Below are 57,208 nucleotides of genomic sequence, written 5' to 3' on the forward strand. Positions count from 1 at the left end.
ATGAGCATGGAAGACCCGACCCGCCTGGAGGAAGAACGCCGCCTGGCCTATGTCGGTGTCACCCGCGCCATGCAGCGCCTGGTGCTGACCTACGCCGAAACCCGCCGCCTCTACGGCAGCGAGACCTATAACAAGGTTTCGCGCTTCGTCCGCGAAGTGCCGCCGCAGCTGATCCGCGAAGTGCGCCTGAACAACAGCATCAGCCGCCCCATGGGCGCCGGCAGCCGCCACGGTTCCATCTTCGATGGCGCCGCCGTGCCGGAAACGCCCTTCTCCCTGGGCCAGCGGGTGCAGCACGCCTTGTTCGGCGAGGGCACCATCCTCAATTTCGAAGGCGCCGGCGCCCAGGCGCGAGTGCAGGTGAAGTTCGAGAGCGAAGGCAGCAAGTGGCTGATGCTGGCCTACGCCAAGCTGCAGCCGATCTGACCCCACAAAAATCTCCCACAAGAATCTGCCCTCTCTTCCGCCCGTCCGATGCCCCTGTCGCTTCCGCGCGCTTGGCCATACTCAGTGGCGGAGGTAATTCCATGGCTCGCTCCCCCAGCGCCCAGCAGATTCTCGATTGCGCCCTGAACCTGGCCGACCAGTGCGGCTGGGAGCGGCTGCACCTGTTCGACGTGGCCAGCCAGCTCGGCGTCGGCCTCGACGCCATCGCCAAGCATTTCCGGCAGAAGGATGACCTGGTCGAAGCCTGGTTCGATCGCGCCGACCTGGCGCTGCTGGCGCGCGGCAAGAGCAGCGACCTGGCGACGCTGAACGCGGAAAAGCGCCTGGAAGAACTGCTGATGGCCTGGCTCGGCGCCCTGGCGCCGCATCGCTCCGTGACCGGGCAGATGCTGCTCTACAAGCTGGAACCCGGCCATTTCCACCTGCAGGTGCAGGGCCTGTTGCGGGTCAGCCGCACCGTGCAGTGGTGGCGCGAGGCGGCACAGCGGGAAACCCTGCATCTGTGCCGTATCGCCGAGGAAAGCTTGCTCACCGGAGCCTACCTGCGTACTTTCGTCCACTGGTTGCGCCACCCCACGGAAGACGAGGCCGACCTGCGCGCCCTGCTGCGCAGGCAATTGCGCTGCAGTCCGTTGATCCTGCTACTGCGCAGATGAACGGTATTGCCGGAAAAGGCCGATTTCGCTGCCAGACAAAATCCCGAAACACTCTGCCCCTAGCTATCGCGCCACTGACTGTGCAGCATGGCGCGCGTAGTTTCATAACCAAGAGAAGCCTCTGATGCGCCGATTCCTCAGTATTGCCCTGGCCCTCTGCGTCGGCTTGACGCTGAGTCTGGATGTCAACGCCGCCAAGCGTATGGGCGGCGGCAAGTCCTTTGGCTCCGCGCCGACTCACCAGACCCGCCAGGCAGCCCCCGCCCAGCAAACCCCGAATACCGCCGCACCGGCCGCAGCCGGCAAGGCCGCCGCTGCAAGCGGCGCCTCCCGCTGGCTGGGCCCGCTGGCCGGCATCGCCGCCGGTGGCCTGCTCGCCTCCATGTTCATGGGCGACGGCTTCGACGGCATGCAGATCTTCGACTTCCTCATCATCGGCCTGATCGCCTTCCTGATCTTCCGCTTCCTGGCCGCACGCAAACGCGCCCAGCAGCAGGGCCACCCGGCCATGGCCGGCCACGCGCCGTTCCAGCGTGAAATGCCGCAGATGCCGCAACAGGCACCGATCTTCGGCAGCGCCGCTCCGGCAGCCCAGCCGGCCTTCAATGCCCCGAGCTGGTTCAACGAGCAGCGTTTCGTCGAAGCCGGCCGCGAGCACTTCATGGCCCTGCAGCAGCACTGGGATGCGGCGGAGATGGACAAAATCGCCGAGTTCGTCACCCCGCAGATGCTGAACTTCCTCAAGGAAGAACGCGCCAGCCTGGGCGACGCCTACCAGTCCACCTACATCGACAACCTGCAGGTGCAACTGGACGGCATCGACGACCTGGCCGACAAGACCGTCGCCACCCTGACCTTCAGCGGCATCTCCAAATCCTCTCGCTTCGACCAGGGCGAGGCGTTCAGCGAAAGCTGGCGCATGGAGCGCGTGCACGGCGACAACCAGCCCTGGCTGGTGGCCGGCATCCGTCAGAACTGATCGCTGGCGCAGTGAAAATACCCCGGGCTTGTCCCGGGGTTTTTCATTTGGCTATGTCTGCGTCAGTAGGTAGCCCGGATGAAATCCGGGGAAGTTCCAACCACCGTTCCCGGATTTCATCCGGGCTACAAGCGCAGACCCCAAGCGCGGCCTACGGGGTATAGCCGTTGTTGTAGGAGCGAGCTTGCTCGCGAAGCGTTCCGGGATAGCGCCCATTCGCCAGCAAGCTGGCTCCTACGGCGGTTCCCCGCTGCAACTACTTGCAACGCTTGATTCAGACCTAGCCTTTCATTTCACTGGCGCCGGCCTCCACCGCGCCGCCAGCGCCGGCGGGCGATGGACCGACGGAACCAGAACGGCGGCGGTTGCGGCGGCCGGACGCCCTTCTGCCTGTTCATGGTCCTCCGTGAGCGCCGCGCAACAATTCATGCCCCCTAGTGGCAGAGCTCGCAGACTTCGGCATGGGGCACCAGTTTCAGGTAGTCGTCCATGCGCATGTGCACCAGGTTCTCGTGGTCACCCGCTTCCAGGTAGATGTCCTTCTGCCGGGTCAACTGCGGGTCCACCACCATATTCATGCCGTAGGATTCGCCCAATGCCGGCACGGCGCCGAGTTCGCAGTCCTTGAACAGCCGGGCCAGGTCGGCTTCGTGGGTGAGCTGCCAGAGCCTGGCATCCTTGCGCACCTTGCCCACATCCAGATGGCGGCTGGCGGGCACCACCGCCATGAGGAAGTGACCTTGGCGGTCGTCGAGGATCACCGTCTTGGCCAGGCGCTCGGCCGGGATATTGGCGACTCGCGCCGATTCGAGGCTCGTGGCCGAGTGCGGATGCGGCACCAGATCGAACCGGGCATGGGCACTCGCCAGGCTGCGCTGCAGGGTTGCGGCCATTCGCATGATGCACCTCCTGTGGTTAGCCAGGGATGGTTGGCTGCCCCCGGGCAGCCGTATCAGTGCACCAAAGTTTAGCTAGCGAGCCCCGGCCGGGCTGAAGCAGTTGGTACTGAGCCGCGCCGGTTAAAGCAGCTTGAGGCCTAAGCGCGGCACATGCCGTGGCGGACCATTGCGCCTGGATGACGATCAGGCTCTTTTCATCCCGGGCCCCGGCTACTGTATAAAGCGCATCCCAATGCATGAGGGCCTGCCGCCATGGAAGAAGTCATCGAACAGCTGCGCGAACTCAACGAGCCGGTGCCGGTTCCCCTGGAACTCCCGGACGAGGAGTTGCTGGTGGAGATCGAGGAGCAGTTGCTGATCAACCTGCCCTTCGAACTGCGCGAATTCCTGCTCAAGGTCAGCGACGTGGTCTATGGCCATCTGGAGCCGGTGACCGTCACCGACCCGCAATCCCATACCTTCCTGCCAGAAGTCGCCGCCGTGGCCTGGGACCTGGGCGTCCCCCGCGACCTGGTGCCGCTGTGCCAGGATGGCCGCGACTACTACGTGGTCGATGGCGAGGGTGAAGTGCTGCTGTGGGACGGCGACGAAGGCGAGCTCACCGACGAAAGCTGGGATTCAGTCTGGCACTGGGCCAGGGACGTGTGGCTCGCCAGCTGAACCGCTCCGCGCAATGACAGAAGCCCCGCACGCCAGGCCTGCGAGGCTTCTTCGCTTGCGCGCCATCAGCGGTGGTTGTGGTCCTGGCTCTGCTCCAGGGTCTCCATCAGCGCGATCTGCATTCGCGAATGCACGCGGATCAGCCAGCGCCAGAACAGCGCGCTGACACCCGCCGCCAGCAGGGCGATCAGCACCAGCAGTTCCAGCGTCGGCAGGATGCTCGTCGACAGCGCCATCAGCAGCAGCATGATCCCCAGCAGCGACAGCAGCGGGATCAATTCGGCGATCACCTTGCGCACCCGCTCGGTGTGGCGCCCAGCCTTGTCCGGAGTCACGCTCATTTCCGCCAGCAGCATGGAAAGCGCCTTGAGCTTGCGATAGGCAGCGATCAGGAAGGGCAGCGACAGCAGCAGCGCACCGCCCCAGATCAGCGCCTTCTGCAGGTTGGGACTGGCCACCCAGACGCTCAGGTACTCGGCTAGGGTGCCGGCGAAGTAGGCGCTGCCGAGGAAGATGGCCACCACCAGCGCCAGGTTGACGGTCACCTGCAGCAGGATCTTGCGGATCATCTTCGCCAGCACCGCACCCTGGCCCTGGGGCTGGATGCTGCGCAGCCAGTCGCCGTAGTAGCCGAACACCCGCGCCAGCCGGCGCGGCATGGCCCTGGCCAGCTTGATCGACAGCGGGTCGGCCGAGCGGATCAGGTAAGGCGTCAGCAGCGTGGTGATAGCCGACACGCCGACCACCACCGGATAAAGGAAGTCGCTGGTCACGCCCAGGCTCACACCCAGGGCGGCGATGATGAAGGAGAACTCGCCGATCTGCGAAAGACCCATGCCCACGCGCATCGAGGTGCGCCCATCGTTGCCAGCGATGAAGGCGCCAGCCCCGCACGACACCAGCTTGCCGGCGACCACCACCAGGGTGATCACCAGGATCGGCGCGGCGTAGTCCACCAGCACCCTGGGATCGATTGTCAGACCGATGGCGACAAAGAAGATCGCACTGAACATGTCGCGCACTGGCTCCATCAGGCGTTCGATCTGGATCAGCTGGCGCGACTCCGCCATGATCGCGCCGATCAGGAAAGCACCCAGAATCATGCTGTATTCCAGCTTCACCACCAGCAGGCAGAAACCGAAGCACAGGCCAAGCACCGTCACCAGCAGCATCTCGTTGCTTTCGAACTTGGCCACATAGGCCAGCAGGCGCGGCACCAGCAGGATGCCGACAACCAGCGCGACAACCATGAACAGGCTGAGCTTGCCGACGGTCGAGAACACCTGGTCGGCCTCCACCGTACCGCTCACGGCGATGCCGGAGAACAGCGCGATGATGCCAATGCCGAGGATGTCCTCGATGATCAGCACGCCGAAGATCAGCTGGGCGAAGCGCTCGTTCTTCATCTGCAGGTCGCCGAGGACCTTGATGATGATGGTGGTGGAGGACATTGCCAGGATCGCGCCGAGGAACAGCGAGTCCATGGTGTTCCAGTCGAACAGCCGGCCGATCCCGAAGCCGGCCCAGATCATCAGGGTGATTTCCAGGAACGCGGCGATGAACGCCGTGGCGCCAACCTGGAACAGCTTGCGCAAGCTGAACTCCAGCCCCAGGCAGAACATCAGGAAGATCACCCCCAGCTCGGCGAGGGTCTTGATCGTGTCCTCGTCGTGCACCAGGGCGAACGGTGGGGTGTGCGGGCCGATGATTATCCCGGCGATGATGTAGCCCAGCACCACCGGCTGCTTGAAGCGATGACAGAGGATGGTGGTGAAACCGGCGATAAGCATGATCACCGCAAGATCTTGGATGAAAGCGATGGCATGCATGGCAATGGACTCCTTTTCTGCAATGCGCGGCACAGCGGCCCGCGCGCGGGCTACTCGCTCGGCTCCGGCGGAGCCATGTAGGAATTAGGGAAAATGGGGCCAGGAACGGCCGCAGATTATCATCGCGACCTTTCTCTCCAGAGCAATGCAATAATCAGTAACACTTGCCTGAAAGGTCCTACGGGAGCAAGGCCCGCCCGCTCCCGAGGAATGGCTGGTCAGCCGCTGCGAGCGTGGGCGAAGTCCAGTTCCAGCAGGTTGAGGAGGAATTGGCCGAAGTAGGTAAGGTCCTGCTCGACGGCAAAGCGCGCAGCCTTGCCGTCACCGGCCTGCAAGGCCTTGAAGGCGTCTTCGTGGAAGTCGTTGAGACGCAACGACAGGTCCGCCTCGGTGAACAGACGATTGAAGAAGGGACCGACTTGCAGCCAGAGGGATTCGATGGTGCGCAGCAGGACCGGGTTGCCACAGGCGCCATACAGCACACGGTGGAACTGGCTGTTGGCGGTCAGGTAGCCCTGCACGTCGCGCTGTTCGATGGCCGTTTCCATGCGCTCCATGCAGCCCCGCAGGATCTCCAGATCATCCTGGGAAAGCCGGCCCGCCGCCTCCTCCACCGCCATGCCTTCCAGCGCCATGCGCACCTGGAAGATCTGTTTGAAGCGTTCGCGGTTCATCAGTGGCACGCGCACCGAGCGCTGCGGCTCGCCCTCCAGTGCGCCTTCGGCCACCAGGCGCTGCAAGGCGGCGCGCACGGGCATCGGACTGGTGCCCCAGGCAGCGGCGAGATCGCGGATCTTCAGGCGCTCGCCGGGTTTGAAATGGCCTGCCAGCAGGCCCTCGCGTAGTCGTTGGTAAAGCTGTTCCTGCAGGTTCTCGGCCATGGCAAATCACCGTGCAAGGGCCGGCGGCGCCGGCAGTTGGTTCAGGGTCAGGCTGCAGTTACGCATGATTGGGTCGCCTTCTGTTGCTGGGTTGATCGCTCCGACCACAGATCGGGTACGGACCAGCGGAGGTCTCCCATCTGGTCTATCGTTCGATCCTGTGATCACAAATATGCGTTCAAGTTAATTTTCAGAGGCTTTTTTCGCAAGTCTTGACAGGATTGTGATCACAAAACACGATGTGCAGAAATTCGAACGAGGTGTTCAACATGACTGCCAGTGGGATCAGCCAAGCTGCCGTGGAAACCTTTGCCGCTCGCGAGCGCGCCCGGTTCCTGGAACGCAATCCGAAATCCGTCGCTCTTGCCGAACGCGCGCACAAGTCGCTCTACGCCGGCGTGCCGATGCACTGGATGGCCGACTGGTCCACGCCCTGCCCACTGTTCGTCGAACGCGCCAAGGGCGCCCGCTTCTATGACGTCGACGGCCACGAGTACATCGACTTCTGCCTGGGCGACACCGGCACCATGTTCGGTCACTCGCCGGACCCCATCGCCCGCGCCATTGCCGAGCAGGCCAACAATGGCCTGACCACCATGCTGCCCGGTGAAGATGCCGTGGTCTGCGGCGAGCTGCTGGCCCAGCGCTTCGGCCTGCCCTACTGGCAGGTGACCGCCACCGCCACCGACTCCAACCGTTACGTGCTGCGCTGGGCCCGCGCCATTACCGGGCGCAAGACCCTGCTGGTGTTCGACGGCTGCTACCACGGCACTGTCGACGACGTGATGGTGCGCTACCGCGACGGCAATACCGTGCCGCGCTCCGGCCTGGTGGGCCAGGCCTACGACCTGACCCAGTACAGCCGCTCCATTCCCTTCAACGATGTCGAAGCGCTGGAAGCCGCACTGGCCAAGGGCGACGTCTGCGCCCTGCTGTGCGAGCCGGCGATGACCAACATCGGCATGGTCCTGCCCGATCCGGGCTTCCTGCAGAAGTGCCGCGAGCTGACCCGCAAATACGGCAGCCTGCTGATCATCGACGAAACCCACACCATCTCCACCGACATCGGCGGCTGCACCCGCCTGTGGAACCTCGACCCGGACTTCTTCGTGGTCGGCAAGCCGATCGCCGGCGGCGTGCCCTGCGGCATCTTCGGCTGCAGCGCGGAGATGGCGGAACGCATGCTCGCCGCACGCAAGAAGGCCCAGGAAGACAGCCACGGTCACGGCCACAGCGGCATGGGCACCACCCTCTCGGCCAATGCCCTGGCCATGCACTGCATGCGCGCCAACCTCGAACAGGTGATGACCCAGGCCGCCTACGACCACATGCTGCCGCTGGCCAGGCGGCTGGCCGATGGTTTCCGCAGCCTGATCGCCAAGCACGACCTGAAGTGGTCGGTGACCGAACTGGGCGCGCGCAGCGAATTCCAGTTCTGCCCGGTGTCGCCGCGTACCGGCGCCGAGGCCGAAGCAGCCTTCCACGACGAGCTGCAGATGGCTCTGCATCTCTACCTGATCAACCGCGGCATCCTGATCACGCCGTTCCACAACATGACCCTCTGCTGCCCGGCCACCAGCGCCGACGACGTGGACAGGCTGATCGCCACGCTGGATCAGGCCCTGACCGAGTTGCTGGCCATTCCCGGCGCCCGTGTCTGACCTGGGCATCAATCCGATTCGTAGGATGGGTGGAGCGGAGCGATACCCATCGCCCATATCGATGGGTTACGCCGCTACGCGGCTAACCCATCCTACTCAGGACGCAATCATGCAATTCGCCAACCCCCAGGAAGCCCGCGACTTCCTCGAACAACACCCCGAGGTGCGCAGCATCGAACTGATGCTGATCGACGCCAACGGCATTCCACGCGGCAAGCTGCTGCACCGTGACGAGCTGTTGCCGATCTTCGAGAATGGCCGTCCGCTGCCCAGTTCCATCCTCGCCCTGACCATCCAGGGCGAGGACGTCGAGGCCAGCGGCCTGGTCTGGGAAGTCGCCGACGCCGACTGCTGGACCTACCCGGTGCCCGGCTCGCTGTCGCTGCAGCCCTGGCGCGCCACGCCCACCGGCCAGGTGCAGGTGAGCATGCACCCGACCCAGGGCCTGCCCGCGACCCCCGGCGACCCGCGTCATGTGCTGGCGCGCAGCATCGACCGCCTCAAGGCCGACGGCTACCACCCGGTGATGGCGGTAGAGCTGGAGTTCTACCTGCTGGACAAGCAGCGCGACGCCCACGGCCGTCCGCAGCCGGCGCTGCAGGCCAACGGCGTGCGCCCGCAGGCGCCGCAGGTCTATGGCGTCTACGAGCTGGAACAGCTGCAGCCCTTCCTCGATGACCTCTACGCCGCGTGCGAGACCCAGGGCCTGCCGGTACGCACTGCCATCTCCGAATACGCGCCCGGCCAGCTGGAACTGACCCTGGAACACCGCTTCGACGCGCTCCAGGCAGTGGACGAAGGCATTCGCTACAAGCGCCTGGTCAAGGGCGTCGCCAACAAGCACGGGCTCATCGCCTGCTTCATGGCCAAGCCCTTCGGCGACCTCGCCGGCAGCGGCCTGCACATGCACGTGAGCCTGGCCGACGAGCAGGGCAACAACCTGATGGCCAGCGAAGACCCGCACGGCACACCGCTGCTGCGCCACGCCATCGGCGGCATGATGGCGACGCTCAACGACGCGCTGGCGATCTTCTGCCCCAACGCCAATTCCTACCGTCGCTTCCAGGCCAACAGCTATGCGCCGCTGGCGAAAAGCTGGGGCGTGAACAACCGCACCGTGTCCTTCCGCGTACCGGGTGGCCCGGCCAACAGCCGTCATGTGGAGCACCGCATCTGCGGCGCCGACGCCAACCCCTACCTCGCGGCCGCGGCGATCCTCGCCGGCATCCACAAGGGCATCCGCGAACAGATCGATCCGGGCAAGCCCATCGTCGGCAACGGTTACGAGCAGGCCCGTGAAACCCTGCCCACCGACTGGCTCACCGCCCTGCGCAACCTCGAGCAGTCGACCTGGGCGCGGGATGCCCTGGGCGAGGACTTCCTGAAGATCTTCCTTGCCATCAAGTGGGAAGAATTCCGCCAGTTCGTCAGCGAAGTGGGCGAGCAGGACTGGCGCTGGTACCTGAGCCACGCCTGATGACGGACGCAAGGACCGACCGGCCTGCGCGGAAGTTTCCCCGCGCGGCTGCTAGGCTGATGGTCAATCCCGACCCGTTCAGGCCCGCCCGATGAAGGCTGCGATAGTCGCGCTGCTACTCCTGGCTCTCGGCGTCTGCCAAGCGGAGCCGCTGCGCATCGGCCTGGAAAGCCAGGACTACCTCCCCTATTACCGCGCCCTTCCCGGAAAGCCCGCTGAAGGCTATGCCGTCGCGCTCCTGCAGCGCTTCGCCAGCAGCCAGGGCCTGGTCCTGGAGCTCGAAGCCCTGCCGATCAACCGCCTGCACCGCAACCTGCAGACCACCGACCGGCTGATGCTGGTGTTCCCCGACAACCCCGCCTGGTCGCGCCAGCTCAAGGGCGATGTGCGAATGCACTACAGCCGCCCGGTGATCCGCGTGGTGGACGGCAGCCTGGTGCTGCGCGAACACCTCGGAAGAGGCATCGACGCGGTGCAGCGCCTCGGCACCGTGCGCGGCTTCACCCCGGAAGCCTGGCAGGGCCGCCTGCGCGCTGGCCAGGTGCAGCTGGTGGAAGCCAGCGACATCGCCAGCCTGGTGCGCATGCTGCTGCGCCTGCGCATCGATGCCATCTACGCCAACCCGGAAGTGCTGCATTACTACCTGGAGACCAGTACCAACCTGGGTAGCGACCGCCTGCTGCTGGACCCGGAATTGCCCCTGGCGCAGACTGCCTTCCACGCCAGCAGCCTGAAGCACCCGGAGCTGCTCGAAGCCTTCGACCGCTTCCTGGTCGAGCAGAGCGACGAGCTGGCGCAGCTGCGCCGCGAGCATGGCCTGGCCTGCGGCCCCAGCGACCTGGCAGAAGAACGGCCGGCCTGCCAGCAGCCCGTCCAGACCCCCTGACCGCAGGTAATCCACAGCCGGTCCGGATTTGCGCGACACTGCGACTGTAGCGTCCAGGCGACGACCCGCGTCTATCCCGGACAGCTCCCCCCACAGCGACGAGGCCAGCAATGGAACCCGGAACCGCACAACTGTCGATGACCGTCCTGATGACCCCGGATATGGCCAATTTCTCTGGCAACGTCCACGGTGGCACCCTGCTCAAATACCTCGATGAAGTGGCCTACGCCTGCGCCAGCCGCTACGCCGGCCGCTACGTGGTGACCCTCTCGGTGGATCAGGTGATCTTCCGCGAGCCCATCCACGTGGGCGAACTGGTCACCTTCCTCGCCTCGGTGAACTACACCGGCAACACCTCGATGGAAGTCGGTATCAAGGTGGTCACCGAGAACATCCGCGAGCGTTCGGTGCGCCACACCAACAGCTGCTTCTTCACCATGGTGGCGCTGGATGACGAGCGGCGCCCCGCTGCGGTTCCACAGCTGCAGCCGGTCACGCCCGACGAGAAGCGCCGTTACGCCCAGGCCAAGCAGCGCCGCCTGATCCGCCAGGAACTGGAAAAGCGCTATCAGGAAATGCGCGAGAGCAACTGACCAGGCTGTGTGAAAACTGCTGCGCATCGGTGATGCTGCGTTGAAAGCAGCCTCGTGCGCGAGTCCGATCAAAATGCTCATTTACAACTCGTAAACTGCGCTTTTTCGGCTGCTTTACTCGCTGGCGCTCACCCTCCGGGCCAGCCTACGGCTGTTACTCCCGTTGGTCGTTGCGCCTTGCCTGACCTTCGCTCGCGACGTTTTCACACGGCCTGTGACCCCTGCCTTTCCATCCTGTTCCCCAAAATCAGTGGAAGGGCCTGTGGATAAGGTGTAGACCGAGCTCCAGGCCCCGCGCCACGCGGGCCTTGCCGCGATCTGGCGATTTTCTGAGCGTTTTCAACAACTTGGCTTTTGCATTGCACACAAATACTGTGCAGGATGCTGTTGATAACCTGTTCGGATACCGCTCCACCCCCCGTCAATCCTGGCGTTCCTGCGAATGATCAACTTCTGATCAATCTTGCGGAGCCACGGAACACCTGGTCCAGCAGCGGGCCACATCCCTGCTGTAATGCCCATTGCAGAGCCTTTTCCCCCCATTTTTCGTGGATGCAGCTGTGGATAATTTGTCGATGAATGCCTGGGAAGCAGGCCCGGCGCAGCTTCCAATCGATTGGGCATTTTTCGAGCAAAATCATAGGGATAACTTCTTCGTTGCACACAATATCTGTGCAGCCATCTGTGAATAACTTGTGCGGACAATGCTGCAGGCAGCGGTTTACGGTACATGTAGAGCATTGCTCAGTTTTTACCCAAGCTATTCTTATCGCCCTTCTTCTGTGAATAACGGATCGACACCATTGCCGGATGGGGACCACTGCCTTGGCAATGGATGGTTAGTTCGCGGGTACCAGGCGCCGTTCCAGCCCGGATTCGCCTCCTCTTCAGCGATCTGTTAACAGGTCGGCGAGGCTTTTACCCAAATCCCGTGGATGCTGTTGTGGATAAGCTGTAGTTCGAGCGCCAGATGCCAGGGCAGACGCGGTTTTCCGCGCACTGTTCATTTTTCGTTCTGATTCAGGCACTTGGCCCACATATTCTGTGCAGCCATCTGTGGATAAGCTGTTTGGCCATGGCTGCAGCCCAGCAAGGATGGGGCCTTCGGCTTCATGAACACTATTTGATCAGCCTTGCCGGCGGAAACGGCCAATGTTCAGCCAGACCAGGCCCGATCAGACTCCGCGGGATTAATCCACAAGCGCCAGCAGCGAGATTTTCACGCTTGTGCCCAAATAACGTGGACTGCTCTGTGTATAAGTTGTCCATGGATGGCTACAGCCCAGGCAGCACGCGGCTTGCCGAAGAACGTATATTTTTCGAGCAATATCAATGGGTTATCCAGCCGACTGCACACAGAATCTGTGCAACCGGCTGTGGATAGCCTGTGAGGCACGTGCTGCAGCCTACGGATGGCGGGGCTTTCGCGACTCTGATCAATAAACGATCAGGCTCCCTGGGGGCAACTTATCCCCCGCAGCAACCGCAGACCGACATGCTGCCGGGCTCGGTGGTCTTCCAGTTGCCGTTCCAGCCGCCCTTGTTGCTACACACCTGTGGACAGGTCTGCGCGGCCTGGCCATTGTTCCAGATGGGACCGGCCTGCACGTCCTGCGGCGTGGCGCACTGGCCCTGCATCACATCATCGAAGATGTGGCTCAGACTCGCCCAGGGGATGGTGTTGCTGTTCCCGCTGCCATTGAATTTGTGGCAACCGAAGCAGTTGGAAATGAACGACTGGGTCGGGTCCACGTTCTGGAAAGTGGTTTCCATCACTGAGTTGGCCAGGCGCATGGACCCGCGCTGGTTGGAGAAGATGGAGGATGGCTGGGTGACATCGTTTTCCCAGATGGCGCCGACATTCATGTAGTTCTGCCAGACGGCCATTGGATTGTCGCTGGACAAGGCCGAGAGGAAGCCCTGGATCTGGGTGTTGAGGCTGTCGATGTCGGCGATGTTGTCCGAGGCCTCGTGGTCCGAGACATCGGTGCCGTCGTGGTAGACCCTGCAGATTTCCGACGGCGTGCCGGTGAGGCTGCTGCTAGGTGCCGCCTGGTTGATGTTGCAGCTCGCGGGAGGGTTATCCACAGCGCAGGCGGCGCTGGTGAACGACCAGCCCCCCGCAGGGGCAGTGGCCGGATTGCTGCATTCCGGCACGTTGCTGCGGTGCTCGAAGGTGGCCCAGATGAATTCCGGGTGCAGCGCGGTGGCGATGGCCATGTGAAAGCCGACCATGCCCAGCAGTTCATTACCCGGCACGCCATCCACGTTGGCTTCGATCCAGAAGTAGTTGGGCTTGTCGGCATCGGTGATGATTCGCCATGCGCTCTTCAGCTCCGTGGTTCCGCTCGGATAGTTCAGCGCGCTCTGGATCTGCGGAATGTTGCACAGGTTCTGGCTGAAGCGGATCTCGTAGAAAACCACATTGCCGTTCTGGTCGAAGATGGTGGCGCCATCACCAGCCTGGCCGGTGCGCTCGGGAATCTGGAACGGCGTGTCGGATGCCACGCTCTTCTCCCGGCGCACGAACATCACCTCGGCCTGCTTCGACGGGTCGCAGGAGTTGGTGCCAGTGGCCTGGAGGATCGGGTAGTTGGTGTTGACCTGGAAGTTGCGCAGGGCGGGATCACTCGCCGATGGGCTGACCAGCTGGAAGAACCATTGCCAGGCGAACTGGTAGAAGTCACAGAAATCGGCGTTGCTGCCTTCCGGGATCTCGCTGGGGGGGTTGGGATTGGTGATCCAGTCCTGACTGGCGCTGCACGCGGGGCTCGCCGCCTGCGCCGGGCCCGTTACCAGCAGGGGGCCGGCACAGGCAAGTATCAGGACCAGCAACCAGGCGACACGGAATGTCCTTGTAGCGTTCATCGTCCCTCTCCTTTCTGCTCATCAGGGCATGGGCCGACGGAGCGCTGCGAAACACGCAGCGCCCTGGCCCGCGGGTGGTACATCGCCAGGGAACAGTGAGGGCAGACGATTCAAGCGAGGCCGCGAAATGCGCGGGGCTGGCGTCCTGCCGGCGGGTGCTCCTTGCGATGAAATCAGGCTAGAAGACGCACCCGGCCTCGGCAAACCCCGCTGCCGAGCGGCATTGTGGATAACTTGCGAGGAAAGCGCGGGGCCGGTCGGCCCCGCGCGCGGACGTCAGTGCTGGTGCTCGGTGGCTGCCTCTGCCGCTGGTGGCTGCGTCTGGACGTGAACCTCCACATCCAGGTCGCCGGCCTTCTGGAAGTGCAGGGTCATGGGGAACTTGTCGCCATCGTTCAGCGGCTGCTTCAGGCCGAACATCATCAGGTGGTAGCCGCCCTGCTCGAAGCGCGCTTCGCCGCCGGCGGGAATCTCCACGCCGCTCTCGACCTTCTGCATCTTCATCAGGCCGTCCTTGTGCAGGTGTTCGTGGATTTCGGTCTTGCCGGCGCGGGCGGTGTCGGCGCCCAGCAGCGTGTCCGCCTGCGCTCCCATGTTGTGGATAACCAGGTAGGCGGCGCCATTGGGCGAAACCGCGGGCACAGCCATGGCCCAGGGGTGCTCAATGTGTAGCGGGCCGAAGCTGTAGTCATGGGCGGCCAGGGTGCCGGAAAAGCTCAGCAGGGCCCCCAGGGCCAGCAATTTCTTGCGCATGTCGGAACTCCATTCATTCGATTGACGGGCACCCACCCCCGGCAGGTGCCGATTGCTCTCCATCGCGGACGCAGCCAGTGGGCCACGCCTGCGGAACCGGCCTAGCCGGCCACTACCTTGCCGCTGCCGATGCGTGACAGCACCGCCCAGTCCAGCGCCCAGATCGCCAGCAGGGACAGCCCTACCAGTGGGAAGGCGACGCCGAGGCCGATCATGATCAGCACTGCGGTTCTCCACAACGGCAGATCATGGCGCAGCGGCGGCACGCCGAGGCTGCCCTGCGGGCGACGCTTCCACCACATCACCAGGCCGCTCACGGAACTCAGCAGGATCAGCAGGCAGACTCCGAACATCAACAACTGGTTGGCCAGGCCGAAGAACTTGCCTTCATGCAGCACCACGCCCATTTCCACGCTCCTGGCCACCACGCCGTAGTCCTGCCAGCGGATGTCGGCCAGCACCTTGCCGCTGTACTGGTCCAGGTGCAGGGTGGCGTCGTTGCGCGGGTCATCGGCGAACACGGCGATGCTGTACACCCCGGTCTCGTCGGCCGGCAGGGTGATGCTGTAGCCGGGCACCACGCCGCGCCCGGTGGCGGTATCCACCACCTGCTGCAGGCTGACCTGCCCGCCTGGTGCGGGCATGCCGCTGGCGCCGTGTCCATTGTGCGCGGCATGGGGATCGGAGGCCGGCAGCGGGGTGTTTTCCACCGCCCAGGCCACGGTCTGGTCAGCGGCGGTGTTCAGACTGCGGGCCTGCTGGCCGGACTTGGGCACCTCATTCCACATGGCGGCGGGGAAACGGTTCCACACCTCGGTGAATTTCTCGCCCCAGAAACCGGTCCACGTCATCCCGGTGAGCAGCATGAACAGCAACAACAGCGAGCCCCAGAATCCGGTCACCGCGTGCAGGTCGCGCCAGAACAGCCGCCCGCGAGCGGTCAGGCGCGGCCAGAACACGCCGCGCATGCCCTGGCCCCTTGGCCACCAGAGGTAAAGACCGGACACCACCAGGACGATCGCCCAACCGGCGGCCAGCTCGATCAGCCGATCCCCGACCGTGCCGATAAGCAGGGTGCCGTGCAGCGCGCGGGCGATGGCCTGGAGGTTGTTCTGCGCGTCCTGGGTGCCGAGTACCTGGCCGCTGTAGGGATCGAGGAACAGGTTGGTCTTGCGGCCGTCGAGGCTGACCACGAACTGCGCGCTGTGCTCGGCATCCAGCGGCGGCAGGTATTGGCTGACGGCGGCCTGCGGGTACGCCTGGCGCACCTTGCCCAGTTGCTGGTCGGCGTTGAGCGCCTGGCCTGCCGGGCGGACCCGCATCAGATCGGCGTAGAGCAGATCGTCCAGCTGGGGTTTGAACAGATAGATGCTGCCGGTGACCGCCAGCATGATCATGAACGGGATGACGAACAGCCCGGCATAGAAATGCCAGCGCCACGCCAGGTTGTAAAAGGAGGCAGTGTGCTTCGACATTGTCGTGCTCCCTGGTGAACCAATGGTCCGCACGCACGCGCGCCTGGACAGGGCGTGCGCGGTAAGGAAGGTTGCGTGGATCAGGAAAGCGCGACAGGGGGTGCGCGGGTCAGCGCGCCCGGGAAGATGCTCCGTCCGCCGTGGCCGGCCAGCGGCGCCAGCGCGGCATGCGGACTGATGAGGCCGGCCAGGTCCAGCTCGTGGAGGGGGGCGGGGCTCAGGGCCGGTGAATTGAACAGCAGGGTGCAGTAGCCGCACTTGGCCCAGGACATCTCGTGGTCGGGTATCGCCGGCTGGTGGCCCGCATCGCCATGCTCGGCGGCACAGGCCAGCTCGCCCATCCATTCGGGGACGCCGCCCTGCCCCATGTCCCGCGCCTGGGACAGCAACGGACCGACGAACACCAGCAGCATGGCCAGGAGGCCAAGCCAGGCACCGCGCTGTCGTGCTCTCTTGTCGGTCACGAGAAAGGTTCCATGCCGGTCGATCCGGGGGCGCTTATGCTAGCCATGCGCCTGCCTGGGTTGAAGCCTAGTCGCTGGGACAGAAGGACGCAGGCCGGACGCCCTCGATTTCCAACCGTTCGGCAAACTGCGGGGCAGCGCCAGCATCGGCCTGGCCAGAGCCCATGGTGATCTGCGCCACACAACCGGGAAGAAACCCTGCCGAACTGGCCCTCTGAAACCACCGCGGATGGTTTAAGCTTGGGCCTATGTTTCCGGAGTCATCATGCTGAGCCTTGCTGACGTTTTCCTGCTGATGTTGTTCGCTGCTGGCGCGGCCTGGCTGTGGCGCGGGCACGGCGTGCGCGAACGCGCCCTGGTGCTGGCCAAGCAGCACTGCGCGCGGCTGGATGTGGAACTGCTGGACGGCAACGTCGCCTTCCGCCGCCTGGCGATAGTGCGCGACGGCAAGGGCAATCGCCGCCTGGCGCGCATCTACGACTTCGAGTTCACCGTGACCGGCGAGCAGCGCCTGGCGGGGAGCATCCAGATGTTCGGCAACCACCTGGGCCGCATCGATGTGGAGGCCCACCCCTTCCAGACCGAAGCCCGGCACGACGGCAAGGTTATCCACATGAACGAGTGGCGGCGCAGCCATCCCAAGCCGGATGAACAGCGACGGGCGGATTAGCCGCCCGGCAAGCAACGCCATCTCCACCCCGCTACCAGTCTCGACGGGAAAACTTATCCACGCAGCAGGAACTCGGCCACGCGCTCGGCGCTGGGCTGTGGATATTCCTGCATGAAACAGTGACCGCCTTCCACCACCTGAGCGCTGACATGGCCGTTGAGCGCAGTCAGGCGTGCCACTGACTTGGCCACGAAGGGGTAGCTGTGCTGCCCGTGGAGGATCAGCGTCGGCGTGACGATGCGGCCAAGCGAAGGCCACAGCCGCTTGGGGAAGGAACTGAAGATTTCCGCTTCGCGGCTCGGCCGGCACTTCAGCTCGACGCCGTTATCCACAGCCTTGATGGCGTGATCCAAATAGCCCCGCAAGGCTTCCTCGGTCCACCCCTTGAAGATGCCCCGGCCATGCAGACCCTTCCACGCCGCCTCGCGGTCGGCCCAGTGGTTGCGCCGGGCCCGTGCGCGGCTGGCCATGGTGGTGCGGCGGTGCAGGCCGAGTACCTCGGAGAAGGCCATCACACCGATCATCGCCGGGGTGAAGAGCACCGGGTCGAGCAACACGGCGCGACTGAACAGCTCGGGATGGCGGGCAAGGATCAGGCTGCTCAGTACCCCGCCAAAGCTGTGCCCCACCGCCATCCGCGGCACCTCGCCGAACTGTCCCCGGCCGGCCTCGAAGGCTTCCACCGCCAGCTCGGCGTTACGGTTCCAGCCGAGGAAGCGGGCGCCATGGTCGCTGTCGCCGTGGCCCTGGATGTCACAGAGCCAGAGATCGAAGTCCTCGGCCAGCAGCTCCAGCAGCGGTGTATAGGTGCGGCCACAGAAACCGTTGCCATGAAGAAAGTGCAGGAGCGGCTTGCCAGTGGCCGGCGTGTGCCAGCCGCGCAGGGTGAACCCGGCGGAGGATGAGTGGGACCATGGGATCAATTGCATCGAACGTGCCTCGAAATGACTGCGCGAAGTGTATCCGCAGACTTCCGTCCGCAGCAGTGGGCATGGTCAGCCGTGGTATCGTCGGCGCCTCCGACCCCACGGACGTCACCCTTGATTTCCCGCCAACTGCGCATCACCCTGCTGATTCTGCTGCTGCTCGCCGGCCTGTTCCTGGCGATGCACCTGGCTGGCCGACAAGCCGAGCGCCAGTCCATGCGCGACGAAGGTGAACAGGCCCGCGAGCAACTGACGCTGTATGCCGGCAGTCTGCGCACGCTGATCGACCGCTTCCGCGCCCTGCCCGCCGTGCTGGCGCTGGACCCGGAGCTGCGCAGCACCTTGAACGGCCCTGTGGATAACGCTACGCAGCACATGCTCAACCTCAAGCTGGAGCGGATGAACCGCGCCGCCGGCTCCACCACCCTGGAACTGCTGGACCGCGAGGGCCTGGCGGTGGCCGCGAGCAACTGGCGCCTGCCCACCAGCTTCGTCGGCCACAACTACGGCTTCCGCCCCTACTTCGGCGAGGCTCGGCGCCTGGGCAGCGGCCGCTTCTATGCCGTGGGCGTGACCAGCGGTGTTCCCGGCTACTTCCTCGCCAGCGCCGTGCGCGATGCCCAGGACGCCTTCATCGGTGCCATCGTGGTGAAGCTGGAATTCCCCGAACTGGAGCAGGAATGGGGACAGCGCTCGGACATCATCCTGGTCAGCGACGCCCGTGGCGTGGTGTTCATCGCTAACCAGCCCGGATGGCGCTACCGCGAGTTGCATCCCATCTCCGCCGAAGACCGTGCCGAGATGGCGGCAACCCGGCAGTACGACAAACAACCCCTGGCGCCACTTATCCACAACACCCGGATCGATTTCGGCCATGACAGCCGGCTGGCCCGGGTCGAAGGACCAGCAGGCCCCCGCGACTACCTCTGGGAAAGCCTGCCGCTGCCCAGCGAAGGCTGGACGCTGCATCTGCTGCGCACCCCGCAGGAGGCCGCCGACAGCGCCCGCGCCGCCAGCCTGGCTGCCGGAGGAGCGTGGCTGGCGGTGTTCTTCCTGGTGCTGTTCCTGCACCAGCGCTGGCGCCTGGCACGCATCCGCCAGCGCAGCCGGGAGGAGCTGGAGCAACTGGTGGAACAACGCACCGCCGCCCTGCGCACCGCCCAGGACGGACTGATCCAGGCCGCCAAGCTGGCCGCCCTCGGACAGATGTCCACAGCCCTGGCCCACGAAATCAACCAGCCGCTCACCGCCCTGCAGATGCACCTGGCGAGCCTGCGCCTGATGCTCGACAACGGCCAGCTGGAGCAGGCACGCAAGGCCCTGGGGCGTCATGACGAACTGCTGCAGCGCATGGCCGCGCTCACCGGCCATCTCAAGACCTATGCGCGCAAGACGCCCGGCGGCCTGCGCGAATGCCTGGAACTGGGCAGCGTTGTGGATAAGTCCCTGCAGCTGCTGGCACCCAACCTGCGTGACGCGAAAGTGCGGATCAGCCAGGAGCTGACGGTGCCGGCCTGGGTTTCGGGCGACGCCATTCGCCTGGAGCAGGTACTGGTCAACCTGCTGCGCAACGCCTTGGACGCTGTGGCCGGCAAAGCCGATCCACAATTGTGGATAACCCTGCGTCGGGACGACGACCACTGGCTGCTGGAAGTGGCCGACAACGGCGGCGGCATCGCGGAAGACGACCTGCAACGGGTCTTCGATCCCTTCTTCACCACCAAGCCGGCGGGGGCCGGCCTGGGAATCGGACTGGCGGTGTCCTACGCCATCGTCCATGAACTGGGCGGCACCCTGAGCGCCGCCAACCAGGGCGAGGGCGCTCTGTTCAGCCTGCGCCTGCCTGTGGATAAGACCAGAGAGGAGCAACCATGACAGCCCAGGTGATCTTCGTCGACGACGAAGCGGCCATCCGTGACGCGGTGCGCGAATGGCTGGAACTCTCCGGCTTCGAGGTGCGGGTGGAATCCAGCGCAGAGGATTGCCTGAAGCGCCTCGATGCGGATTTCCCCGGCGTGGTCATCAGTGACCTGCGCATGCCCGGCATGGACGGCATGGCCCTGCTCCAGGCCGTGCAGGCGCTGGACCGCGAGCTGCCGTTCCTGATGGTCACCGGCCACGGCGACGTGCCCCAGGCGGTGGAAGCCATGCGCCTGGGCGCCTATGACTTCATCGAGAAACCCTTCACCGCCGAGCGCCTGCTGGAAAGCCTGCACCGCGCCCTGGAAAAGCGTCGGCTGGTCCAGGAGAACCGTCGCCTGCGGGTCGAGGTACAGCTCAAGGACCAGCTCGACGGCCGTCTGCTGGGCATGTCCAGGCCCATGGTGCAATTGCGCCGGAAGGTGCTGGACCTGGCCGCCACTCCGGTCAACGTCCTGCTGCGCGGCGACACCGGCGCCGGCAAGGAAATGGTCGCACGCTGCCTGCACGACTTCGGTCCCCGCGCCGGCAAGCCCTTCGTGGCGCTGAACTGCGCGGCCATTCCGGAGAACCTCTTCGAGAGCGAACTGTTCGGCCACGAGAGCGGCGCCTTCACCGGCGCCCAGGGCAAGCGCATCGGCAAGATCGAACACGCCCACGGCGGCACCCTGTTTCTCGACGAAATCGAAAGCATGCCGCTGGCGCAGCAGGTGAAGCTGCTGCGAGTGCTGCAGGAGCAGCGCCTGGAACGCCTGGGCTCGAACCAGAGCATCGCTGTGGATATCCGCGTGGTGGCCGCCACCAAGCCGGACCTGCGCGACGAAGTCCGCGCCGGACGCTTCCGCGAAGACCTGCTCTACCGCCTGAACGTGGCGGAACTGCAACTGCCCGCGCTGCGCGAGCGCCGCGAAGACATTCCCTTGCTGTTCGAACACTTTGCCCGCCAGGCCAGCGAACGCCTGGGCCGGCCGCAGCCGGCGCTGACCCCGGCCGAACTGGCCCAGCTCCTGGCCCACGACTGGCCGGGCAACGTGCGTGAGCTGGCCAACGCCGCCGAGCGCCATGTGCTGGGGTTATCCACAGGCCGGGCGGATCGGGCCGAGGGGGAACCCTCCCTGGCCGAACTGATGGAAGCCTATGAGGCGCAATGCCTGCGCCAGGCCCTGGCGCGCTGCCAGGGCGACATCAAGGCGGTGATGGACCTGCTGCGCCTGCCGCGCCGCACCCTCAACGAGAAGATGGTCCGCCACGGCCTGGCGCGCAGCGAGTTCCTGCGTGGCGAGGATGATTGAAGGTCGGCACGGATAGCCCCCTCTCCCTCTGGGAGAGGGTTGAGGCAGCTGGATCTGGCCGGGATTCCCAAGGACAGACCTATGGCCTGCTTTCGCGAATGAGTTCGCCCACAAGGCCGGGAGGCTTTTGCAGGTTGGGTCGGGCGGCGCTCCGCGAGCGAAGCGAAACCCAACCCAGCGGCCTCGCCTTGTAGCGTTGGGCCTCGTTCCTCGGACCAACCTACGGGACTGATCGACATGGAATCTCCCACACCATGCCCTGCCAGCCCTCAACCTGATCATCGGCGGAATCTTGCTTATCACCCTCCTGGCATCGGCAGGATTCCGCGCATGATCGCCACGAAACCTCGCTGAAACCGCTCTATTCCGGGACTTTCCTCCCCTGGCACAGCTTCTGCTATGTGCCTGACGCACCAACGCGGCTTCGGCCAGCCCCCACAAAAACAACTACTACGCGTCGAGGAAAGATGATGGATAACTCCAGCACCCTGACTGCCTCTGCAGAACCCCGTACGACATCGCAACGCATCAAATCGATTTTCAGTGGCTCGGTAGGCAACCTTGTCGAGTGGTACGACTGGTACGTCTACGCGGCCTTCTCGCTGTACTTCGCCAAGGCCTTCTTCCCCCAGGGCGACATGACTGCCCAGTTGCTCAATACTGCGGCCATCTTCGCCGTGGGCTTCCTGATGCGCCCCATCGGCGGCTGGCTGATGGGCATCTACGCCGACCGCAAGGGCCGCAAGGCTGCCCTGCTGGCCTCGGTGCTCTTGATGTGCTTCGGCTCGCTGATCATCGCCCTGACCCCCAGCTACGAAACCATCGGTGTCGCCGCCCCCATCCTGCTGGTGGTCGCGCGCCTGCTGCAGGGCCTCTCGGTAGGTGGTGAATACGGCACCTCGGCCACTTACCTGTCGGAGATGGCGACCAAGGAGCAACGCGGATTCTTCTCCAGCTTCCAGTACGTGACCCTGATTTCCGGCCAGCTCATCGCCCTGGCGGTGCTGATCATCCTGCAGCAGACCCTGAACACCGAACAGCTGGAAAGCTGGGGCTGGCGCGTGCCCTTCTTCATCGGCGCCCTGTGTGCGGTAGTCGCCATGTTCCTGCGTCGCGGCATGGAAGAGACCGAGTCCTTCACCAAGAAGAAGGAAAAGCCGAAGGAAAGCCTGCTGCGTACCCTGCTGCGCCATCCCAAGGAAGTGCTCACCGTGGTCGGCCTGACCATGGGCGGTACCCTGGCCTTCTACACCTACACCACCTACATGCAGAAGTACCTGGTGAACACCGTGGGCATGAGCAAGGGCGACTCGACCATGATCTCGGCCGCCACGCTGTTCCTGTTCATGCTGCTGCAACCCATCGTTGGCTCGCTTTCCGACAAGATCGGCCGTCGCCCGATCCTGATCGCCTTCGGCGTGATGGGCACCCTGTTCACCTACCCGATCCTCAGCACCCTGCACAGTATCGAAACCTGGTGGGGCGCGTTCTTCCTGATCATGGCGGCGCTGATCATCGTCAGTGGCTACACCTCGATCAACGCCGTGGTGAAGGCCGAGCTGTTCCCCACCGAAATCCGCGCCCTGGGCGTGGGCCTGCCCTATGCACTCACCGTGTCCATCTTCGGCGGCACCGCCGAATACGTGGCCCTGTGGTTCAAGAGCATCGGCATGGAAAGCGGCTTCTACTGGTACGTCACCGCGTGCATCGCCTGCTCGCTGCTGGTGTACCTGTTCATGAAGGACACCCGCACCCATTCGCGGATGAACCAGGACTGATCCCTTCTCCGGATCGACACGACACGGGCCCTTCGGGGCCCGTTTTCGTTTCCGGGGGAATCCGAGTGTTCGTTGGGGGCATTTCCCCCGAGCGTAAAGCCGACCTCTTTAGCTCCGTCTGGACCCTAGGGCGCGGCGCTGTACACACCGATTCCGAGATTGACTTCGACCTACGTCAAACCATCGGCGCACGCGACGCCCCCCCTAGCGAATCGGCCTAACCCTTCCAGCCCGGGAAAACCTGCGATACCCGGCGCTCTCTTAGTCCAGCCGGCACGCAGCCAATCCCGCCTTCAGCGCCGGCTCGTCCTGGGGCCCGGCGAAGATCAGTTCCAGACGCGAATCCTTGCGCCATTCGCTGGCCTGCCAGTGGATCGGTGCGCCATCCAGGGCATTGCCGGAGAGCCAGCCGGCGTTGGTCTGCAGCACCAGCTTGGCGCGGCGCCAGGGCAGGCTGGCCAGCCATAGCTGCAGGCGCATCAGTTCGAATCGCTGGCTCGGATGCCAACGCCAACCCATGCTCCAAGCGTCGTCACCAGCCTGGATCTGGCAGATGGGGTCGGCCGGATTCCTCCACAGGACGGCCGGTTTATCCACACCTGTTGGTAAGTCAGTGATACCAACAGCTTTTCCAGAATGTGAATGAATACCTGGAAGCTGCTGAATATCCAGCCTCCCGTAAGTCGTCCACAGCAGAGTAACCTTGGGCAGTTTCGCGACAAGTTGTTCACAGGTGGCAGAATCCAGGCCTTCGGCCTTGTTTAGTAGCATAAGGCCAGCACTCAAAAGTGCCTCCCGCTGGCTGTCTGGCAGTAGCTGGCCCGTAGCCAGCGCCGCCGCGTCGAGCACCATGACGCTCGGCTGTAGCGCCAGTACGCCCTCCCAAGGGGGTTCGCGTAGCTGTCGCAGTAGCTCGACCGGGTGTCCGAGTCCGGAAGGCTCGATCAGTAGCCGGTCTGGCCGCGCCTTGCGCAGTAGCCGGCCAAGTCCGACCTGGAAGGGCGCGCCGTTGACGCAGCAGACGCAACCGCCCGCCACCTCGGCGATGGCGATGCCGTCGTCGTTGCTGGTGAGCAGTGCCGCGTCCAGGCCGATCTGGCCAAATTCGTTGATCAGTACCGCCCAGCGTTCATGGGCAGGCCGCTGCGCCAGCAAGTGACGGATCAGGCTGGTCTTGCCGGCGCCCAGGGGCCCGGCGATGAGATGGGTAGGGATATGAGTAAGCATGGACCTATGGTGCTGCTTCACAGCCTGCCGAGAAAGCCTCGTGCTAGAGTCGCGTGCTTCATGACCCGGAAGACCTCCCATGCGTATCTGGTTGCTGCCCGTGCTGCTGTTGCTGTCCGTCGACGTCCATGCCCAAGCCTGTGTTGTCCACAGCCAGGGCGACGGGCTCGACGTGAAGCTCTGCCAGGAAAACCGTAGCATCCCGCCGCAACTCTTTCGTGACGGCTTCTGCAAGCCGGAGATGAAGGGCCAGAAAGTCGAAGTCAGCTTTGTGGATAACTGTCCGGCCGGTGCATTCGGCGTGTGCCGCAATGCCAGGGTCAGCAACCAGGCCTACCGCCAGGATATCCACTACTACGGCGTGGCCAGCGATGCCCGCTACCTGAAGCCCTTTTGCGAAACCCAGAGCCAAGGCAAGTGGGAGTAAGGCCAGTCCCCCCGCTCGGAACCTTGCAGGAGTCAGCTTGCCGGCGAAACGAGGCCATTCGCCAGAAAGCCAGCTCCACGGGCAACGCCGTTACCTGCAACACTTGATGCAGAAACGGCAAGTTCATGCGCCCGGCAGCTGCCGCGCCAGGGTCAGGCCGCCTCCTCGTCATGCCAGGGGCCGAAGGGATCGGGCAGCAGCGCCCAGGCTTGCGGACCTTCGGCCATCTCGACGTCGTCCAGCAGGCAAGCATCCAGCTCAGCGCGCAGGCGGTCGAAGTCGATGCCCTGGCCAATGAACACCAGCTCCTGGCGACAATCGCCGACACCGGCTATCCAGTGCTTGAGAACGGCACTCAGGCCCTCCCGGTCAGCCGGCCAGCGTTCGCGCGGCACGAAGCGCCACCAGAGTCCCGCCAGCCCGTGGCGCATCAGGCCACCAGCCTGGGACCAGCTACCCGCCTCGCGATGGCGGCTGGCGAGCCAGAAGAAGCCCTTGGAGCGCAGCAGGCGGCCATTGCTCCACTCGCGATTGAGGAAGCTGAAGAAGCGCTGGGGGTGGAATGGCCGCCGCGCGCGATACGCCGTGGAAGCGATGCCGTACTCCTCGGTTTCCGGCCTGTGCTCGCCACGCAGCTCCTTCAGCCAACCCGGCGCCTGGGCGGCGCGTTCATAATCGAAGCGGCTGGTATTGAGGATGCGCCCGAGGTCGACCTGGCCCATCACCATCGGCAGCACCTCCGCCCCGGGATTGAGACGCCGCAGGATGGCCGCCAGCTCATCGCGCTCAGCGCTGGAGATCAGGTCAACCTTGCTGATGAGCAGCACGTCGGCGAACTCCACTTGCTCAATCAACAGGTCGCTGATGGCGCGTTCGTCATCCATTCCCAGGGATTCTCCTCGGCTGGCGAGGCTTTCCGCCGCCTGGTAGTCACGCAGGAAGTTCACCCCGTCGACCACGGTGACCAGGGTATCCAGGCGCGCCAGGTCGGACAGGCTCCGGCCCTGTTCGTCGCGGAAGGTGAAGGTCTCGGCCACCGGCAGCGGCTCGGAAATCCCGGTGGATTCGATCAGCAGGTAGTCGAAACGCCCCTCGCGGGCCAGGCGGCTGACCTCTTCCAGCAAGTCTTCGCGCAGGGTGCAGCAGATGCAGCCATTGCTCATCTCCACCAGCCGTTCTTCGGCGCGGTTCAGGCTGACGTCGCGCTGGACCTCACTGGCATCGATGTTGATTTCGCTCATGTCGTTGACGATCACGGCCACGCGCAGCTGGTCCCGGTTCTTCAGCACGTGGTTGAGCAGGGTGCTCTTGCCGGCGCCGAGGAAGCCGGAGAGCAGGGTGACGGGTAGGCGTTGATCCATGGGATTTCCTCTCAGGCTTGGCGTTGGCGGTGGCACCTGGCGTTGAAACGGCAGGTGGTGGTTCTCGGATGTCTAATTTGTTATAACATAACAATCGCTGCTGATTTCAAGAGCCCGACTGATGAACGCCCTCTCTCTCCCGGATATCGCCGCGCAAACCTCTACCTTCGACCTGCCCCTGGACTGGGTCGGCATGTGCGGCATTGCCCAGCCCGTGGTACTAGCGGGACAGCGCATCGCCACGCGGGTCGATGCTGGCGTCAGCCTGGATGACGTCGGTGCTCGGGGTATCCATATGTCGCGCCTCTACCTGGCATTGGAGGAACTGGAACGGGAGACGCTATCCGGCCCCCTGTTGCGCCGGGTGCTGGCACGCTTCCTCGAGAGCCACCGGGGCCTGTCGGCCAGCGCCAGCCTGCGCGTACGTGGAGAAGCCTTACTGCAGCGGCCAGCGCTGGTAAGCCCGCTGGCCGGATGGAAGGCCTATCCGTTCGAGGTCCGTGCACGCCAGGATCGATGGGGGTTCCACGTGGAACTTCAATTGCAACTGGCCTATTCCTCCACCTGCCCCTGCTCGGCCGCCCTTGCCAGTCAGCTGATTCAGCAGCGCTTCGCCGAGGACTTTCCGGGGCAGAGTGTGCCTCGGGATCAGGTGCTCGCCTGGCTGGGCAGCAGTCAGGGCATAGTCGCCACGCCCCACAGCCAGCGCAGTACCGCCACCTTCTGGATACACCTGGGGGCGATGGACGACCTTCCCGTGCCCCGTCTGGTCGATCTGGCGGAGCACACCCTGGGCACAGCGGTGCAGACGGCGGTGAAGCGGGCAGACGAACAGGCCTTCGCCCTGGCCAACGGACAGAACCTGATGTTCTGCGAGGACGCAGCAAGGCGCCTGGGCAGCGCCTTGCAGAAGCAGGACTGGCTGGAGGGGTTCAGGCTACGGGTCGTGCACGCGGAGAGCCTCCACGCGCACGACGCCGTTGCCGAATATGCATGGCGCTATCGGACGTAGAGGTCCGCCCGGCTCCACGGCAACTCATGGGAGCCATCCGCGCAGGGCTTGGTAGCGAGTATCTGGTGCAGATTGATCCAGCCCTTCTGGAAGGCATGGGAGCAACCCGCCAGGTACAGCCGCCAGATACGCAGGGCCTGTTCCGGAACCAGCCTGGCAGCCTCGGCCAGCTTGGCTTCCAGGTTGGCACTCCAGAACTCCAATGTCCGCGCGTAGTGCAGGCGCAGGCTTTCCACGTCCACCACTTCCAGGCCGGCCAGGCTCAGCTCGGTGACCATGGTGGCCAGGTGCGGCAGCTCGCCGTGAGGGAAGACATAGCGGTCGATGAACTCGCCGGCGCCACGCCCCACCGGGCGGCCATCCGGGTGTCGAGAGGTGATGCCGTGATTCATCACCAGCCCGCCGGCACGCACCGCCCCGAACAGGCGCTGGCAATAGATGGGCATGTTGGCGTGACCGACGTGTTCGAGCATACCGACGCTCACCACCTTGTCGAAGCGGCCATCCTGGGGCAGGTCGCGGTAATCCAGCAGCTCCAGCTCCACCTGTCCTTCCAGCCCATCGGCCTTGACCCGTTCCCGACCAAGGGCCAACTGCTCACGACTCAGGGTGATGCCGAAAACCCGGACGCCGTACTCACGGGCCGCGAACCTTGCCAGGCCACCCCAGCCACAGCCCACGTCCAGCAGGTACTCGCCCGGCTTCAGCCGCAGCTTGCGGCAGAGGTGATGCAGCTTGGCCTGCTGGGCGCTGTCGAGGTCCTCGGTGCCGGTGGGGAAATAGGCACAGGAATAGACCATCTCGCGGTCCAGCCAGAGGGCATAGAAGTCGTTGGACAGGTCGTAGTGGTAGGAAATGGCCGCCGCGTCGGTGGCCTTGTCGTGGGACGGGCGCGGCGCCGTCGAAACGTCGTCGTCACCTACAAGCGCCTCGCTCAGGGCATCGCCAACCCGGATCACCTCAAGAATCGGCCCGGTGAGTTCGAGGCGCCCTTCCACGTAGGCGCTGCCGAGTGTTCCGAGGCTCGGCCGGCTCAACAGAGAGACCACGCTGGGGTCCTTCACCGTCATGGTCACGGTCGGGTTGGGGCCGAGATCGATTTCCTTGCCATCCCAAAGCTGCAGGCGTAGCGGTAGCTTCAGATCGCGCAAGACCGGTGGAAGTTGAGCAAGCATGGGAACTCCTCCTTTTCCAAGAACACTGGAAAGGTAGACCAACCTGTGCAGTTGTCAGGCTATCGATTCGATAGTCTTCCCCAATGGTGCGCGCCGCAAGTGCCTCGCTACCGCCCATGGGGTCCGCTCATGTAGTTCGACCACGGGCACATGACAACGGCTCAGGCTGTCTTGCACAGCTCGGCAGTGTGAAATCCTGAGCCTGCCTGGTGAAACACTGGAGCCGGGCAGAGGGCCGGACCGGCGGACCGTATTGCCTCTGCGGTCCCCAAAAACACGAACGGCGCCCTGAGGCGCCGTTCGTTCCAGCAGGCTGTGGATTATTCCACGGTCACCGACTTGGCCAGGTTGCGCGGCTGGTCGACGTCAGTGCCCTTGAGCACGGCAACGTAGTAGGACAGCAGCTGCAGCGGGATGGTGTAGAGGATCGGCGCCAGGGCGTCATCGATGTGCGGCATGGCCACCATGTGGGTGCCCTCGCCGTTTTCGATACCGGCTTCGCGGTCGGCGAAGACGATCAGCTGACCACCGCGGGCGCGCACTTCCTGCAGGTTGGACTTGAGCTTCTCCACCAGCTCGTTGTTCGGCGCCACGGTGACCACCGGCATGTCGCTGTCCACCAGGGCCAGCGGACCATGCTTGAGTTCGCCGGCGGGGTAGGCTTCGGCGTGGATGTAGGAGATTTCCTTGAGCTTCAGCGAGCCTTCCATCGCCACCGGATACTGGGCGCCACGTCCGAGGAACAGGGTGTGGTGTTTCTCGGCGAACAGCTCGGCGACCTTTTCCACCGTCTTGTCCATGGCCAGGGCTTCGCCCAGGCGGGTCGGCAGGCGGCGCAGTTGTTCCACCAAACGGGCTTCAATGCTCGGCTCGAGGGTGCCGCGCACCTGGCCGAGGGACAGAGTCAGCAGCATCAGGGCGACCAGTTGGGTGGTGAAGGCCTTGGTCGAGGCCACGCCGATTTCCGGACCGGCCTGGGTCAGCAGGGTGAGGTCGGATTCGCGTACCAGGGAGCTGGTGCCGACGTTGCAGATGGCCAGGCTGGTCAGGTAGCCCAGCTCCTTGGCATTGCGCAGGGCGGCCAGGGTGTCGGCGGTTTCACCGGACTGGGAGATGGTGACGAACAGGGTGTCCGGCTGCACCACCACCTTGCGGTAACGGAACTCGCTGGCCACTTCGATCTGGCAGGGAATACCCGCCAGGTCTTCGAGCCAGTAACGGGCAACCATGCCGGCGTGGTAGCTGGTGCCGCAGGCGACGATCTGCACATTGCGCACCTTGGCGAACAGCTCGGCGGCACGCGGGCCGAAGGCGTTGACCAGGACGTGGTCGGCGCCCAGGCGGCCTTCCATGGTGCGCTGCACGACCTTGGGCTGCTCATGGATTTCCTTGAGCATGAAGTGGCGGTACTCGCCCTTGTCGGCAGCTTCGGCGCCTTCGTGGTACTGCACCTGCTCGCGCTGCACGGCGCGGCCTTGCTCGTCCCAGATCTGCAGGCTGTTACCGCGGATCTCGGCGATATCGCCTTCTTCCAGGTAGATGAAGCGGTCGGTGACCTGGCGCAGGGCCAGTTGGTCGGAAGCGAGGAAGTTCTCGCCCAGGCCCAGGCCGATCACCAGCGGGCTGCCGCTGCGGGCGGCAAGCAGGCGGTCCGGCTGGCTGGCGCTGATCACCGCCAGGCCATAGGCACCATGCAGTTCCGGCACCGCTGCCTTGAGGGCGTCGGCCAGATCGGGAATGGTTTTCAGCTTGTGGTTCAGCAGATGGACGATGACTTCGGTGTCGGTGTCCGAGGTGAAGACATAACCCTGGGCCTTGAGCTGCTCACGCAGAGCTTCGTGGTTTTCGATGATGCCGTTGTGGACGACCGCCAGCTGCTCGCCGGAGAAGTGCGGGTGGGCATTGCGCTCGCTGGGGGCGCCGTGGGTGGCCCAGCGGGTGTGGGCGATGCCCAGGCGACCGACCAGCGGCTGCTCGGCCAGGGCCTGCTCCAGCTCGGCGACCTTGCCGGCACGACGGCGGCGATCCAGCTCACCGTCATTGGTGAAGACGGCCACACCGGCGCTGTCATAGCCACGGTATTCGAGGCGCTTCAGGCCCTCGACCAGAATGGGGGTGATATTGCGCTCGGCGATGGCGCCAACGATGCCACACATGGCTTTTTCTCCTATCTCACTCTATGCGCGCGCAGATCAGCTTGACCCCGCGCGCGGCTATCTGTTCGCGCGCTTCGGCAGAAAGGCGCTCATCGGTAATCAGGGTGTGGATGCTGCTCCAGGGCAGTTCCAGGTTGGGAATGCGCCGGCCGACCTTGTCGGATTCGGCCATAACGATCACTTCGCGGGCCACTTCGGCCATGACGCGCGAGAGGCCCAGCAATTCGTTGAAGGTGGTGGTGCCGCGCTGCAGGTCGATGCCATCGGCGCCGATGAACAGCTGGTCGAAGTCGTAGGAACGCAGGACCTGCTCGGCCACCTGGCCCTGGAAGGATTCCGAATGCGGGTCCCAGGTACCGCCGGTCATCAGCAGCACGGGCTCATGCTCCAGTTCGCGCAGGGCGTTGGCGACGCTGAGGGAGTTGGTCATCACCACCAGGCCGGGCTTGTGGCCGAGTTCCGGGATCATCGCCGCGGTGGTGCTGCCACTGTCGATGATGATGCGCGCGTGTTCACGGATGCAGCCTACGGCGGCGCGGGCGATGGCCAGCTTATAGGACGACACCGGCTGGGCACCTTCGCCGATCAGCTCCTGGGGCATGGGTACGGCCCCACCGTAACGACGCAACAACAGGCCGTTCTTCTCCAGGGCGGTGAGGTCCTTGCGGATAGTCACCTCGGAGGTGGAAAACGCCTTGGCCAGCTCATCGACACTCACCTCGCCCTGCTCGTTAAGCAGCGCAAGGATGGCATGGCGACGCTGTGGCGTGTTGCGTTTGGTCATCAGTGAAAGTTTCGATTCGAAAGATAATGGCGCGAATCAAAACCCAAGATATTTCCGGCGTCAATAGCGAAAACGACAAAAGGCGGCCTGAGCCGCCTTTTGCAGGGGTGCGGGTTATCCACAGCCCGGGTTTTCCACAACCTTACTTCTTGATCTTCACCGGACGCTTCCAGCCGTCGATGTTGCGCTGCTTGGCACGGCCGACGGCCAGGGTATCAGCCGGTACGTCCTGGGTGATGGTGGAGCCGGCGCCCGTGGTGACGCCGTCGCCGAGGGTGAGCGGAGCGACCAGGGAGCTGTTGGAGCCGATGAAGACGTCTTCGCCCATGACGGTGCGGAACTTGTTCGCGCCGTCGTAGTTGCAGGTGATGGTGCCGGCACCGATGTTGGTGCGCGCGCCGATCTCGGCATCGCCCAGGTAGGACAGGTGGCCGGCCTTGGCGCCCTCGCCCATCACGGCGTTCTTCAGTTCGACGAAGTTACCCACATGAGCCCTGGCGCCCAGTACGGCGCCCGGACGCAAGCGCGCGAACGGACCGCAATCGGCGCCCTCGCCCAGCTCGGCACCGTCCAGGTGGCTGTTGGCCTTGACCACGGCACCGCGGCGCAGGGTGCTGTCCTTGATCACGCAGTTCGGGCCGATCTGCACCCCCTCCTCGATCACGACCTTGCCTTCGAGGATGACGTTGACGTCGATCAGCACGTCGCGGCCGACGCTGACTTCACCACGCAGGTCAAAACGGGCCGGGTCCAGCAGCGTCACGCCCTGGGCCATCAGGCAGCGGGCGGCGCGCTTCTGGTAGTGGCGCTCCAGCTCGGCAAGCTGGACGCGGTCATTGGCGCCCTGCACTTCCATGGCGTCATGGGGCTGCTCGGTGGCCACCACCAGGCCATCGGCGACGGCCATGGCAATGACGTCGGTGAGGTAGTACTCGCCTTGGGCGTTGTTGTTGGAAAGGCGGCCCAACCAGTCGGCCAGGCGCTTGCCGGGTACGGCGAGAATGCCGGTATTGCCTTCGCAGATGGCACGCTGCTCGGGGGTCGCATCCTTATGCTCGACGATGGCCTTCACCACGCCCGCGGCGTCGCGGACGATGCGGCCGTAGCCGGTGGGATCGAGGAGGTCCACGGTGAGCAGGGCGAGCTGGTCATCCTTCACCTTTTCCAGCAGGCGCTGGAGGGTTTCCACTTCGATCAGCGGCACGTCGCCGTAGAGGATCAGAACGCGCTCGGCGGTAAGCTGCGGCAGGGCCTGGGCTACGGCATGGCCGGTACCCAGTTGTTCGGCCTGCAGGACAAAATTCAGGTCATCGGCAGCCAGGCGCTCGCGCACGGTCTCGGCGCCATGGCCGATCACCACGTGAATGCCCTTGGGCTCGAGTTTGCGGGCAGTGTCGATGACGTGGCCAAGCATGGCCTTGCCGGCCACCGGATGCAGGACCTTGGGCAGGGCCGAACGCATGCGCGTGCCCTGGCCGGCGGCGAGGATGACGATATCGAGGGACATGGAGGGGATCACCGAATCAGGCTGGTAAGCGAAAACCGGAATGCCGGAAAAGAAAAAGGGTAGCCAAGGCTACCCTTTAACTTGTCTGCAATGAAGCCTTGGACCAAAGAGCCTTTTTCACGATCGGCTATGCGTCGGCCTTGCACGGCTCTGGCTCACCGGATCGTGAATGGGCTTCTTAGCCGCCGAACTTCTTGCGGATCTGCTGGAGAGTACGCAGCTGGGCCGCGGCCTCGGCCAGGCGAGCGGAAGCGGCAGAGTAATCGAACTCCGCGCCCTTCTCGTGCAGGGCCTTCTCAGCAGCCTTGAGGGACTCCTGAGCAGCAGCTTCGTCCAGGTCGCTGGCGCGCAGCACGGTGTCGGCAAGGACCTTCACCATGTTCGGCTGGACTTCGAGGAAACCGCCGGAGATGTAGTACACCTCCTCCTCACCGCCCTGCTTGACCAGGCGGATCGGACCCGGCTTGAGGTCGGTGATCAGCGGGGCGTGACCCGGAGCGATACCCAGATCGCCCAGGTGGCCGTGCGCAATCACCATCTCCACCAGACCGGAGAAGATCTCCGCTTCGGCGCTGACGATATCGCAATGGACAGTAATAGCCATACGCTTGCCTCACGTAAGCGCCCGTCGCCGGGCGCTCAGGGGGTTACAGTTTCTTCGCTTTCTCGATGGCTTCTTCGATGCCGCCGACCATGTAGAACGCCTGCTCGGGCAGGTGGTCGTAGTCGCCGTTGAGGATGCCTTTGAAGCCAGCGATGGTGTCCTTCAGCGATACGTACTTGCCCGGGGAGCCGGTGAAGACTTCGGCCACGAAGAACGGCTGGGACAGGAAGCGCTGGATCTTACGAGCGCGGGCCACCAGCAGCTTGTCGGACTCGGACAGTTCGTCCATGCCGAGGATCGCGATGATGTCCTTCAGTTCCTTGTAACGCTGCAGGACGTACTGAACGCCACGAGCGGTCTCGTAGTGCTCCTGACCGATCACCAGCGGGTCCAGCTGGCGGGAAGTCGAGTCCAGCGGGTCAACGGCCGGGTAGATACCCAGCGAGGCGATGTCACGGGACAGTACGACGGTGGCGTCCAGGTGGGCGAAGGTGGTCGCCGGGGACGGGTCGGTCAGGTCGTCCGCGGGAACGTATACGGCCTGGATGGAGGTGATCGAACCGGTCTTGGTGGAGGTGATGCGCTCTTGCAGAACGCCCATTTCCTCGGCCAGGGTCGGCTGGTAACCCACAGCGGACGGCATACGACCCAGCAGCGCGGATACTTCGGTACCGGCCAGGGTGTAACGGTAGATGTTGTCGACGAACAGCAGAACGTCACGGCCTTCGTCACGGAACTTCTCGGCCATGGTCAGGCCGGTCAGCGCAACGCGCAGACGGTTGCCCGGCGGCTCGTTCATCTGACCGTATACCAGGGCTACCTTGTCGAGAACGTTGGAATCCTTCATCTCGTGGTAGAAGTCGTTACCCTCACGAGTACGCTCACCCACGCCGGCGAACACGGAGTAACCGCTGTGCTCGATCGCGATGTTACGGATCAGTTCCATCATGTTCACGGTCTTGCCTACACCGGCGCCACCGAACAGGCCGACCTTACCGCCCTTGGCGAACGGGCAGACCAGGTCGATTACCTTGATGCCGGTTTCCAGCAGCTCGTTGCCACCGGCCTGCTCGGCGTAGGACGGAGCAGCGCGGTGGATTTCCCAACGCTCTTCTTCGCCGATGGGGCCGGCTTCGTCGATGGGGTTGCCCAGCACGTCCATGATACGGCCCAGGGTCGCTTTACCGACCGGGACGGAAATGGCCTTGCCAGTGTTGGATACGTCCAGGCCACGCTTGAGGCCTTCGGTCGAACCCATTGCGATGGAACGAACCACGCCGTCGCCCAGCTGCTGCTGAACTTCCAGGGTGGTTTCGACGCCGCTGACTTTCAGCGCGTCGTATACGTTCGGCACCTGATCACGCGGGAATTCCACGTCGATAACGGCGCCGATGATTTGAACGATACGTCCGCTACTCATATCTGGTTCCTCTAAATATATGAACCGGTCTTAAACCGCGGCAGCGCCGCCGACGATTTCCGAAATCTCTTGAGTGATCGCAGCCTGACGCGCCTTGTTGTAGATCAGCTGGAGGTTGCTGATCAGATCACCGGCGTTGTCGGTCGCGTTCTTCATCGCGATCATCCGTGCTGCCTGCTCGCAGGCATTGTTCTCAACCACGGCCTGATACACCTGGGATTCCACGTAGCGCACCAGCAGACCCTCGAGGATCTCCTTGGCGTCGGGTTCGTAGAGGTAGTCCCAGTGATGCTTCAACTCTTGATCCGGGTCGGCCACCAGCGGAACCAGTTGGTCCACGGTCGGCTTCTGCGTCATGGTGTTGACGAACTTGTTGGAAACCACGAACAGGCGGTCGATACGGCCGTCCAGGTATGCGTCGAGCATGACCTTCACGCTGCCGATCAGGTCGTTGATCGAGGGTTCCTCGCCGAGGTGGCTGATGGCTGCAACGACGTTACCGCCGTAGTTGCGGAAGAAGGCCGCACCCTTGCCACCAATCACGCAGAGGTCGATCTCCACGCCTTGTTCGCGGTAACCCGCCATGTCCTTGACCAGGGTCTTGAACAGGTTGATGTTCAAACCGCCGCACAGACCACGGTCACTGCTCACCACGACGTAACCGACACGCTTGACTTCACGGTCGATCATGAACGGGTGGCGATACTCCGGGTTCGCGTTGGCCAAATGACCGATCACCTGGCGGATGCGCTCCGCGTAGGGGCGGCTGGCAGCCATACGCAGTTGAGCCCTGCGCATCTTGCTGACCGCCACCTTTTCCATGGCGCTGGTGATCTTCTGCGTGCTTTTGATGCTCGCAATCTTGCTGCGAATCTCTTTTGCGCCTGCCATGTAACACCTATCGGGTTAGCAGGCGGGGGGCCTTTCGACCCCCCGCTGCGGCTTACCAGGTTTGGGTGGCCTTGAACTTCTCGATACCAGCCTTGATGCCGGCGTCGATTTCGTCGTTGAAGTCACCCTTCTCGTTGATCTTCGCCATGAGAGCGGCGTGATCACGGTTGAAGTAAGCAATCAGGGCTTGCTCGAAGGCGCCGATCTTGGCCAGTTCGACGTCTTGCAGGAAGCCACGCTCGGCGGCGTACAGGCTCAGCGACATGTCGGCGATGGACATGGGCGCATACTGCTTCTGCTTCATCAGCTCGGTAACGCGCTGACCGTGTTCCAGCTGCTTGCGGGTAGCCTCGTCCAGGTCGGAAGCGAACTGTGCGAATGCAGCCAGTTCACGATACTGGGCCAGGGCGGTACGGATACCACCGGACAGCTTCTTGATGATCTTGGTCTGGGCCGCGCCACCAACGCGGGATACCGAGATACCGGCGTTGACGGCCGGACGGATACCCGAGTTGAACAGGGCGGATTCCAGGAAGATCTGACCGTCGGTAATGGAGATCACGTTGGTCGGAACGAATGCGGAAACGTCACCAGCCTGGGTTTCGATGATCGGCAGGGCGGTCAGGGAACCGGTCTTGCCTTTCACGGCGCCGTTGGTGAACTTCTCTACGTACTCTTCGGAGACGCGGGAAGCGCGCTCCAGCAGACGGCTGTGGAGATAGAACACGTCGCCCGGGTAAGCTTCGCGGCCCGGCGGACGGCGCAGCAGCAGGGAGATCTGGCGGTAGGCTACGGCTTGCTTGGACAGGTCATCGTAAATGATCAGGGCGTCTTCACCGCGGTCGCGGAAGTATTCGCCCATGGTGCAGCCGGCGTACGGCGCGATGAACTGCAGAGCAGCGGATTCGGAAGCACTGGCGGCCACGATGATGGTGTTGGCCAGGGCGCCGTTTTCTTCCAGCTTGCGAACTACGTTGGCGATGGTCGACTGCTTCTGACCGATGGCTACGTATACGCAGCGGATGCCGCTGTCTTTCTGGTTGATGATGGCGTCGACGGCCAGGGCAGTCTTGCCGATCTGGCGGTCGCCGATGATCAGCTCGCGCTGGCCACGGCCGATCGGGATCATGGCGTCGACGGCCTTGTAGCCAGTCTGTACAGGCTGGTCTACCGACTTACGCCAGATCACGCCCGGAGCTACTTTTTCCACAGCGTCGGTGGCCTGGGCATTGATCGGGCCCTTGCCGTCGATCGGGTTGCCGAGGGCGTCAACGACGCGACCCAGCAGTTCCGGACCAACCGGTACTTCCAGGATGCGGCCGGTGCACTTGGCGCTCATGCCTTCGGCCAGACCCAGGTAGTTACCCAGGATCACGGCACCAACGGAGTCTTGCTCCAGGTTCAGCGCCATACCATAGACGCCGCCCGGGAACTCGATCATTTCACCGTACATCACGTCGGCCAGGCCGTAGATGCGCACGATGCCGTCGGAAACGGAGACGATGGTGCCTTCGTTGCGGGCTTGGGAAGAGACGTCGAGTTTCTCGATACGTCCCTTGATGATTTCACTAATTTCGGAAGGATTGAGTTGCTGCATTGCTCTGCTGCCCCTTCAAACTCAAGATTTCAACGCTTCGGCCAGTTTCGCGAGCTTGCCGCGAACCGAGCCATCGATAACCAGGTCGCCGGCGCGGATGACTACACCGCCAATGAGGCTGGAGTCTTCCACGGCGTGCAGACGCACTTCCCGGCTGAGCCGTGCGCTGAGAACCTTGGCGAGTTTGTCTTGCTGTTCATCGCTCAATGCGAAGGCACTGGTGACTTCCACATCTACCGATTTCTCTTGTTCGGCCTTGTACAGCTCGAACTGTTCGGCGATTTCCGGCAGCAGCACGAGGCGGCCGTTCTCGGAAACGATGTGGATGAAGTTCTGTGCCTGGGCGTCGAACTTGTCGCCAACCACCTCGATAAAGGCGTTGGCTTTCTCTGCGCTCGTCAGACGCGGGGCTTTGAGCACACGCTGCATGGTGTCGTCCTGCGACACCGCAGCGGCCAGGCCTAGCATGGCCGACCAGGCGGCCAGCTGCTGATGGGCCTGGGCGTACTCGAAAGCAGCCTTGGCGTAAGGTCGGGCCAGCGTGGTCAGTTCTGCCATGATCGCCCTCGCTTAAATTTCGGCTGCCAGTTTGTCAACCAGCTCCGCGTGCGCGTTTTGATCGATAGTGGCACCCAGGATCTTCTCGGCACCATTGACCGCCAGGCTACCCACTTGGGCGCGCAGCGCATCCTTGATGCTGTTCAGTTCCTGTTCGATCTCGGCCTGAGCTTGCGCCTTCAGACGCTCGCCTTCAGCACGTGCCTGATCGCGAGCTTCGTCGACGATCTGGGTAGCGCGCTTTTTGGCTTGCTCGATGATTTCTGCTGCCTGACCTTTGGCTTCGCGCAGTTGCTGACCCACTTTTTCATGGGCCAGCTCCAAGTCACGAGCCGCACGGTTGGCAGCGTCCAGGCCATCAGCGATCTTCTTCTGACGTTCACGCAGAGCAGTGATGACCGGCGGCCACACGAACTTCATGCAGAACAGTACGAAGATGAAGAACGCAACGGACTGGCCGATCAGGGTTGCATTAATGTTCACGCCAACACCTCGCTCGTTCGTTGTCAGTCGAATCCTCGAAAATCGAGAATTACTGGGCTACCTGAGCAATGAACGGGTTAGCGAAGGTGAAGAACAGGGCGATACCAACGCCGATCATGGTTACGGCGTCGAGCAGACCGGCCACGATGAACATCTTGACTTGCAGCATCGGAACCATTTCCGGCTGACGGGCAGCGCCTTCCAGGAACTTGCCACCCAGCAGACCGAAGCCAATGGCGGTACCCAGGGCACCCAGACCAATCAGCAGAGCTACGGCGATCGCGGTCAGACCTACTACAGTTTCCATTTTTCCTCCCGACTTTATGTCGTGTTGGTTAAGGTTTAAGTGAAGCGGTAAAACGAAATCGTTGTTTCCCACCGCCCTTGCGGGCTTTCCGGCCCAGGGCCGGAACCATCTCAAACTGGCCGCGCCCCCTTTGGCCTTCCCCCTTCTCGGGAGAAGGTCAGCGGGAGCGCGGCGCGTTATTAATGGTTGTCCTCATGCGCCATCGACAGATAGACGATGGTCAGCATCATGAAGATGAAGGCCTGCAGGGTGATGATCAGGATGTGGAACACGGCCCACGCCCACTGCAGTGCGATACCCAGGCCGCTCAGCAGCAGGATGCCGGCGCCGAACATCACGGCGATCAGGATGAACACCAGCTCGCCGGCGTACATGTTGCCGAACAGACGCAGTGCCAGGGAGATCGGCTTGGCCACCAGGGTGACGAATTCGAGGAGGAAGTTGACCGGGACCAGCAGGATCTGAACCAGCATGTTCTTGCTGCTGAAGGGGTGCAGGGTCAGTTCGCCGAGGAAGCCGCCGATGCCCTTGACCTTGATGCTGTAGAAGATGATCAGGGCGAAGACCGAGAAGGCCATGCCGAGGGTGGCATTCGGGTCGGTGGTCGGAACGGCGCGGAAGAACAGGTGATCGTCGCCGGCAATCTTGGCAGCCAGCATAGGGATCCAGTCGACCGGGACCAGGTCGATGGCGTTCATCAGGAAGATCCAGACGAAGATGGTCAGCGCCAGCGGAGCGATCAGCGGGTTGCGGCCGTGGAAGGTGTCTTTCACGTTGCTGTCGACGAAGTCGACCATCACTTCGACCAGGTTCTGCAGGCCGCCGGGAACGCCGGAAGTGGCTTTCTTGGCTGCCATGCGGAAGAGGAGGACGAAGATCAGGCCGAGGCCGATGGACCAGCCCAGGGTGTCGATGTGGAAAGCCCAGAAGCCCATTTCCTTGGCTTGCTCGGCGCTGTGGGCGAAGCCCCAATCGCCATTGGGCAGACGACCGAAGGTCAGGTTCTGCAGGTGGTGCTGGATATAGCCCGAAGCGGTTTGCTCTGCCATGTTTGCCTCAAACGCCCTAAGGTTTCGAAAGTCTTTTTCTCATCAGCAGGGGCGCGAACCAGCTGACCGACTGGGTCAGCAGGAAGACGCCGAAAACTGCCGGCGCATCCAGAGGTTTCACACCTGCAAACGTCAGTGCGAACAGCACTGCCGTCAGAATCAGCTTGCCCATCTCGCCCGCATAGAAAGAGCGGACTATCGCCTGGGCTGCACGGGCTCCGCTGTAGCGGAACGCCTTGCGGGCGAAATACAGGTTCGGCACCCAGGCGATGAGCCCGCCGCACAAGCCAGAGTATCCAGCTACCGTGCCACGCCACTGCCAGAGAACGACAGCAGCGAGCAGCAGTACGACCAGTTGGACCAGCAGTACCGGAAAGACCGGTAGGCGATGGAAGGGCAGGCGGTTTGGCGTGCGGATATCCATCGCAGCTGTTCCTCTGGCGTCGGCCGCTGAATTCAACGACTTGGCATACTTTGTGCCGACAAAATTGCGCGCAGAGTATAGGGGGGGAACCCCCCCTGTTCAACTGCCGGGTAGTGAAATCCGACCGTCGCTACAGCGCCAGATGTTTCAGCGGATGTGGGCCAGTACGCCCTGCAATTCGTCGAGGGAGTTGTAGCGGATGACCAGTTGGCCTTTGCCTTTCTGGCCGTGCTTGATCTGCACCGGAGCGCCCAACCGCTCAGCCAGGCGCTGTTCGAGACGGCTGATGTCAGGATCGGCCTTGACCGGTTCGACAGCTTTTTCCTTGCTGTTCAACCAGTGCCGTACCAGTGCCTCGGTTTGGCGCACGGTGAGGCCTCGTGCGACAACATGTCGCGCCCCTTCCACCTGCCGCTCCAGGGGCAGACCGAGCAGGGCACGGGCGTGCCCCATCTCCAGGTCACCGTGGGAAAGCAGGGTCTTGATTTCTTCCGGCAGGCCGATCAGGCGCAGCAGGTTGGTGATGGTGACGCGCGACTTGCCGACCGCTTCAGCCACCTGTTGCTGGGTGAGCTGGAATTCCTGCTGCAGGCGCTGCAGGGCGACGGCTTCCTCGACGGGATTGAGATCCTCGCGCTGGATATTCTCGATCAGCGCCATGGCGATGGCGGCTTCGTCCGGCACTTCGCGGACCAGGGCCGGGATCTTCTCCAGACCGGCCTGGTGGCTGGCGCGCCAGCGGCGCTCGCCAGCGATGATCTCGTAGCGGCCCGCACCAATCGGGCGCACTACGATAGGTTGCATGACGCCCTGGGCCTTGATGGACTGGGCCAGCTCTTCCAGGGCGGTAGGGTCCATGTCACGGCGGGGCTGGTACTTTCCGCGCTGGATCAGGTCCAGGGGCAGGTGCTGCAGTTCGCGGCTGTCGACCTGGACGGCTTCTTCTTCGAGTTTGGTGACCGTACTGCCGCCCAGCAGGGCGTCCAAGCCACGACCCAGACCTCGTTTTTTCGCGGCCATGCGGATTCCTTATGCGGTAGCGGTTTTGGCTTTGGCGCGCTGGCGACGAACCAGTTCACCTGCCAGCGCCAGGTAGGCGACGGCGCCACGGGATTGCTTGTCGTAGACCAGCGCAGGCATGCCGAAGCTCGGCGCTTCCGCCAGGCGGATGTTGCGCGGAATCACGGCGTCGTAGAGCTGGTCGCCGAAATGCGCCTTGAGCTGGGCCGAGACTTCGTTGGTCAGGCTGATGCGCGGGTCGTACATGGTGCGCAGCAGGCCTTCGATCTTCAGGTTCGGGTTCAGCAACTGGCCGATGCGCTGGATGCTGTTGACCAGGTCCGACAGACCTTCGAGTGCGTAGTACTCGCACTGCATGGGAATGATCACGCCATCGGACGCCGCCAGGGCGTTGATGGTGAGCATCGACAGCGAGGGCGGGCAGTCGATGAGGATGTAGTCGTAGTTCTCGCGGATCGGCGCCAGGGCTTCGCGCAGGCGATGCTCCTTGTTCGGCACATTCAGCAGGGCCACTTCAGCCGCGGTAAGGTCGCGGTTGGCGGGCAGCAACTGGTAGCCGCCGTGCTCGGAGTACTGCATGGCGGTGGCCAGGTCGCACTCTCCGGTCAGCACGTCGTAGATGGAGTGCTCCAGCGAGAGCTTGTCGATGCCGCTCCCCATGGTGGCGTTGCCCTGGGGATCGAGGTCGATCAGCAGCACGCGTCTCTTGGTGGCGACCAGCGACGCGGCGAGGTTTACACAGGTGGTGGTCTTGCCGACCCCGCCCTTCTGATTGGCAATTGCGAATACCTTGCCCATGGCTGCCTTCCCCCTCATAGCGTGCGGCGCAGTATCAGCAGATGGCGCTGACCTTGGCAACCGGGAACCTCCAGCTGATGCGCGGACTCGACGCGGAAGTCCTCCGGCAATGCCTGCAGCTCGTCGTCCGGATGCAATCCCTTCATCGCCAGCCAGCGGGTTTCGCCATCACCGAGATGGCGGGTCCAGTTGCTGAAATCCTCCAGCGAGCTGAATGCGCGGGAGACGATGCCACTGAACGGCTGTGCAGGCGTAAATGCTTCAACGCGGTTGTGGACCACTTCGAGGTTGGCGAGTTTCAGCTCCAGCTTCACCTGGGTGAGGAAGCGGGTCTTCTTGCCGTTGGAGTCGAGCAAGGTGAAGCGTCGCTCGGGGAACAGGATGGCCAGCGGAATGCCGGGCATGCCGCCGCCGCTGCCGACGTCGAGCCAGTTATCCCCAAGCGCGCGGACAAAGGGCACGACGCTGAGGCTGTCGAGCAGGTGGCGGGAGACCATTTCATCCGGATTGCGCACGGCAGTCAGGTTGTAGGCCTTGTTCCATTTGATCAGCAGGGCCAGGTAAGCCAGGAGCTTTTCCCGGGTTTCCGGAGTGAGTTCTACAGCGAGTTGTTGTGCGCCACGGGAGAGTTCGTCTGCGTGGCGCGGGGTAACCAGGGACATCAGGCGCTCTGCTCCAGCTGACGGCCGGCGCCGCGTTTCTTCAGATGAATCAGCAACAGGGAAATGGCTGCCGGGGTAACGCCGGGGATACGCCCCGCCTGGCCCAGTGTTTCCGGACGGGAGCTGCTCAGCTTGTGCTGGATCTCCTTGGACAGGCCCGAGATGGTGGCGTAGTCGAGATCCGCCGGCAGACGGATGTCTTCACTGGCGCGCAGACGGGCGATTTCGTCCTGTTGGCGGTCGATGTAACCGGCGTACTTGGTCTTGATCTCGACCTGCTCGGCGACTTGCGGGTCTTCGGCGCCGCCGCCGGTGACTTCCACCAGGCCGGCGTAATCGATTTCGGGACGGCTCAGCAGATTGAGCAGGTTGTACTCATGGGCCAGCGGCGTACCGAAACGCTCGGCGATGGCATCGCCTTCCGGCGTGCCGGGACGGACCCAGGTGCTCTTCAGCCGCTGCTCTTCGAGGGCGATGCCCTCGCGCTTGGCCTCGAATGCGGCCCAGCGCTTGTCGTCCACCAATCCGAGTTCGCGGCCCTTCTCGGTAAGACGCAGGTCGGCGTTGTCCTCGCGCAGGATCAGCCTGTACTCGGCGCGCGAGGTGAACATACGGTAGGGCTCCTGGGTACCCAGGGTGATCAGGTCGTCCACCAGTACGCCGATGTAGGCCTCGTCGCGGCGCGGGCACCAAGCTTCTTTGCCCTGGGCGCGCAGGGCGGCGTTGGCGCCGGCGAGCAGGCCCTGGGCACCAGCTTCTTCGTAGCCGGTGGTGCCATTGATCTGGCCGGCGAAGAACAGGCCGGATATGACCTTGGTTTCCAGGCTGTATTTCAGGTCGCGCGGATCGAAGTAGTCGTACTCGATGGCGTAGCCGGGACGAACGATGTGGGCGTTCTCCATACCGCGGATCGAGCGCACGATTTCCAGCTGCACATCGAACGGCAGTGAGGTGGAGATGCCGTTGGGATACAGCTCGTTGGTGGTCAGGCCTTCCGGCTCGAGGAACACCTGATGGCTGTCCTTGTCGGCGAAACGGTGGATCTTGTCCTCGATGGACGGACAGTAGCGCGGGCCGATGCCTTCGATCACGCCCGAGTACATCGGCGAGCGATCGAGGTTGCTGGCGATGATCTCGTGGGTACGTGCGTTGGTATGGGTGATCCAGCAACTGACCTGGCGCGGGTGCTGTTCCCTGGAGCCGAGGAAGGACATCACCGGGATCGGCGAGTCTCCTGGCTGCTCGGTCATCACCGAAAAGTCCACCGAGCGTCCGTCGATGCGTGGTGGCGTCCCGGTCTTCAGGCGACCGACGCGCAGCGGCAGTTCACGCAGGCGGTGGGCCAGGGCAATGGACGGCGGATCGCCGGCGCGACCGCCGGAATAGTTCTGCAGACCGATGTGGATAAGTCCGCCGAGGAAGGTGCCGGTGGTGAGCACCACGGATTTCGCGAGGAAACGCAAACCCATCTGGGTCACTACGCCCTTGACCTGGTCGTTCTCGACAATCAGGTCATCGCAGGCCTGCTGGAATATCCACAGGTTCGGCTGGTTCTCGAGGATTTCGCGAATCGCCGCCTTATAGAGCACGCGATCCGCCTGGGCGCGTGTGGCACGTACGGCCGGGCCCTTGCGGCTGTTCAGTACTCGGAACTGGATGCCGCCCAGATCCGTGGCCATGGCCATGGCGCCGCCCAGGGCATCGATTTCCTTGACCAGGTGGCTCTTGCCGATGCCGCCAATGGCCGGGTTGCAGCTCATCTGCCCGAGGGTTTCCACATTGTGGGTCAGCAGCAAGGTCTTCACGCCCATGCGTGCAGCCGCCAGCGCGGCCTCGGTGCCGGCATGGCCGCCGCCGATCACGATCACGTCAAAACGGGAAGGGAAATCCACCACGCACCTCGTGCCTGTTCAAGGCTGGGAAATAGAGAAAGCCGCACAGTATAGGGGAATTTCACCCTTGGCATGAAGCCGTCTGGACAAAAAATAGCCAACCATTCCGGTCAGCGCTTCCCCAGAAAGTTATCCAGCTGGGGAAAAGTGGTTGTGAGTAAAAGAAAACAAAAGAGAAGAATTTCTTAAAAAGCCTGTTTTTATTTTTATACCTTGGGGGAAGGCCTTTCTGTGGATAAATCATTCCAGGCCAGTAAAGCCGAAGTCTTCAGCGAATGATAACCCTGTTACGTTCCTGCCCGTAGCCGTTGTGTATACCGTCAGAAAGCTGTGTACGCGGAAGGCAGTTATTCACAGACAATTTATCCCTCGGCTTTTCACCAGGCTTATGGACTGGGTTACGGGCAACTTATCAACAGGGTTCAGGCGCAGGGTTTTTCGGGCGAACAGACACGAACGAACCACCCGGCAGGCAGGCAGTCGCGTTCGTTGTGGATAAGTAAAGAGGGGCTTCGGCTTACTTGCCGATGCAGAAGCTGGAGAAGATGCGACCGAGCAGGTCGTCGGAACTGAAGGCGCCGGTGATTTCACCCAGGGCCTGCTGGGCCTGGCGCAAGTCTTCGGCCAGCAACTCGCCGGCCCCTGCAAGGGTGAGTTGGGAACGGCCATGATCGAGGAAGGCGTTAGCCTGGCGCAGGGCTTCCAGGTGGCGTCGGCGGGCGCTGAAGCTGCTTTCGGCCGTCTGTTGATAACCCATGCAGGCCTTGAGGTGCTCCCGCAAGAGCTCAAGTCCTTCTCCTGAGCGTGCGGACAGGCTCAAGGTGACATGACCATCGTCGCTCATTTCCAGGCCTATGGTTTCACCGCTGAGGTCGGCCTTGTTGCGGATCAGGGTGACCTTGGCCGGATCGGGCTTCTGGTCGAGGAACTCAGGCCACAAGGCGAAGGGATTGGCCGCTTCGGGTGCAGTTGCGTCGACCACCAGCAGCACACGATCGGCTTCACCAATGGCTTTCAGGGCGCGTTCGACGCCAATCTTTTCCACATGGTCGTCGGTGTCGCGCAGGCCAGCGGTGTCCACCACATGCAGCGGCATCCCATCGATGTGGATATGTTCGCGCAACACATCCCGCGTAGTGCCGGCTATATCGGTCACGATGGCCGCTTCACGCCCTGCCAGTGCGTTCAGCAGGCTGGATTTGCCGGCATTCGGCCGTCCGGCGATGACCACTGTCATACCGTCGCGCAGCAGTGCGCCCTGTCCCGCCTCGCGGATCACTGTGGATAAGTTTTCCCGCACGCCATCCAGCAGGCGCAGGACGTGGCCATCGGCGAGAAAGTCGATTTCCTCCTCGGGAAAGTCGATCGCCGCTTCCACGTAGATGCGTAACTCGATCAGCTTCTCGGTCAGCTCATGTACCCGCTTCGAGAAGGCACCCTGCAAAGAGCGCAGGGCGTTGCGTGCGGCCTGCTCGGAACTGGCCTCGATGAGGTCGGCGATGGCTTCGGCCTGGGCGAGGTCGAGCTTGTCGTTGAGGAACGCACGCTCGCTGAACTCGCCCGGGCGGGCCTGGCGAGCGCCCAGCTCCATGCAGCGGCGCAGTAGCAAGTCGAGCACCACGGGGCCACCGTGGCCCTGCAGCTCGAAGACATCCTCGCCGGTGAAGGAGTTGGGGCCAGGAAAGTACAGGGCTATGCCTTCGTCCAGGGTTTGCCCGGCGCCATCGAGGAAAGGCCCGTAGTGGGCGAAGCGGGGCTTGGGGATCCGGCCGCTGATGGCTTCGGCTATCCGCGCGGCATGCGGGCCGGATACACGGACGATGCCAACCCCGCCACGACCCTGGGCGGTAGCGACGGCGGCGATGGTGTCACGGACAGGATTCATCTGTGGATACCTTGAGGTCTGCGGATGGCGGATAGCAAGACGCCCCCAGAGGGGGCGTCTTGTTCAAGCTGTCTGGCGTCGCTGTCAGGCTGCTGCCTTCTTGCTGGCCGCCTCGATCTGCCGGGTAATGTACCACTGCTGCGCGATCGACAGGACGTTGTTGACCACCCAGTACAGGACCAGGCCGGCCGGGAACCACAGGAAGAAGAAGGTGAAGATGATCGGCATCAGCTTCAGTACCTTGGCCTGCATGGGGTCCGGCGGAGTCGGGTTCAACTGCTGCTGGATGAACATGGTGGCGCCCATGATGATCGGCAGGATGAAGAACGGGTCCTTGATCGACAGGTCGGTGATCCAGAACATCCACGGGGCCTGGCGCATCTCGACGCTTTCCAGCAGTACCCAGTAGAGCGCGAGGAAGACCGGCATCTGCACCAGGATCGGCAGGCAGCCGCCCAGCGGATTGATCTTCTCCTTCTTGTACAGCTCCATCATCGCCTGGGACATCTTCTGGCGATCGTCACCGAACTGTTCCTTCAGTGCCTGCAGCTTCGGCGAGACGGCACGCATGCGCGCCATGGACTTGTAGCTGGCGGCCGAAAGCGGGAAGAAGGCGGCCTTGATCAGGATGGTCAGGACGATGATGGCCCAGCCCCAGTTGCCCAGCAGGCTGTGGATATGTTGCAGCAGCCAGAAGATCGGCTGGGCGATGAACCACAGGAAGCCGTAGTCAACGGTCAGCTCCAGACCCGGGGACAGTTCCTTCAGGTGATCCTGGGTTTTTGGACCGGCATACAGGGTGGCGGAAGTTTCGGCAGAGGCGCCGGCCGGAACGTTCAGCGCGGAGCCTACGAAACCGACGATGTAGTTGCCCTTGGAATCCTTGCGGGTCTGTACGCTGTTGTTCTGGTCCTTGTCGGCAACCCAGGCAGTCACGAAGTAGTGCTGCAGCCAGGCGACCCAGCCGCCCTGGACGGTTTCCTTGAAGGGTTGCTTGTCCATGTCCTTCATGGAGATCTTCTTGTACGGCTCGTCCGGGGTCCAGACCGCAGCGCCCAGATAGGTGGATACGCCGGTTGCGGTGGTGGTGGATGGGTCGGCACTGGCATCACGTTTCAGCTGGGCGTACATGCTGCCGGTCCAGGGCTGGGTGCTCTGGTTGTCGATCTTGTACGAAACCTGCAGATCGTACTTGCCGCGCGTCAGGGTGAAGCGCTTGGTGTAGTTGACGCCGGCTTCGCTGAAGGTCAGGTCCACAACCAGCTGCTCCTGGCCATCAGCCAGTTTGTAGCTGCGTTGAGCTGCGCTGTATACCGGGCGGCCGTTGGCGCGGGCATCCGGGCCATTGGCGCCGACCAGGCCGCTTTGCGCCTGGTAGAGGCGCTCGCCGCCGTTGTCGAACAGCTGGAACGGCACGTCAGGACGGTCCTGGCGGCGCGGGTACTTCGGCAGGGTCAGTTGGACGATGTCACCGCCGTTCGGGTCGATGGCCAGGTTGAGCACATCGGTTTCAACGCGGATCAGGTCGCTGCTGGGGGCAACCTGGGTGACTGCCGGCTCGTTGCGCTCGGCACTGGCGGCAGTCGGCACGTCGTCGCTGGACTTGGCGGTTGCGGTGTCGTCCGGCAGGGTCGCTTGAGCGCTGCTTGCGCTGGTACCCGCGGTCGGCAGGGCGGCTTGACCGTAGTCCTGGTTCCACTGGAGAACCATGAGGTAGGACACGATTGCCAGGGCGACGATCAGGATCGAGCGTTGAATATCCATGATTACTCGGCCATCGAAGATGATTGGGAAGTGTTGGCGGGTGGCACCGGGTCATAGCCGCCCGGATTCCACGGATGACAGCGGCCCAGCCGACGCAGGGTCAGCCAGCCGCCACGCAGGACGCCATGCTGTTCGATGGCTTCCAGCGCGTAGCAGGAACAACTGGGATAGAAACGACAGTGACTGGCCATCAGTGGGCTGATGGCGTAGCGGTAGAACTGGATCGGAGCGAGGGCCAGTTTACGCATGGGGACTGTCGGACACCCCTGATCCGGTTGAGGGTTCAGGGCGAGCCCGGCTGCGCGCTAGGCGCTTCCAGAGTTTGCCGAACTGATGTCGCAGCTCGGGATTCTCCAGGTCGCCAATGCCTTTGCGCGCCACGATCACGATATCCCAACCGGCCAGCAACTCGAGGTTATGGCGGAAGGATTCGCGAATCTGACGTTTGAGGCGGTTGCGCTCCACGGAGAGCTTGACGCTCTTCTTGCCGATCACCAGACCCAGGCGGGGATGATCGAGACCGTTGTCGCGCGCGAGGAGCAGGACGTGCTTGCCGGGAACCTTCCCGGTCGGTGAGTCGAAGACTGCCTTGAATTGTCGGGGAACCAGCAGACGCTTTTCCCGACCGAAGCCCTGACTCACCACCCGTTCCGGATAATCAGACGGTCAGGCGCTTGCGGCCCTTGGCGCGACGACGCGACAGGACTTGGCGGCCGTTCTTGGTGGCCATGCGGGCACGGAAACCGTGGGTGCGAGCGCGCTTGATGGTGCTGGGTTGGAAAGTGCGTTTCATGATGCTTTACCTGGTGGTCACTACGGGCCGGAAGTGGTCCCCGTTTAAAGAGACCGGCAATTCTAGTGAAACGCTGCGGGCAGGTCAATTTCCAACCAGCACCGTCGAGCCAAAGAATATAGAAGGAAGGAATTTTTAAAGAAAGGCTGGTTATGTTTTTTAAAGCTGGGTCCCGGGGCTGCCTGTGGAAAACCCCTCCGGAGCCGCATGCCGCCTGTTGATGAGCTTACTAACAACCCTGTCGAAAATCGGTTATCCGGCTGTGGGGGAACTGGGTGGAAGCTGGGGGTGAATCGACGATTTACCCACAGGCAGGTTGTTCATGCTGTTTTCCCCAAGGCCGGACGGGGGGTTATTGCTTGGTTATCCACAAGATTCATGCCAATCACAGCCTGGTCTGGCGCGGTGAATAACACATTGATTTTATTCAACCATTGACCATCTTTCGTGTGGATAACTCTTCCCGTGGCGGCTACAATGACGGCTGTTTTTTTGCGTCCGGCATCTTTCCGACTTGGGGGACATCCGTGTCAGTGGAACTTTGGCAGCAGTGCGTGGAACTCCTGCGCGACGAGCTGCCTGCCCAGCAATTCAATACCTGGATCCGCCCATTGCAGGTTGAAGCCGATGGAGACGAACTGCGCGTGTATGCGCCGAACCGGTTCGTGCTCGATTGGGTCAACGAAAAGTACATGGGGCGGCTCCTCGAGTTGCTCGGCGAACGGGGCAATGGCCTTGCGCCTGCTCTTTCCTTATTAATAGGCAGCAAACGCAGCCCGGCTCCGCGGAAGGCCCCGCCTCCGCCGCCACCAGTCATGGCTCCGCCTCCTCCGCCTGCTCCAGTTGCGCCGCCGCAGATGCGCATCGAGACCGTGGAAGAAACTCGCGACAATCTCGATCCGCTGGCTTCGGTCGTGCCCGCGCCGGCGATCCGGACCGAGCGTTCCGTGCAGGTTGAAGGTGCGCTCAAGCACACCAGCTACCTGAACCGTACTTTCACCTTCGAGAATTTCGTCGAGGGCAAGTCGAACCAGTTGGCCCGCGCTGCGGCCTGGCAGGTAGCGGATAACCCGAAGCACGGCTACAACCCGCTGTTCCTGTACGGCGGCGTTGGCCTGGGCAAGACTCACCTGATGCATGCTGTGGGTAACCACCTGCTGAAGAAGAATCCGAATGCCAAGGTGGTCTACCTGCATTCCGAGCGCTTCGTCGCGGACATGGTCAAAGCCCTGCAGCTCAACGCCATCAACGAGTTCAAGCGTTTCTACCGCTCGGTGGATGCGCTGCTGATCGACGACATCCAGTTCTTCGCCCGCAAGGAGCGCTCGCAGGAAGAGTTTTTCCACACCTTCAACGCCTTGTTGGAAGGTGGCCAGCAGGTGATTCTCACCAGCGACCGCTATCCGAAGGAAATCGAAGGGCTGGAAGAACGTCTGAAGTCTCGCTTTGGCTGGGGCCTGACGGTGGCCGTCGAACCGCCGGAGCTGGAAACCCGAGTCGCGATCCTGATGAAGAAGGCCGAGCAGGCCAAGGTCGAACTGCCGCACGACGCCGCGTTCTTCATCGCCCAGCGCATTCGCTCCAACGTGCGTGAACTGGAAGGTGCGCTCAAGCGCGTGATCGCCCACGCCCACTTCATGGGCCGGGACATCACCATCGAGCTGATTCGCGAGTCGCTCAAGGACCTTCTGGCCCTGCAGGACAAGCTGGTCAGCATCGACAATATCCAGCGCACTGTAGTCGAGTACTACAAGATCAAGATGTCCGACATGCTGTCCAAGCGCCGCTCGCGCTCGGTGGCCCGGCCGCGGCAGGTCGCCATGGCGTTGTCCAAGGAACTGACCAACCACAGCCTGCCGGAAATCGGCGATGCATTCGGCGGACGAGACCACACCACGGTGCTCCACGCCTGTCGTAAGATTGCGCAATTAAGGGAATCCGATGCGGATATCCGCGAGGATTACAAGAATCTGCTGCGTACATTGACCACCTGATCGCAGCCCAAGAGGCAAGGGACTAGACCATGCATTTCACAATTCAACGCGAAGCCCTGTTGAAACCCCTGCAACTGGTCGCCGGCGTCGTAGAGCGCCGCCAGACCTTGCCGGTCCTCTCCAACGTTCTGCTGGTGGTCGAAGGCCAACAGCTGTCGTTGACCGGTACCGACCTCGAGGTCGAGCTGGTCGGGCGCGTCGCCCTGGAAGAACCGGCCGAGCCAGGTGAGATCACCGTTCCGGCGCGCAAGCTGATGGACATCTGCAAGAGCCTGCCCGGGGATGCGCTGATCGACATCCGCGTAGACGAGCAGAGGCTGCTGATCAAGGCTGGTCGCAGCCGTTTCACCCTGTCCACCCTGCCGGCAAATGATTTCCCCACCGTGGAAGAAGGCCCGGGTTCTCTGAATTTCAGCTTGGTGCAGAGCAAACTGCGCCGCCTGATCGAGCGCACCAGCTTCGCCATGGCCCAGCAGGACGTTCGTTACTACCTCAATGGCATGCTGCTGGAAGTGAATGCCGGCGTCCTGCGCGCCGTTGCCACTGATGGCCACCGTCTGGCGATGTGCGCCATGCAGGCCGGTATCGAGGGCGTGGATCGCCACCAGGTGATCGTGCCGCGCAAAGGTATCCTCGAGCTGGCACGTCTGCTGACCGAACAGGATGGCGAGGTTCGCATCGTGCTCGGCCAGCACCATATCCGCGCCACCACCGGTGAATTCACCTTCACCTCCAAGCTGGTGGACGGCAAGTTCCCGGATTACGAGCGTGTGCTGCCCCGCGGCGGTGACAAGCTTGTGGTGGGCGACCGTCAGGCACTGCGTGAAGCATTCAGCCGGACTGCGATCCTTTCCAACGAGAAATATCGTGGCATCCGCCTGACCCTGGCCTCGGGTCTGCTCAAGATCCAGGCCAACAACCCCGAGCAGGAAGAGGCCGAGGAAGAAGTTGCCGTTGAATACGGTGGCAGCAACCTGGAGATCGGCTTCAACGTGAGCTACCTCCTGGACGTGCTGGGTGTGATGTCCACCGAACAGGTTCGCCTGATCCTGTCCGATGCCAACAGCAGTGCCTTGCTTCAGGAAGCTGATAACGACGACTCCTCCTACGTCGTAATGCCGATGCGCCTGTAACGACTCAATGTCCCTCAGCCGTATCTCGGTCACCGGTGTGCGCAACCTGCACCCGGTGACCCTCTCCCCCTCCCCCCGCATCAATATCCTCTACGGCGCCAACGGCAGCGGAAAGACCAGCCTGCTTGAGGCCATTCATCTTCTCGGTCTTGCCCGTTCGTTCCGCAGTACGCGGTTGCAGCCTGTCATTCAGTACGAGCAGCCGGCGTGCACTGTGTTCGGCCAGGTAAGCCTTCCCGAAGGTGGCCAAAGCAATCTGGGGATATCGCGGGATCGTCAGGGCGAATTTCAGATTCGTATCGACGGAGAAAATGCCAGGAGCGCTGCGCAACTTGCCGAAGCGCTGCCGTTGCAGCTAATCAATCCGGATAGCTTTCGCCTGCTGGAAGGGGCTCCGAAGATTCGCAGGCAGTTCCTCGATTGGGGAGTGTTCCACGTGGAACCTCGATTCCTGCCGGCCTGGCAAAGACTGCAGAAGGCCCTGAGGCAGCGGAACTCGTGGCTCCGGCATGGTACACTGGACGCCGCTTCGCAGGCGGCTTGGGACCGGGAGCTGTGCCTGGCCAGCGATGAAATCGACCAGTATCGCCGGGCTTATATCCACGCGTTGAAACCGGTCTTTGAACGGACTCTTGCTGACCTTGTGGAACTCGATAGTCTCACGCTCAGTTACTACCGCGGCTGGGACAAGGATCGGGAGCTGTCCGAAGTGCTGAACACTTCCCTCCTCCGCGACCAACAGATCGGGCACACCCAGGCAGGGCCACAGCGCGCTGACCTGCGATTGCGTTCAGGTGCTCATAATGCGGCTGACATACTGTCGCGCGGCCAACAGAAGCTGGTTGTCTGCGCACTGCGAATCGCGCAGGGCCATCTGGTCAACCAGGCGAAACGCGGACAGTGCATCTACTTAGTTGACGACTTACCGTCAGAGTTGGACGAACAGCATCGACAGGCACTTTGTCGATTGCTGGAAGATTTGGATTGCCAGGTGTTCATCACCTGCGTTGACCATGAATTTCTGAGGGACGGCTGGCGCACGGATACGCCGGTCGCCATGTTCCACGTGGAACATGGCTGTATCAGCCCCACGAACATCGGGAGTGAAGCATGAGCGAGAACAAAACGTACGACTCTTCCAGCATCAAGGTGCTGAAGGGACTGGATGCCGTACGCAAACGCCCCGGTATGTACATCGGCGACACCGATGATGGGACAGGTCTGCACCACATGGTGTTCGAGGTCGTCGACAACTCGATCGACGAAGCACTTGCCGGCTTCTGCTCGGAAATCAGCATTACCATTCACACCGATGAATCCATCACCGTTCGCGACAACGGTCGTGGCATTCCGGTGGATATACATAAGGAAGAAGGGGTTTCTGCCGCCGAGGTCATCATGACCGTGCTGCACGCCGGCGGCAAGTTCGACGACAACACCTACAAGGTTTCCGGCGGTCTGCACGGTGTGGGTGTTTCGGTAGTTAACGCCCTGTCCGAAGAGCTGCGCCTGACCATTCGCCGCGCCGGCCAGGTCTGGGAGCAGATCTATCACCACGGCGTTCCCCAATTCCCGCTGCGCCCCGTGGGTGAAACCGACGGAACGGGCACCGAGGTGCACTTCAAGGCGTCCGCCGAGACCTTCACCAATATTCACTTCAGCTGGGACATCCTGGCCAAGCGCCTGCGTGAACTGTCATTCCTGAACTCTGGTGTGGGCATCCTGCTGCGCGACGAGCGCAGCGGCAAGGAAGAGATGTTCAAGTACGAAGGCGGCCTCAAGGCGTTCGTCGAATACCTGAACACCAACAAGACTATCGTCAACGAAGTGTTCCACTTCAATGTGCAGCGCGAGGAAGATGGTGTGGGCGTAGAAGTCGCCCTGCAGTGGAACGACAGCTTCAACGAGAACATCCTCTGCTTCACCAACAACATTCCCCAGCGTGACGGCGGTACCCACCTGGCCGGTTTTCGTTCGGCACTGACCCGTCACCTGAACAACTACATCGAGCAGGAAGGCCTGGCGAAGAAGTACAAGATCGCCACCACCGGTGACGACGCCCGTGAAGGTCTGACCGCCATCATCTCGGTGAAGGTTCCGGATCCCAAGTTCAGTTCCCAGACCAAGGACAAACTGGTGTCCTCCGAGGTGAAGACCGCGGTGGAACAGGAAATGGGCAAGTACTTTGCCGACTTCCTGCTGGAGAACCCCACTGAAGCCAAGGCTGTCGTCGGCAAGATGATTGACGCCGCCCGCGCTCGCGAAGCCGCCCGCAAGGCCCGCGAGATGACCCGTCGCAAGGGCGCTCTGGATATCGCCGGATTGCCGGGCAAGCTGGCCGACTGCCAGGAGAAGGACCCTGCCCTCTCCGAACTCTACATCGTGGAGGGTGACTCCGCGGGGGGGTCGGCCAAGCAAGGCCGCAATCGCAAGACCCAGGCGATCCTGCCGCTCAAAGGCAAGATCCTCAACGTGGAAAAAGCTCGCTTCGACAAGATGCTGTCCTCCCAGGAAGTCGGCACCCTGATCACCGCACTGGGCTGCGGGATCGGCCGCGAGGAATACAACATCGAGAAGCTGCGCTACCACAACATCATCATCATGACCGACGCCGACGTCGACGGTTCGCACATCCGTACTCTGCTGCTGACCTTCTTCTTCCGGCAGATGCCTGAGCTGATCGAGCGTGGCTACGTCTACATTGCCCAGCCGCCACTGTACAAGGTGAAGAAGGGCAAACAGGAGCAGTACATCAAGGACGACGAGGCCATGGACGAATACATGACCCAGTCCGCCCTCGAGGACGCCAGTCTGCACGTCAACGAGAATGCTCCGGGGCTCTCCGGCGAAGCCCTGGAGCGCCTGGTGAACGATTACCGCGGGGTGATGCGTACCCTCAAGCGTTTGTCGCGCCTGTACCCGCAGGACCTGACCGAGCACATGATCTATCTGCCTCGCGTCAGCCTGGAGCAGCTTTCCGATCAGGCGGTCATGCAGTCCTGGCTGGAAGGCTTCGCTGCTCGCCTGAAGTCTGCCGAGAAGTCCGGCCTGACCTACACTGCCAGCCTGCGCGAAGATCGTGAGCGTCACCTGTGGCTGCCGGAAGTGGAACAGACCGCCCATGGCCTGTCCCACTACATCACCTTCAACCGCGACTTCTTCGCTAGTAACGACTATCGGCAGGTGACCGAACTGGGCGACAAGCTCAACAACCTGCTGGAAGAAGGTGCCTTCGTCCAGCGTGGCGAACGCAAGAAGCCGGTAGCCAGCTTCAAGGAAGCCCTGGCCTGGCTGATGTCCGAAAGCACCAAGCGTCACACCATCCAGCGCTATAAGGGGCTGGGAGAGATGAACCCCGAGCAGCTGTGGGAAACCACCATGGACCCGAACGTCCGCCGCATGCTCAAGGTCACCATCGAAGACGCCATCGCTGCGGACCAGATCTTCAACACCCTGATGGGTGATGCCGTGGAACCGCGTCGCGACTTCATCGAGAGCAACGCCCTCGCGGTGTCCAACCTCGACGTCTGACGGTATTGGAGGCGGGCAAAGTTATTTGCCGTTTCGGCCAGAGTTAAGCGTTTAGGACGAAGCTAATAGCCCACTGCCCTGTCAACAAACCCCTGTTGACCGAAAGGTCTACCGGGGTTTTGTTATTTTATGGGGATTGATTTTTCGGGCTCCAAGTGACGTCGACTTGTACAATCAGACCCACTTTTTCTGATGTGCCTACGCGCAATGGCAGCAATCGCCGGGTGCTGGGCGCCGTATTTTTATAGGGATTGATTGACCCATGGCTGACAAGCTGTCACTCGAAACGCTGGAGTCCTGGCTCTGGGAATCCGCCAACATTCTGCGCGGTTCCATCGACTCCTCTGACTTCAAGAACTACATCTTCGGCCTGCTCTTCCTCAAACGTTACAACGACGTGTTCGATGAGCGTGTCGCTAAGCTGATGAACGACGAAAGCCTGAGCTATGGCGATGCTCAGGAAGAAGTCGAGGACAAATGGGGCAAATTCCCTATCAGTGCCCGCTGGTTCGATCTGATCTCACGCACCGAGAACATTGGCGAAGCCCTGGACAAGGCGTTCGCGACCATCGAGGCCAACAATCCTGAGCTGCAACATGTACTGACGGCTACTCAGTACGGCGACAAGCGGGTGCTGGCGGACGCCACCTTGCAGCGTCTGCTGCGTCACTTCAACCAGTACAAGCTGGGCAATGACGACCTGTACAAGGCCGACATGCTGGGCGATGCGTACGAGTATCTGATCAAGCAGTTTGCCGACGACGCCGGTAAGAAAGGCGGCGAGTTCTATACGCCCAAGGCTGTGGTACAACTGGTGGTTGAGTTAATCGACCCGCAGCCCGGCCATAGCGTGTATGACCCCACCTGTGGCAGCGGGGGCATGCTGGTGGAGAGCGCTCACCATGTATCTGGTCTGCCCAATGGCACCTTGATGGGTAAACCCAATGTGCTGTTGTACGGGCAGGAAAAGAACTTGGGCACCTGGGCTATCGCCAAGCTCAATCTTTACCTGCACAACATGCACGCTGCCATTGAGCGCGGCGACACCCTGGTGGAGCCTAAGCACCTCGACGGCGACTATCTGAAGACCTTCGACCGGGTGATCGCCAACCCACCATTCTCGGCCAAGTCCTGGTGGACTCCGCTGGAGTTAAGCAACGAGAACGAGCAGGAGAATGGCAAGAAGGCTAAAGCGCCCAACTACAAGCAGGTCAGTGACCCTTACGGTCGACTGGTCTATGGCATCCCGCCACGGGGCTATGCCGACCTCGCCTTTGCTCAGCATATGCTGGCCAGCCTTAAGGCAGATGGTCGCATGGGGGTTATCCTGCCGCACGGTGTACTGTTCCGTAGCGGCGAGGAGGGCAAGATTCGTGAGGGGCTGCTGTTCGGTACTGACGCTGCTAGCGGCAACCAGCCTGGTGATCTGATTGAAGCCATTGTCGGCCTGCCCTCTGCTCTGTTCTACAACACCGGTATCCCGGCCTGTGTGTTGATACTCAATAAGCAGAAACCTGCTGCTCTGAAGGGCAAGGTCATCATCATCGATGCCAGCCGTGACTACTTGGAAGGCAAGGCGCAAAACAGCCTTCGCGTTGAAGATATCACCCGCATCGTTAGTACCCACAAGGCCGCATTTG

General features: G+C 62.8%; 51 protein-coding genes (2 of these 51 only partly in view). 19 read left to right on the forward strand and 32 right to left on the reverse strand.

All coding sequences use genetic code 11. From position 1 onward, the window contains the following. The 3 genes from uvrD to ACFW0B_RS05765 all read left to right on the forward strand — a co-directional run. Positions 1-426, forward strand: partial view of a DNA helicase II gene (uvrD, locus tag ACFW0B_RS05755; RefSeq protein WP_449146980.1) — the final stretch only. 1,755 nt of this gene lie to the left of the window's left edge; only the last 426 of its 2,181 coding nucleotides appear in the window; the start codon falls outside the window, past its left edge; it ends in the stop codon at positions 424-426. Between the two features lie 101 nt (positions 427-527). After that, a complete protein-coding gene (locus ACFW0B_RS05760; protein ID WP_449146981.1) occupies positions 528-1,103 on the forward strand; it encodes a TetR/AcrR family transcriptional regulator in 576 nt (191 codons plus the stop codon). Between the two features lie 124 nt (positions 1,104-1,227). After that, positions 1,228-2,082: a Tim44 domain-containing protein gene (locus ACFW0B_RS05765; RefSeq protein ID WP_449146982.1), complete on the forward strand. Its 855-nt coding sequence runs from the start codon at positions 1,228-1,230 to the stop codon at positions 2,080-2,082. Between the two features lie 434 nt (positions 2,083-2,516). On the opposite strand, the gene ACFW0B_RS05770 is transcribed toward ACFW0B_RS05765, so the two are convergent. Then, positions 2,517-2,981, reverse strand: a complete 465-nt coding sequence (locus ACFW0B_RS05770; protein WP_449146983.1) for an aminoacyl-tRNA deacylase — start codon at positions 2,979-2,981, stop codon at positions 2,517-2,519. Between the two features lie 252 nt (positions 2,982-3,233). Between ACFW0B_RS05770 and ACFW0B_RS05775 the strand changes: the two genes are divergently transcribed. Beyond that, the gene (locus ACFW0B_RS05775; RefSeq protein ID WP_449146984.1) at positions 3,234-3,641 is read left to right on the forward strand and encodes an SMI1/KNR4 family protein; all 408 of its coding nucleotides are present in this window, start codon (positions 3,234-3,236) and stop codon (positions 3,639-3,641) included. 65 nt (positions 3,642-3,706) lie between these two features. Here ACFW0B_RS05775 and ACFW0B_RS05780 read toward each other — a convergent pair whose 3' ends face one another. Together ACFW0B_RS05780 and ACFW0B_RS05785 are read right to left on the reverse strand one after the other, a co-directional pair. Beyond that, entirely contained in the window at positions 3,707-5,470 is a 1,764-nt protein-coding gene (locus ACFW0B_RS05780) for a cation:proton antiporter (protein WP_449146985.1), read from the reverse strand. A 218-nt stretch (positions 5,471-5,688) separates the two neighbouring features. Beyond that, a complete protein-coding gene (locus ACFW0B_RS05785) occupies positions 5,689-6,351 on the reverse strand; it encodes a GntR family transcriptional regulator (protein ID WP_449146986.1) in 663 nt (220 codons plus the stop codon). 269 nt (positions 6,352-6,620) lie between these two features. Here ACFW0B_RS05785 and ACFW0B_RS05790 point away from each other — a divergent pair, with 269 nt between their 5' ends. The 4 genes from ACFW0B_RS05790 to ACFW0B_RS05805 all read left to right on the forward strand — a co-directional run bounded on the left by ACFW0B_RS05790 (position 6,621) and on the right by ACFW0B_RS05805 (position 10,968). Beyond that, positions 6,621-8,012 carry an aspartate aminotransferase family protein gene (locus ACFW0B_RS05790; RefSeq protein WP_449146987.1) on the forward strand — a complete coding sequence of 464 codons (1,392 nt, stop codon included), beginning with the start codon at positions 6,621-6,623 and terminating at the stop codon, positions 8,010-8,012. A gap of 109 nt (positions 8,013-8,121) precedes the next feature. Further along, complete coding sequence (locus tag ACFW0B_RS05795) at positions 8,122-9,489, forward strand: glutamine synthetase family protein (protein ID WP_449146988.1); 1,368 nt, start codon at positions 8,122-8,124, stop codon at positions 9,487-9,489. A 91-nt stretch (positions 9,490-9,580) separates the two neighbouring features. Further along, complete coding sequence (locus ACFW0B_RS05800) at positions 9,581-10,375, forward strand: substrate-binding periplasmic protein (RefSeq protein ID WP_449146989.1); 795 nt, start codon at positions 9,581-9,583, stop codon at positions 10,373-10,375. Between the two features lie 110 nt (positions 10,376-10,485). Next, positions 10,486-10,968 carry an acyl-CoA thioesterase gene (locus ACFW0B_RS05805; RefSeq protein ID WP_449146990.1) on the forward strand — a complete coding sequence of 161 codons (483 nt, stop codon included), beginning with the start codon at positions 10,486-10,488 and terminating at the stop codon, positions 10,966-10,968. 1,467 nt (positions 10,969-12,435) lie between these two features. Here ACFW0B_RS05805 and ACFW0B_RS05810 read toward each other — a convergent pair. The 4 genes from ACFW0B_RS05810 to ACFW0B_RS05825 form a co-directional block, all read right to left on the reverse strand. Continuing rightward, on the reverse strand, positions 12,436-13,836 hold the full coding sequence (locus tag ACFW0B_RS05810; RefSeq protein WP_449146991.1) for a mannan-binding lectin: 1,401 nt from the start codon (positions 13,834-13,836) through the stop codon (positions 12,436-12,438). Between the two features lie 276 nt (positions 13,837-14,112). Next, complete coding sequence (locus tag ACFW0B_RS05815) at positions 14,113-14,589, reverse strand: copper chaperone PCu(A)C (RefSeq protein ID WP_449146992.1); 477 nt, start codon at positions 14,587-14,589, stop codon at positions 14,113-14,115. 101 nt (positions 14,590-14,690) lie between these two features. Further along, a complete protein-coding gene (locus tag ACFW0B_RS05820) occupies positions 14,691-16,064 on the reverse strand; it encodes a PepSY-associated TM helix domain-containing protein (protein WP_449146993.1) in 1,374 nt (457 codons plus the stop codon). Positions 16,065-16,144: 80 nt separating this feature from the next. After that, positions 16,145-16,528: a DUF2946 domain-containing protein gene (locus ACFW0B_RS05825; RefSeq protein ID WP_449146994.1), complete on the reverse strand. Its 384-nt coding sequence runs from the start codon at positions 16,526-16,528 to the stop codon at positions 16,145-16,147. Between the two features lie 265 nt (positions 16,529-16,793). Between ACFW0B_RS05825 and ACFW0B_RS05830 the strand changes: the two genes are divergently transcribed. After that, positions 16,794-17,198: a DUF3301 domain-containing protein gene (locus ACFW0B_RS05830; RefSeq protein ID WP_449146995.1), complete on the forward strand. Its 405-nt coding sequence runs from the start codon at positions 16,794-16,796 to the stop codon at positions 17,196-17,198. A gap of 53 nt (positions 17,199-17,251) precedes the next feature. Here ACFW0B_RS05830 and ACFW0B_RS05835 read toward each other — a convergent pair whose 3' ends face one another. Further along, positions 17,252-18,127, reverse strand: coding sequence for an alpha/beta fold hydrolase (locus ACFW0B_RS05835; RefSeq protein ID WP_449146996.1), 876 nt, complete (start codon positions 18,125-18,127; stop codon positions 17,252-17,254). Positions 18,128-18,238: 111 nt separating this feature from the next. On the opposite strand from ACFW0B_RS05835, the gene ACFW0B_RS05840 reads away from it, so the two are divergent. From ACFW0B_RS05840 to ACFW0B_RS05850, 3 genes are all read left to right on the forward strand, one after another. After that, on the forward strand, positions 18,239-19,999 hold the full coding sequence (locus ACFW0B_RS05840) for a sensor histidine kinase (RefSeq protein ID WP_449146997.1): 1,761 nt from the start codon (positions 18,239-18,241) through the stop codon (positions 19,997-19,999). Next, entirely contained in the window at positions 19,996-21,336 is a 1,341-nt protein-coding gene (locus ACFW0B_RS05845) for a sigma-54-dependent transcriptional regulator (protein WP_449146998.1), read from the forward strand. Before ACFW0B_RS05840 ends, ACFW0B_RS05845 begins: the two co-directional genes overlap by 4 nt. Positions 21,337-21,806: 470 nt before the next feature. Then, on the forward strand, positions 21,807-23,114 hold the full coding sequence (locus ACFW0B_RS05850; protein ID WP_449146999.1) for an MFS transporter: 1,308 nt from the start codon (positions 21,807-21,809) through the stop codon (positions 23,112-23,114). Between the two features lie 261 nt (positions 23,115-23,375). Here ACFW0B_RS05850 and ACFW0B_RS05855 read toward each other — a convergent pair whose 3' ends face one another. After that, entirely contained in the window at positions 23,376-24,341 is a 966-nt protein-coding gene (locus ACFW0B_RS05855; protein WP_449147000.1) for a CobW family GTP-binding protein, read from the reverse strand. A gap of 79 nt (positions 24,342-24,420) precedes the next feature. On the opposite strand from ACFW0B_RS05855, the gene ACFW0B_RS05860 reads away from it, so the two are divergent. Continuing rightward, the gene (locus ACFW0B_RS05860; protein ID WP_449147001.1) at positions 24,421-24,768 is read left to right on the forward strand and encodes an NADH:ubiquinone oxidoreductase; all 348 of its coding nucleotides are present in this window, start codon (positions 24,421-24,423) and stop codon (positions 24,766-24,768) included. A 152-nt stretch (positions 24,769-24,920) separates the two neighbouring features. Here ACFW0B_RS05860 and zigA read toward each other — a convergent pair whose 3' ends face one another. After that, entirely contained in the window at positions 24,921-26,129 is a 1,209-nt protein-coding gene (zigA, locus tag ACFW0B_RS05865) for a zinc metallochaperone GTPase ZigA (RefSeq protein ID WP_449147002.1), read from the reverse strand. 121 nt (positions 26,130-26,250) lie between these two features. Between zigA and folE2 the strand changes: the two genes are divergently transcribed. Continuing rightward, complete coding sequence (gene folE2, locus ACFW0B_RS05870; RefSeq protein ID WP_449147003.1) at positions 26,251-27,141, forward strand: GTP cyclohydrolase FolE2; 891 nt, start codon at positions 26,251-26,253, stop codon at positions 27,139-27,141. Here the strand turns inward: folE2 and cfaB are convergent. The 22 genes from cfaB to rpmH all read right to left on the reverse strand — a co-directional run bounded on the left by cfaB (position 27,129) and on the right by rpmH (position 48,910). Then, entirely contained in the window at positions 27,129-28,316 is a 1,188-nt protein-coding gene (cfaB, locus tag ACFW0B_RS05875) for a C17 cyclopropane fatty acid synthase CfaB (protein WP_449147004.1), read from the reverse strand. The genes folE2 and cfaB overlap by 13 nt on opposite strands. A gap of 320 nt (positions 28,317-28,636) precedes the next feature. Beyond that, positions 28,637-30,472 (reverse strand): glutamine--fructose-6-phosphate transaminase (isomerizing), encoded by a 1,836-nt coding sequence (gene glmS, locus ACFW0B_RS05880; RefSeq protein ID WP_449147005.1) that lies wholly within the window; start codon positions 30,470-30,472, stop codon positions 28,637-28,639. Positions 30,473-30,488: 16 nt separating this feature from the next. Further along, a complete protein-coding gene (locus tag ACFW0B_RS05885) occupies positions 30,489-31,259 on the reverse strand; it encodes a DeoR/GlpR family DNA-binding transcription regulator (protein ID WP_449147040.1) in 771 nt (256 codons plus the stop codon). Positions 31,260-31,398: 139 nt separating this feature from the next. Beyond that, positions 31,399-32,763 carry a bifunctional UDP-N-acetylglucosamine diphosphorylase/glucosamine-1-phosphate N-acetyltransferase GlmU gene (glmU, locus tag ACFW0B_RS05890; RefSeq protein ID WP_449147006.1) on the reverse strand — a complete coding sequence of 455 codons (1,365 nt, stop codon included), beginning with the start codon at positions 32,761-32,763 and terminating at the stop codon, positions 31,399-31,401. Positions 32,764-32,941: 178 nt separating this feature from the next. Next, positions 32,942-33,367 carry a F0F1 ATP synthase subunit epsilon gene (locus ACFW0B_RS05895; protein ID WP_449147007.1) on the reverse strand — a complete coding sequence of 142 codons (426 nt, stop codon included), beginning with the start codon at positions 33,365-33,367 and terminating at the stop codon, positions 32,942-32,944. Between the two features lie 43 nt (positions 33,368-33,410). Next, a complete protein-coding gene (gene atpD / locus ACFW0B_RS05900; RefSeq protein ID WP_449147008.1) occupies positions 33,411-34,787 on the reverse strand; it encodes a F0F1 ATP synthase subunit beta in 1,377 nt (458 codons plus the stop codon). Between the two features lie 30 nt (positions 34,788-34,817). After that, entirely contained in the window at positions 34,818-35,678 is an 861-nt protein-coding gene (atpG, locus tag ACFW0B_RS05905) for a F0F1 ATP synthase subunit gamma (protein ID WP_449147009.1), read from the reverse strand. 52 nt (positions 35,679-35,730) lie between these two features. Further along, complete coding sequence (atpA, locus tag ACFW0B_RS05910; protein WP_151138591.1) at positions 35,731-37,275, reverse strand: F0F1 ATP synthase subunit alpha; 1,545 nt, start codon at positions 37,273-37,275, stop codon at positions 35,731-35,733. A gap of 21 nt (positions 37,276-37,296) precedes the next feature. Further along, positions 37,297-37,833: a F0F1 ATP synthase subunit delta gene (locus ACFW0B_RS05915; RefSeq protein ID WP_449147010.1), complete on the reverse strand. Its 537-nt coding sequence runs from the start codon at positions 37,831-37,833 to the stop codon at positions 37,297-37,299. Between the two features lie 12 nt (positions 37,834-37,845). Beyond that, positions 37,846-38,316: a F0F1 ATP synthase subunit B gene (locus ACFW0B_RS05920; protein WP_449147011.1), complete on the reverse strand. Its 471-nt coding sequence runs from the start codon at positions 38,314-38,316 to the stop codon at positions 37,846-37,848. A gap of 49 nt (positions 38,317-38,365) precedes the next feature. Further along, complete coding sequence (atpE, locus tag ACFW0B_RS05925) at positions 38,366-38,623, reverse strand: F0F1 ATP synthase subunit C (protein ID WP_003457994.1); 258 nt, start codon at positions 38,621-38,623, stop codon at positions 38,366-38,368. Positions 38,624-38,802: 179 nt separating this feature from the next. Next, a complete protein-coding gene (gene atpB / locus ACFW0B_RS05930) occupies positions 38,803-39,672 on the reverse strand; it encodes a F0F1 ATP synthase subunit A (RefSeq protein ID WP_449147012.1) in 870 nt (289 codons plus the stop codon). A 16-nt stretch (positions 39,673-39,688) separates the two neighbouring features. Then, positions 39,689-40,096 carry a F0F1 ATP synthase subunit I gene (locus tag ACFW0B_RS05935; protein WP_449147013.1) on the reverse strand — a complete coding sequence of 136 codons (408 nt, stop codon included), beginning with the start codon at positions 40,094-40,096 and terminating at the stop codon, positions 39,689-39,691. 147 nt (positions 40,097-40,243) lie between these two features. Beyond that, positions 40,244-41,116: a ParB/RepB/Spo0J family partition protein gene (locus tag ACFW0B_RS05940; protein WP_449147014.1), complete on the reverse strand. Its 873-nt coding sequence runs from the start codon at positions 41,114-41,116 to the stop codon at positions 40,244-40,246. Between the two features lie 9 nt (positions 41,117-41,125). Continuing rightward, a complete protein-coding gene (locus tag ACFW0B_RS05945; RefSeq protein ID WP_449147015.1) occupies positions 41,126-41,914 on the reverse strand; it encodes a ParA family protein in 789 nt (262 codons plus the stop codon). 14 nt (positions 41,915-41,928) lie between these two features. Next, on the reverse strand, positions 41,929-42,576 hold the full coding sequence (gene rsmG / locus ACFW0B_RS05950) for a 16S rRNA (guanine(527)-N(7))-methyltransferase RsmG (RefSeq protein ID WP_449147016.1): 648 nt from the start codon (positions 42,574-42,576) through the stop codon (positions 41,929-41,931). Continuing rightward, positions 42,576-44,468: a tRNA uridine-5-carboxymethylaminomethyl(34) synthesis enzyme MnmG gene (gene mnmG, locus ACFW0B_RS05955; protein WP_449147017.1), complete on the reverse strand. Its 1,893-nt coding sequence runs from the start codon at positions 44,466-44,468 to the stop codon at positions 42,576-42,578. The genes rsmG and mnmG overlap by 1 nt, the downstream gene beginning before the upstream one ends. Before the next feature lie 517 nt (positions 44,469-44,985). Then, positions 44,986-46,353: a tRNA uridine-5-carboxymethylaminomethyl(34) synthesis GTPase MnmE gene (mnmE, locus tag ACFW0B_RS05960; RefSeq protein WP_449147018.1), complete on the reverse strand. Its 1,368-nt coding sequence runs from the start codon at positions 46,351-46,353 to the stop codon at positions 44,986-44,988. A gap of 84 nt (positions 46,354-46,437) precedes the next feature. Continuing rightward, positions 46,438-48,117: a membrane protein insertase YidC gene (yidC, locus tag ACFW0B_RS05965; RefSeq protein WP_449147019.1), complete on the reverse strand. Its 1,680-nt coding sequence runs from the start codon at positions 48,115-48,117 to the stop codon at positions 46,438-46,440. 2 nt (positions 48,118-48,119) lie between these two features. Continuing rightward, on the reverse strand, positions 48,120-48,365 hold the full coding sequence (gene yidD / locus ACFW0B_RS05970) for a membrane protein insertion efficiency factor YidD (protein WP_280363320.1): 246 nt from the start codon (positions 48,363-48,365) through the stop codon (positions 48,120-48,122). Continuing rightward, entirely contained in the window at positions 48,358-48,762 is a 405-nt protein-coding gene (rnpA, locus tag ACFW0B_RS05975) for a ribonuclease P protein component (protein ID WP_151138613.1), read from the reverse strand. Before rnpA ends, yidD begins: the two co-directional genes overlap by 8 nt. 13 nt (positions 48,763-48,775) lie before the next feature. Next, positions 48,776-48,910, reverse strand: a complete 135-nt coding sequence (rpmH, locus tag ACFW0B_RS05980; RefSeq protein ID WP_003290924.1) for a 50S ribosomal protein L34 — start codon at positions 48,908-48,910, stop codon at positions 48,776-48,778. Positions 48,911-49,437: 527 nt separating this feature from the next. Here rpmH and dnaA point away from each other — a divergent pair. The 5 genes from dnaA to ACFW0B_RS06005 all read left to right on the forward strand — a co-directional run. Beyond that, positions 49,438-50,904: a chromosomal replication initiator protein DnaA gene (gene dnaA, locus ACFW0B_RS05985; protein ID WP_449147020.1), complete on the forward strand. Its 1,467-nt coding sequence runs from the start codon at positions 49,438-49,440 to the stop codon at positions 50,902-50,904. Between the two features lie 29 nt (positions 50,905-50,933). Next, positions 50,934-52,037 carry a DNA polymerase III subunit beta gene (dnaN, locus tag ACFW0B_RS05990; protein WP_449147021.1) on the forward strand — a complete coding sequence of 368 codons (1,104 nt, stop codon included), beginning with the start codon at positions 50,934-50,936 and terminating at the stop codon, positions 52,035-52,037. 7 nt (positions 52,038-52,044) lie between these two features. Beyond that, on the forward strand, positions 52,045-53,151 hold the full coding sequence (recF, locus tag ACFW0B_RS05995) for a DNA replication/repair protein RecF (protein ID WP_449147022.1): 1,107 nt from the start codon (positions 52,045-52,047) through the stop codon (positions 53,149-53,151). After that, the gene (gene gyrB / locus ACFW0B_RS06000) at positions 53,148-55,568 is read left to right on the forward strand and encodes a DNA topoisomerase (ATP-hydrolyzing) subunit B (RefSeq protein WP_449147023.1); all 2,421 of its coding nucleotides are present in this window, start codon (positions 53,148-53,150) and stop codon (positions 55,566-55,568) included. The genes recF and gyrB overlap by 4 nt, the downstream gene beginning before the upstream one ends. A gap of 262 nt (positions 55,569-55,830) precedes the next feature. Next, a protein-coding gene (locus ACFW0B_RS06005) for a type I restriction-modification system subunit M (RefSeq protein WP_215375746.1) crosses the window boundary here: on the forward strand, positions 55,831-57,208 show its 5' portion. The gene runs 233 nt beyond the window's last position; the window shows 1,378 of its 1,611 coding nt (coding positions 1-1,378); its start codon is at positions 55,831-55,833; its stop codon lies beyond the right edge, outside the window.

It is taken from the genome of Metapseudomonas phytobenefica (genome assembly GCF_043392685.1).
GTDB lineage: Bacteria > Pseudomonadota > Gammaproteobacteria > Pseudomonadales > Pseudomonadaceae > Metapseudomonas.

Excerpts from the sequence above, each read along its gene's own strand:
- atpB (WP_449147012.1), bottom strand. The coding sequence starts at position 39,672 with ATGGCAGAGCAAACCGCTTCGGGCTATATCCAGCACCACCTGCAGAAC.
- ACFW0B_RS05795 (WP_449146988.1), top strand. The coding sequence starts at position 8,122 with ATGCAATTCGCCAACCCCCAGGAAGCCCGCGACTTCCTCGAACAACAC.
- dnaN (WP_449147021.1), top strand. The coding sequence starts at position 50,934 with ATGCATTTCACAATTCAACGCGAAGCCCTGTTGAAACCCCTGCAACTG.
- ACFW0B_RS05775 (WP_449146984.1), top strand. The coding sequence starts at position 3,234 with ATGGAAGAAGTCATCGAACAGCTGCGCGAACTCAACGAGCCGGTGCCG.
- ACFW0B_RS05780 (WP_449146985.1), bottom strand. The coding sequence starts at position 5,470 with ATGCATGCCATCGCTTTCATCCAAGATCTTGCGGTGATCATGCTTATC.
- glmU (WP_449147006.1), bottom strand. The coding sequence starts at position 32,763 with ATGTCCCTCGATATCGTCATCCTCGCCGCCGGCCAGGGCACGCGCATG.
- ACFW0B_RS05830 (WP_449146995.1), top strand. The coding sequence starts at position 16,794 with ATGCTGAGCCTTGCTGACGTTTTCCTGCTGATGTTGTTCGCTGCTGGC.
- ACFW0B_RS05850 (WP_449146999.1), top strand. The coding sequence starts at position 21,807 with ATGGATAACTCCAGCACCCTGACTGCCTCTGCAGAACCCCGTACGACA.
- mnmE (WP_449147018.1), bottom strand. The coding sequence starts at position 46,353 with ATGAATCCTGTCCGTGACACCATCGCCGCCGTCGCTACCGCCCAGGGT.
- gyrB (WP_449147023.1), top strand. The coding sequence starts at position 53,148 with ATGAGCGAGAACAAAACGTACGACTCTTCCAGCATCAAGGTGCTGAAG.
- ACFW0B_RS05855 (WP_449147000.1), bottom strand. The coding sequence starts at position 24,341 with ATGCTTACTCATATCCCTACCCATCTCATCGCCGGGCCCCTGGGCGCC.
- recF (WP_449147022.1), top strand. The coding sequence starts at position 52,045 with ATGTCCCTCAGCCGTATCTCGGTCACCGGTGTGCGCAACCTGCACCCG.
- ACFW0B_RS05940 (WP_449147014.1), bottom strand. The coding sequence starts at position 41,116 with ATGGCCGCGAAAAAACGAGGTCTGGGTCGTGGCTTGGACGCCCTGCTG.
- ACFW0B_RS05810 (WP_449146991.1), bottom strand. The coding sequence starts at position 13,836 with ATGAACGCTACAAGGACATTCCGTGTCGCCTGGTTGCTGGTCCTGATA.
- ACFW0B_RS05895 (WP_449147007.1), bottom strand. The coding sequence starts at position 33,367 with ATGGCTATTACTGTCCATTGCGATATCGTCAGCGCCGAAGCGGAGATC.
- rsmG (WP_449147016.1), bottom strand. The coding sequence starts at position 42,576 with ATGTCCCTGGTTACCCCGCGCCACGCAGACGAACTCTCCCGTGGCGCA.
- ACFW0B_RS05790 (WP_449146987.1), top strand. The coding sequence starts at position 6,621 with ATGACTGCCAGTGGGATCAGCCAAGCTGCCGTGGAAACCTTTGCCGCT.
- yidD (WP_280363320.1), bottom strand. The coding sequence starts at position 48,365 with ATGCGTAAACTGGCCCTCGCTCCGATCCAGTTCTACCGCTACGCCATC.
- ACFW0B_RS05835 (WP_449146996.1), bottom strand. The coding sequence starts at position 18,127 with ATGCAATTGATCCCATGGTCCCACTCATCCTCCGCCGGGTTCACCCTG.
- glmS (WP_449147005.1), bottom strand. The coding sequence starts at position 30,472 with ATGTGTGGCATCGTTGGCGCCATCGCCGAGCGCAATATCACCCCCATT.
- ACFW0B_RS05800 (WP_449146989.1), top strand. The coding sequence starts at position 9,581 with ATGAAGGCTGCGATAGTCGCGCTGCTACTCCTGGCTCTCGGCGTCTGC.
- atpD (WP_449147008.1), bottom strand. The coding sequence starts at position 34,787 with ATGAGTAGCGGACGTATCGTTCAAATCATCGGCGCCGTTATCGACGTG.
- ACFW0B_RS05860 (WP_449147001.1), top strand. The coding sequence starts at position 24,421 with ATGCGTATCTGGTTGCTGCCCGTGCTGCTGTTGCTGTCCGTCGACGTC.
- zigA (WP_449147002.1), bottom strand. The coding sequence starts at position 26,129 with ATGGATCAACGCCTACCCGTCACCCTGCTCTCCGGCTTCCTCGGCGCC.
- ACFW0B_RS05815 (WP_449146992.1), bottom strand. The coding sequence starts at position 14,589 with ATGCGCAAGAAATTGCTGGCCCTGGGGGCCCTGCTGAGCTTTTCCGGC.
- ACFW0B_RS05760 (WP_449146981.1), top strand. The coding sequence starts at position 528 with ATGGCTCGCTCCCCCAGCGCCCAGCAGATTCTCGATTGCGCCCTGAAC.
- rpmH (WP_003290924.1), bottom strand. The coding sequence starts at position 48,910 with ATGAAACGCACTTTCCAACCCAGCACCATCAAGCGCGCTCGCACCCAC.
- ACFW0B_RS05805 (WP_449146990.1), top strand. The coding sequence starts at position 10,486 with ATGGAACCCGGAACCGCACAACTGTCGATGACCGTCCTGATGACCCCG.
- ACFW0B_RS05770 (WP_449146983.1), bottom strand. The coding sequence starts at position 2,981 with ATGCGAATGGCCGCAACCCTGCAGCGCAGCCTGGCGAGTGCCCATGCC.
- ACFW0B_RS05820 (WP_449146993.1), bottom strand. The coding sequence starts at position 16,064 with ATGTCGAAGCACACTGCCTCCTTTTACAACCTGGCGTGGCGCTGGCAT.
- atpG (WP_449147009.1), bottom strand. The coding sequence starts at position 35,678 with ATGGCAGGCGCAAAAGAGATTCGCAGCAAGATTGCGAGCATCAAAAGC.
- cfaB (WP_449147004.1), bottom strand. The coding sequence starts at position 28,316 with ATGCTTGCTCAACTTCCACCGGTCTTGCGCGATCTGAAGCTACCGCTA.
- atpA (WP_151138591.1), bottom strand. The coding sequence starts at position 37,275 with ATGCAGCAACTCAATCCTTCCGAAATTAGTGAAATCATCAAGGGACGT.
- ACFW0B_RS05945 (WP_449147015.1), bottom strand. The coding sequence starts at position 41,914 with ATGGGCAAGGTATTCGCAATTGCCAATCAGAAGGGCGGGGTCGGCAAG.
- atpE (WP_003457994.1), bottom strand. The coding sequence starts at position 38,623 with ATGGAAACTGTAGTAGGTCTGACCGCGATCGCCGTAGCTCTGCTGATT.
- ACFW0B_RS05915 (WP_449147010.1), bottom strand. The coding sequence starts at position 37,833 with ATGGCAGAACTGACCACGCTGGCCCGACCTTACGCCAAGGCTGCTTTC.
- ACFW0B_RS05845 (WP_449146998.1), top strand. The coding sequence starts at position 19,996 with ATGACAGCCCAGGTGATCTTCGTCGACGACGAAGCGGCCATCCGTGAC.
- folE2 (WP_449147003.1), top strand. The coding sequence starts at position 26,251 with ATGAACGCCCTCTCTCTCCCGGATATCGCCGCGCAAACCTCTACCTTC.
- ACFW0B_RS05935 (WP_449147013.1), bottom strand. The coding sequence starts at position 40,096 with ATGGATATCCGCACGCCAAACCGCCTGCCCTTCCATCGCCTACCGGTC.
- ACFW0B_RS05765 (WP_449146982.1), top strand. The coding sequence starts at position 1,228 with ATGCGCCGATTCCTCAGTATTGCCCTGGCCCTCTGCGTCGGCTTGACG.
- yidC (WP_449147019.1), bottom strand. The coding sequence starts at position 48,117 with ATGGATATTCAACGCTCGATCCTGATCGTCGCCCTGGCAATCGTGTCC.
- ACFW0B_RS05785 (WP_449146986.1), bottom strand. The coding sequence starts at position 6,351 with ATGGCCGAGAACCTGCAGGAACAGCTTTACCAACGACTACGCGAGGGC.